Source organism: Alphaproteobacteria bacterium RIFCSPHIGHO2_01_FULL_41_14, assembly GCA_001767855.1.
Classification (GTDB): Bacteria; Pseudomonadota; Alphaproteobacteria; order UBA7879; family UBA5542; genus 2-01-FULL-41-14.
Window position 1 is genome coordinate 287,282 of record MEMF01000002.1, and the last position, 42,719, is coordinate 330,000.

42 protein-coding genes, 2 tRNA genes, 1 pseudogene and 1 other annotated feature (2 of these 46 running past the window's edge) are annotated in these 42,719 nt (G+C 45.9%); of the genes and pseudogenes, 26 read left to right on the top strand and 19 right to left on the bottom strand.

Annotated elements, in window-relative coordinates; genetic code table 11:
* Positions 1-1,661: the 5' portion of a hypothetical protein gene (locus A2621_01425; GenBank protein OFW89563.1), read on the bottom strand. 127 nt of this gene lie to the left of the window's left edge; only the first 1,661 of its 1,788 coding nucleotides appear in the window; the start codon lies at positions 1,659-1,661; the stop codon falls past the left edge of the window.
* Positions 1,662-1,752: 91 nt separating this feature from the next.
* Positions 1,753-1,941, bottom strand: a binding site (cobalamin riboswitch).
* Between the two features lie 169 nt (positions 1,942-2,110).
* Here A2621_01425 and A2621_01430 point away from each other — a divergent pair.
* The 4 genes from A2621_01430 to A2621_01445 are packed head-to-tail and all read left to right on the top strand — an operon-like array spanning position 2,111 to position 7,305.
* Positions 2,111-3,604 (top strand): transcription termination/antitermination protein NusA, encoded by a 1,494-nt coding sequence (locus A2621_01430; protein OFW89564.1) that lies wholly within the window; start codon positions 2,111-2,113, stop codon positions 3,602-3,604.
* A 29-nt stretch (positions 3,605-3,633) separates the two neighbouring features.
* Positions 3,634-6,162, top strand: a complete 2,529-nt coding sequence (locus A2621_01435; protein OFW89565.1) for a translation initiation factor IF-2 — start codon at positions 3,634-3,636, stop codon at positions 6,160-6,162.
* Between the two features lie 44 nt (positions 6,163-6,206).
* Positions 6,207-6,809 (top strand): hypothetical protein, encoded by a 603-nt coding sequence (locus A2621_01440; GenBank protein ID OFW90107.1) that lies wholly within the window; start codon positions 6,207-6,209, stop codon positions 6,807-6,809.
* Positions 6,810-6,840: 31 nt separating this feature from the next.
* Entirely contained in the window at positions 6,841-7,305 is a 465-nt protein-coding gene (locus A2621_01445) for a hypothetical protein (protein ID OFW89566.1), read from the top strand.
* On the opposite strand, the gene A2621_01450 is transcribed toward A2621_01445, so the two are convergent.
* From A2621_01450 to A2621_01480, 7 genes are read right to left on the bottom strand one after another with little or no spacing between them, the layout of a single operon-like run.
* The gene (locus tag A2621_01450) at positions 7,300-7,506 is read right to left on the bottom strand and encodes a hypothetical protein (GenBank protein OFW89567.1); all 207 of its coding nucleotides are present in this window, start codon (positions 7,504-7,506) and stop codon (positions 7,300-7,302) included. The genes A2621_01445 and A2621_01450 overlap by 6 nt on opposite strands.
* A complete protein-coding gene (locus A2621_01455; protein ID OFW89568.1) occupies positions 7,491-8,252 on the bottom strand; it encodes a hypothetical protein in 762 nt (253 codons plus the stop codon). Before A2621_01455 ends, A2621_01450 begins: the two co-directional genes overlap by 16 nt.
* Positions 8,236-8,958: a hypothetical protein gene (locus tag A2621_01460; GenBank protein ID OFW89569.1), complete on the bottom strand. Its 723-nt coding sequence runs from the start codon at positions 8,956-8,958 to the stop codon at positions 8,236-8,238. Before A2621_01460 ends, A2621_01455 begins: the two co-directional genes overlap by 17 nt.
* Positions 8,959-8,962: 4 nt before the next feature.
* The gene (locus A2621_01465) at positions 8,963-10,336 is read right to left on the bottom strand and encodes a cysteine--tRNA ligase (GenBank protein ID OFW89570.1); all 1,374 of its coding nucleotides are present in this window, start codon (positions 10,334-10,336) and stop codon (positions 8,963-8,965) included.
* Positions 10,333-11,670: a glutamate--tRNA ligase gene (locus tag A2621_01470; GenBank protein ID OFW89571.1), complete on the bottom strand. Its 1,338-nt coding sequence runs from the start codon at positions 11,668-11,670 to the stop codon at positions 10,333-10,335. The genes A2621_01465 and A2621_01470 overlap by 4 nt, the downstream gene beginning before the upstream one ends.
* A complete protein-coding gene (locus A2621_01475) occupies positions 11,667-12,755 on the bottom strand; it encodes a hypothetical protein (protein OFW89572.1) in 1,089 nt (362 codons plus the stop codon). Before A2621_01475 ends, A2621_01470 begins: the two co-directional genes overlap by 4 nt.
* Before the next feature lies 1 nt (position 12,756).
* Positions 12,757-13,167, bottom strand: a complete 411-nt coding sequence (locus tag A2621_01480; GenBank protein ID OFW89573.1) for a ubiquinol-cytochrome C reductase — start codon at positions 13,165-13,167, stop codon at positions 12,757-12,759.
* 283 nt (positions 13,168-13,450) lie between these two features.
* On the opposite strand from A2621_01480, the gene A2621_01485 reads away from it, so the two are divergent.
* Positions 13,451-14,860: a hypothetical protein gene (locus tag A2621_01485; GenBank protein ID OFW89574.1), complete on the top strand. Its 1,410-nt coding sequence runs from the start codon at positions 13,451-13,453 to the stop codon at positions 14,858-14,860.
* Positions 14,845-15,243, top strand: a complete 399-nt coding sequence (locus A2621_01490) for a hypothetical protein (GenBank protein OFW89575.1) — start codon at positions 14,845-14,847, stop codon at positions 15,241-15,243. Before A2621_01485 ends, A2621_01490 begins: the two co-directional genes overlap by 16 nt.
* A gap of 151 nt (positions 15,244-15,394) precedes the next feature.
* Here the strand turns inward: A2621_01490 and A2621_01495 are convergent, their stop codons facing one another.
* A complete protein-coding gene (locus A2621_01495) occupies positions 15,395-15,688 on the bottom strand; it encodes a hypothetical protein (protein OFW89576.1) in 294 nt (97 codons plus the stop codon).
* Between the two features lie 94 nt (positions 15,689-15,782).
* Here A2621_01495 and A2621_01500 point away from each other — a divergent pair, with 94 nt between their 5' ends.
* Positions 15,783-16,169: a hypothetical protein gene (locus A2621_01500; protein ID OFW89577.1), complete on the top strand. Its 387-nt coding sequence runs from the start codon at positions 15,783-15,785 to the stop codon at positions 16,167-16,169.
* A 9-nt stretch (positions 16,170-16,178) separates the two neighbouring features.
* On the opposite strand, the gene A2621_01505 is transcribed toward A2621_01500, so the two are convergent.
* Positions 16,179-16,254 (bottom strand) — tRNA-Asn (locus A2621_01505).
* A gap of 50 nt (positions 16,255-16,304) precedes the next feature.
* Positions 16,305-16,378, bottom strand: a tRNA-Cys gene (locus tag A2621_01510).
* A 148-nt stretch (positions 16,379-16,526) separates the two neighbouring features.
* On the opposite strand from A2621_01510, the gene A2621_01515 reads away from it, so the two are divergent.
* The gene (locus A2621_01515; protein ID OFW89578.1) at positions 16,527-17,201 is read left to right on the top strand and encodes a hypothetical protein; all 675 of its coding nucleotides are present in this window, start codon (positions 16,527-16,529) and stop codon (positions 17,199-17,201) included.
* 9 nt (positions 17,202-17,210) lie between these two features.
* Positions 17,211-17,522 carry a hypothetical protein gene (locus tag A2621_01520; GenBank protein ID OFW90108.1) on the top strand — a complete coding sequence of 104 codons (312 nt, stop codon included), beginning with the start codon at positions 17,211-17,213 and terminating at the stop codon, positions 17,520-17,522.
* A gap of 222 nt (positions 17,523-17,744) precedes the next feature.
* Here the strand turns inward: A2621_01520 and A2621_01525 are convergent, their stop codons facing one another.
* Both A2621_01525 and A2621_01530 read right to left on the bottom strand, forming a co-directional pair.
* Positions 17,745-18,995, bottom strand: coding sequence for a hypothetical protein (locus tag A2621_01525; protein ID OFW89579.1), 1,251 nt, complete (start codon positions 18,993-18,995; stop codon positions 17,745-17,747).
* 270 nt (positions 18,996-19,265) lie between these two features.
* A complete protein-coding gene (locus tag A2621_01530; protein ID OFW90109.1) occupies positions 19,266-20,087 on the bottom strand; it encodes a hypothetical protein in 822 nt (273 codons plus the stop codon).
* 121 nt (positions 20,088-20,208) lie between these two features.
* On the opposite strand from A2621_01530, the gene A2621_01535 reads away from it, so the two are divergent.
* The 5 genes from A2621_01535 to A2621_01555 all read left to right on the top strand — a co-directional run bounded on the left by A2621_01535 (position 20,209) and on the right by A2621_01555 (position 24,772).
* Positions 20,209-20,943, top strand: a complete 735-nt coding sequence (locus tag A2621_01535; GenBank protein OFW89580.1) for a hypothetical protein — start codon at positions 20,209-20,211, stop codon at positions 20,941-20,943.
* Positions 20,940-21,212, top strand: coding sequence for a hypothetical protein (locus tag A2621_01540; GenBank protein OFW89581.1), 273 nt, complete (start codon positions 20,940-20,942; stop codon positions 21,210-21,212). The genes A2621_01535 and A2621_01540 overlap by 4 nt, the downstream gene beginning before the upstream one ends.
* An 80-nt stretch (positions 21,213-21,292) precedes the next feature.
* On the top strand, positions 21,293-23,275 hold the full coding sequence (locus A2621_01545; GenBank protein ID OFW89582.1) for a transketolase: 1,983 nt from the start codon (positions 21,293-21,295) through the stop codon (positions 23,273-23,275).
* Positions 23,272-24,288, top strand: a complete 1,017-nt coding sequence (locus A2621_01550; protein OFW89583.1) for a type I glyceraldehyde-3-phosphate dehydrogenase — start codon at positions 23,272-23,274, stop codon at positions 24,286-24,288. The genes A2621_01545 and A2621_01550 overlap by 4 nt, the downstream gene beginning before the upstream one ends.
* 10 nt (positions 24,289-24,298) lie before the next feature.
* On the top strand, positions 24,299-24,772 hold the full coding sequence (locus A2621_01555; protein OFW89584.1) for an SsrA-binding protein: 474 nt from the start codon (positions 24,299-24,301) through the stop codon (positions 24,770-24,772).
* Between the two features lie 6 nt (positions 24,773-24,778).
* On the opposite strand, the gene A2621_01560 is transcribed toward A2621_01555, so the two are convergent.
* From A2621_01560 to A2621_01570, 3 genes are all read right to left on the bottom strand, one after another.
* Positions 24,779-25,630, bottom strand: coding sequence for an aminoglycoside phosphotransferase (locus tag A2621_01560; GenBank protein ID OFW89585.1), 852 nt, complete (start codon positions 25,628-25,630; stop codon positions 24,779-24,781).
* A gap of 134 nt (positions 25,631-25,764) precedes the next feature.
* Positions 25,765-26,532, bottom strand: a complete 768-nt coding sequence (locus tag A2621_01565) for a hypothetical protein (GenBank protein OFW89586.1) — start codon at positions 26,530-26,532, stop codon at positions 25,765-25,767.
* Positions 26,533-26,559: 27 nt separating this feature from the next.
* Complete coding sequence (locus A2621_01570; GenBank protein OFW89587.1) at positions 26,560-27,879, bottom strand: hypothetical protein; 1,320 nt, start codon at positions 27,877-27,879, stop codon at positions 26,560-26,562.
* A gap of 245 nt (positions 27,880-28,124) precedes the next feature.
* On the opposite strand from A2621_01570, the gene A2621_01575 reads away from it, so the two are divergent.
* Complete coding sequence (locus tag A2621_01575) at positions 28,125-28,826, top strand: 23S rRNA methyltransferase (GenBank protein ID OFW89588.1); 702 nt, start codon at positions 28,125-28,127, stop codon at positions 28,824-28,826.
* A gap of 118 nt (positions 28,827-28,944) precedes the next feature.
* Positions 28,945-29,223: a hypothetical protein gene (locus tag A2621_01580; protein OFW89589.1), complete on the top strand. Its 279-nt coding sequence runs from the start codon at positions 28,945-28,947 to the stop codon at positions 29,221-29,223.
* Between the two features lie 53 nt (positions 29,224-29,276).
* Here the strand turns inward: A2621_01580 and A2621_01585 are convergent, their stop codons facing one another.
* Together A2621_01585 and A2621_01590 are read right to left on the bottom strand one after the other, a co-directional pair.
* Entirely contained in the window at positions 29,277-30,569 is a 1,293-nt protein-coding gene (locus tag A2621_01585) for a hypothetical protein (GenBank protein OFW89590.1), read from the bottom strand.
* Positions 30,570-30,680: 111 nt separating this feature from the next.
* Complete coding sequence (locus A2621_01590) at positions 30,681-32,108, bottom strand: glutamate--tRNA ligase (GenBank protein ID OFW89591.1); 1,428 nt, start codon at positions 32,106-32,108, stop codon at positions 30,681-30,683.
* A 74-nt stretch (positions 32,109-32,182) separates the two neighbouring features.
* Between A2621_01590 and A2621_01595 the strand changes: the two genes are divergently transcribed.
* From A2621_01595 to A2621_01630, 8 genes and pseudogenes are all read left to right on the top strand, one after another.
* The gene (locus tag A2621_01595; GenBank protein ID OFW89592.1) at positions 32,183-32,809 is read left to right on the top strand and encodes a hypothetical protein; all 627 of its coding nucleotides are present in this window, start codon (positions 32,183-32,185) and stop codon (positions 32,807-32,809) included.
* A gap of 94 nt (positions 32,810-32,903) precedes the next feature.
* The gene (locus A2621_01600) at positions 32,904-34,154 is read left to right on the top strand and encodes a hypothetical protein (protein ID OFW89593.1); all 1,251 of its coding nucleotides are present in this window, start codon (positions 32,904-32,906) and stop codon (positions 34,152-34,154) included.
* Positions 34,155-34,236: 82 nt separating this feature from the next.
* Positions 34,237-34,533 (top strand): annotated as a pseudogene (locus A2621_01605) (hypothetical protein).
* Between the two features lie 42 nt (positions 34,534-34,575).
* Entirely contained in the window at positions 34,576-35,943 is a 1,368-nt protein-coding gene (locus A2621_01610; protein OFW90110.1) for an NAD synthetase, read from the top strand.
* Between the two features lie 70 nt (positions 35,944-36,013).
* Complete coding sequence (locus A2621_01615; GenBank protein ID OFW89594.1) at positions 36,014-36,724, top strand: hypothetical protein; 711 nt, start codon at positions 36,014-36,016, stop codon at positions 36,722-36,724.
* A gap of 256 nt (positions 36,725-36,980) precedes the next feature.
* Positions 36,981-37,601, top strand: coding sequence for a hypothetical protein (locus A2621_01620; GenBank protein ID OFW89595.1), 621 nt, complete (start codon positions 36,981-36,983; stop codon positions 37,599-37,601).
* A 339-nt stretch (positions 37,602-37,940) separates the two neighbouring features.
* Positions 37,941-39,470: a hypothetical protein gene (locus A2621_01625; GenBank protein ID OFW89596.1), complete on the top strand. Its 1,530-nt coding sequence runs from the start codon at positions 37,941-37,943 to the stop codon at positions 39,468-39,470.
* A complete protein-coding gene (locus tag A2621_01630; GenBank protein ID OFW89597.1) occupies positions 39,463-40,266 on the top strand; it encodes a hypothetical protein in 804 nt (267 codons plus the stop codon). The genes A2621_01625 and A2621_01630 overlap by 8 nt, the downstream gene beginning before the upstream one ends.
* An 18-nt stretch (positions 40,267-40,284) precedes the next feature.
* On the opposite strand, the gene A2621_01635 is transcribed toward A2621_01630, so the two are convergent.
* Positions 40,285-41,025, bottom strand: a complete 741-nt coding sequence (locus A2621_01635) for a hypothetical protein (GenBank protein ID OFW89598.1) — start codon at positions 41,023-41,025, stop codon at positions 40,285-40,287.
* Positions 41,026-41,456: 431 nt separating this feature from the next.
* Between A2621_01635 and A2621_01640 the strand changes: the two genes are divergently transcribed.
* Both A2621_01640 and A2621_01645 read left to right on the top strand, forming a co-directional pair.
* Positions 41,457-42,020, top strand: a complete 564-nt coding sequence (locus A2621_01640) for a hypothetical protein (GenBank protein OFW89599.1) — start codon at positions 41,457-41,459, stop codon at positions 42,018-42,020.
* Between the two features lie 165 nt (positions 42,021-42,185).
* A protein-coding gene (locus A2621_01645; protein OFW89600.1) for a hypothetical protein crosses the window boundary here: on the top strand, positions 42,186-42,719 show its 5' portion. It continues 171 nt past the right edge of the window; only the first 534 of its 705 coding nucleotides appear in the window; its start codon is at positions 42,186-42,188; the stop codon falls past the right edge of the window.

Genomic DNA, 42,719 nt, shown 5'->3' on the forward strand with positions numbered 1-42,719 from the left:
TATTTAAGAGCGATGTTCACAAGGGAATATTCCCTGAGCCCTTGTCCTTGAGTGCTCTGCCTTTTCCCGATGTAGAGGATTTCAGGGCTGAGGGTGACATCTTCCGTAGGCCCATAATCCAGTTGGAAACAGGCTTTATGTTTAGGAAATTCGGGATTTGTGTTGGCTTGGTGTGCATCGAGATTTGTATAGGTATAACTCATTGTTGTACTCACCGTTGGATAAGGCACATAGAGAAACTGGGATTCTACGCCCGAGATTTTGGTGGATCCCGGAAGGTTTACGCTTCTACGCACATTATTTTGTAAGTTGCCTTGGATCATGTTGGTAATTTGTGTCAAAAAGGGAGTGAGTTGGAAAGACATATTCTGATGGGGGAACGTTTGTTCAAAGGTCATATCTAGGGTGCGGGTTCGTTCAGATCTGAGCAGAGGGTTCCCTTGCACATAGGTGTTGGTCACATAAAGATCGAAAAGCGCGGGATTTAAAAATCCGGTTCGAATCCCCCCTTTCACAAGGGTATTCCCTCTCGCGTAAGCCAGGACAGCGGAATAGGTCGTGTTTCCCCCGAACTTTTGATGATGGTCAAGCCGTATACCTGCTTCAGCGGAAAGTGTCTCTGTGAGATGGGCCTTTTGGATCCACCCCCCATAAGCGGAGAGGAGACTCTTTTTGAGAGGGGGAGAGCCGCTGTTCATACGGTCTTGCTGAACGCCAGCTAAGAGAGTTGATTCTAAGCGCGGAGAGAGAGTGTACGTTCCTGTATAGCTGGCGCCGCTCATTAAAAAGAAAGAGGCGGGAAAGCTGGTGGTTTTGAGTTTGCTGCGATTCAGAAAGCCTTTAACAGCATGGGTCGTGGTCTCAAATCCGAGGCCCAATAAGGCCAGAGTTGTGGCTTGGTCTTCCTGTGGTTTGGGCGATAAAGGGGTGACAGTATTTGCGTCATATTTTGTTTCAGTTTCCAGGACTCTGGCGGTGAGCTTAAAGGTACTGGTATCTCCCACTTGATGTTCCAACCGAGTGGCCATGTTTCCTAAGCGGGCCCGCCCCCTTTCTCCTGGTTTTCGGGTATTACCATATTGGGGGAGACCCGCGGTGCGAGAGCCCTCTCCGTGAATGACCCATTGGGTCTCAGGTGTTATTTTTTGGTGGGCCAGGTGACCATATCCCCATTGAAAACTGCCGCCTTCCGCGGTGAAGATGTTCTCAGCTGGCAGAAACGGCGTTTCCATCAAGACAACGCCTCCACTGGCGCCATTGCCATAACGGACGCCCTGACTGCCCGGGATCACCTCTGTTAAACGGGTTGCTCCTCCGAGAAGGGGAGAGAAGTTCACATAGCCTCCGCCATCTTGAACGGGGATATCATCGATGCTCACGTAAGTGTTACGAGACGTTTGTCCGCGGAAGCTCACATTACTTATTTGCCCCATCCCCCCTAATTTTTTGAGAATCAAACTGGGAAGAGCTTCCAAAGCATCTCTGGCTTCAGAGGGTGTCTCAGCCACATCAGTGGGTTTATAGCTCTGGGCTTTCAAGGTTTCTTTCCAGGAGTGTCGGGCGGGAATGGTCAGAACCAACGCGGCGTATCCTTGGAACGAGAGACCTGAGATCAGACCAAGGACAAAGATAAACCGACTCAAAGACAACCGCCTTTTCATGTTTCTTCTCAATAGTTAATTTTTATTGTCAGGTCGCGTATGAAATATTTTTTAAGAAAAATTCACAGAGTCTTGATCCCGCCGATCAAAAACATAGGACACTGATAAGGGCAGGTCTCCTGGCTTAAGCATTGACGATGTAGAAAATCTTCCCAGGGATCACGCCCCAGTGATTGAGGAAGAGAAACTTCCTCTGCGATCCACATCACATCTTTTACAGTTGCGGGGGCAGCTGTGGTTTCACACCACATTCCCTTAGACCCTTATTCCAGGCATCATGGCAAAAAGAGAGAGAAAGTTCAAGGGGAAGTCTCAAACTTGTGTGAACTCAAACACAAAAACTTGCCAAATCATAAAAAGGGCGTATACTGCCCCTTAACATCCTTTTCATATTGTCAAGGTGGACCGTTGGTCCGCCTTTTTATTTAGGTAAATTACGAGGAAAAAGAATGGTAGCATCAATAAACAAAGAAGCATTGCAAATTGCGGAAGCTGTGGCCCAGGAAAAAGGTATTAACCCTGAAGAGGTGTTAATTGCTATGGAAGAGGCCATTCAAAAGCTAGGTCGTTCCAAATATGGAATCGAAAATGATATTCGGGTGCAGATTGACCGCAAAACAGGTGCCATTCAAATCGACCGGTACAGAGAAGTTGTGGAAATGGTGGAAGATGCCGCCAAACAAATCTCCCTCGAAGAGGCACAAGCGCAAGATAAAGGTGTTGCCATTGGGGATTTTCTCATCGAAAATTTGCCACCTGTTCAATTTGGCCGTGTGGGGGCACAAGCTGCCCGGCAAGTTATTTCTTCCCGCGTTAGGGGGGCTGAACGTAGGAAGCAATACGAAGATTTCAAAGACAAAATTGGCGAAATTGTGAGTGGTATTGTCAAACGGGTTGATTACGGGAATTACATTATCGACATTGGCCGCACGGAATGTTTACTCAGACGGGATGAAAGTATTCCGCGCGAAATGTTGAAACCAGGGGATCGGGTACGTTGTTTTGTGCTGGATGTGCGCGAAGAAGCACGGGGACCCCAAGTCTTTTTGTCGCGGTCTCACCCTGACTTTATGGCCAAACTTTTTTCCCAAGAAGTTCCAGAAATTTATGATGGGAACATAGAGATCCTTTCTGTAGCTCGTGACCCCGGAAGCCGTGCCAAGATTGCGGTGCGGTCTCGGGACAGCAGCATTGATCCCGTGGGGGCGTGCGTGGGGATGAGAGGAAGCCGAGTTCAAGCTGTTGTGAATGAATTACAAGGGGAGAAGGTTGACATCATCTTGTGGTCGGCAGACCTCGGGACATTCATTGTCAATGCCTTAACGCCAGCTGAAATTTCAAAAGTCGTGATTGATGAAGATCAAAATCGGGTGGAAGTCATTGTGCCAGAAGACCAACAGAGCCTCGCCATCGGAAGACGGGGACAGAATGTAAGGTTAGCCTCACTTCTCACCGGCATGGAACTGAGTATCATGACAGAAGCGCAAGAATCAGACCGTCGTACGGAAGAGTTTAGTCGGAAGACCTCTCTCTTTATCGAAGCGCTCGATGTGGATGAGGTGATCGCGCACCTCTTGGCTGTGGAAGGCTTTTCTACTCTAGAGGAAATTCTAGACGTCAGTGACGCAGAGCTTGCTGCCATTGAAGGGTTTGACGAAACCTTAGCCACAGAGTTAAAAACACGGGCCGCAACCTTTTTGAAAGAGCGGGCAGAGATCCTGAAAAGTAGGTGTGCGTCTTTGGGCATTTCCAAGGAGATTATGGAGATGGATGGACTTTCCCTTGAAATAAAAGAAAAATTAGGGCAAAACAACATCAAGACATTAGATGACCTTGGGGATCTTTCCTCGGATGAGCTGATGGATATTGTTGGTAAATCAGCGCTAAAAGAAGAAGAAGCCAATCAAGTTATCATGAAAGCACGAGCTCATTGGTTTGAGTAGTTGAGTTCAACTTGGGTGATGAGTATAAAATGAGCGACAAAGAAAAAGATCAAGTTTCAACAGAGAAGAAGCCTTTGACGCTGTCGCGGAAGATTGATCTTAAGGATTTAACAGAGACCCAATCTCGACAGTCCTCAAAAGGGGGGCGCACGGTTATCGTAGAGGTCAAAAAAAATAGATCTCTTCTAGATCGCAAGCCAGAAACACCGGCAGAAAGGTCTGGACTCAGATCCTCTAAACCTGTTTTGAGGGTGCGTGAAAAATTCAGTCAGGAGACGTCAGAGGCGGAACATGAGTCGGTTGTCTTAAGGGCACAGGGAAAAAAGCTCACCGATCAAGAAAGAGAAGCCCGATTAAAGGCACTGCAAGATGCTTCCAAGTATATGGAAGAACAGGCGGCGCAATCTAATCTTTCGTCCAAGCGCGCTGCAGAATTACGCCAATTATCAGAAGAAAATCGCAAGCAAAAAGAAGAATTAGAACTCTCTCTCAAGCAAGAGGCTGAAGAGGAAGAGGCTGCTGTTTCATCGACAACACAGACAGAAACAGTCGGTACGGATAAAGAAAAAGAAGGTCTTCGAAAAGCGCGTGAACGGGAAGAAGACGACGCGGCCGCGCGGCCAGCTGTGATTAAGCGCCAAGATGAACGGCGTCTCACAAAAATTAGCGTTTCAGATGTGGTGATCGATAGTGAAGGGGGTGAAGATACGTATCAGCGCCGCCGGACACGCAGTCTTGCCGCCATCAAGCGTGCCCGTGAAAAAGAAAGACTAAAATTATTGCGCCAACAAATGGTGCAAGAAAAAATTTCTCGAGATGTCACGATCCCAGAGGCGATTACCATCCAAGATCTGGCTAATCGGATGGCTGAAAAAGTATCTGATGTGATCAAATGTTTTATGAAAATGGGAACCATGGTCACTATTACTCAATCCGTGGATGCGGATACAGCTCAGCTGATTGCAGAAGAGATGGGCCACAAAGTCAAGCGTGTGTCGGATGCTGACATCGAAGAGGTTCTCCTGGAAGAGCCAGATGCGGAAGGTGCCTTGGAGTCTCGTCCTCCTGTTGTGACCATCATGGGGCACGTGGATCATGGAAAAACGTCTTTGTTGGATGCGTTGCGCACCACCGATGTGGTTGCGGGAGAAGCGGGTGGCATTACCCAGCATATTGGCGCCTATCAGGTAACCTTACCCTCTCATCAAAAAATTACCTTTATTGATACACCAGGGCATGCAGCGTTTACCGAGATGCGGTCTCGCGGCGCCAATGTGACAGATATTGTGGTTTTGGTGGTAGCAGCGGATGATGGGATCAAAGAACAAACCGTGGAAGCCATTAATCACGCCAAAGCAGCCAAAGTACCCCTTATCGTTGCTATTAACAAAATTGATAAACCGGGCGCAAATCCAGAGAGAGTGCGTCAGGAACTCATGCAGCACGGCATCTTCCTTGAAGAACTGGGTGGAGACGTCTTATCCGTGGAAGTGTCAGCTCTTCAAAAGAAAAATCTCGATAAGCTCGAAGAGACCATTTTGCTTCAAGCCGAAATGGCGCACTTACGGGCGAATCCCCATCGGTCTGCGTCAGGTGTTGTGGTGGAGTCTCGTTTAGAAAAAGGTCGTGGCCCTGTGGTGACGACGCTCATCCAAAAAGGAACGTTAAAAGCGGGTGATTTCTTTGTGGCTGGTTCTGAGTGGGGCCGCGTACGCGTGCTCTTAAATGACCATGGAAAGCCGTTGAATACGGCGGGCCCTTCCATGCCTGTGGAAATCATAGGCTTTAATGGCTTGCCTGCGGCGGGAGATATTTTCTCCGTGACGCAAGAGGAATCAAAGGCGCGTGAAATTGCCGAATATCGTCGCCATAAGAAAAAAGAAAAACAAGCAGCCCTGTTGGATAAAAAGAAGATGGATAATCTCTTTTCCAAGAAGGGAGCCCATAGAGAGCTCGCTATTTTGATCAAAGGAGACGTGCAGGGGTCAGTGGAGGCCATCGCGTCCAGCTTGATGAAACTCAGAACGGAAGAGGTCTCTGTCCTCGTCCTTCACAGTGGCGTAGGGGAAGTAAATGAAACGGATGTTTCATTGGCGAATGCGTCGAATGCTTTGATTGTGAGCTTTAATGTGAAGGCCAATGCCCAGGCACGGGAACTTGCCCAACGGGAAGGGATTGAACTCCGCACCTACTCCATTATTTACGATATTATTACCGATGTGAAAGATCTCTTAGGCGGGCTTCTTTCACCCATCCTTAATGAGAAGTATTTGGGGCGCGCAGAGGTGAGAAGAATATTTAAGATTTCAAGGCTGGGGCACGTGGCGGGTTGTTATGTGTCAGATGGCGTGATTAAAAAATCGGGCAAAGTCCGTCTGATGCGTGCAGGCGAGATGATCTTCGAAGGCCGTATTAAAACGCTGAAGCGGACAACGGATGAAGCCAAGGAAGTGAAGAGCGGGTTTGAATGTGGTATTTTGCTTGAAGGGTTTAATGACATTCACGAGGGCGACATAATCGAATGTTCTGAAATAGAACGGATTGCGCGTACTCTTTAACAGCTCTATAGTAATCAGTAAAAATCGGGAGGTACGAGATTTTGATTGATCATCATTTTTTAAATAGTCCTTTTCCTATTCTTGTTTTAATAGGGAGTTATTTCTTAGGCACCATTCCGTTTGGGCTTTTGTTTACCAAATGGGCGGGAAAAGGAGACATTCGTACTATTGGGTCTGGCAATATTGGGGCCACCAATGTGCTCCGCACTGGCAATAAATTTTTAGCTTTAGCGACATTTTTCTGTGATGCTCTCAAAGGATATGGGGCGGTTTATCTGGGTGAACGATTCCAGGTTCAGGATTTTGCGGCCGTGGCCGTTATTCTCGGACACATGTTTCCCATTTGGCTCAAGTTTAAAGGCGGTAAGGGTGTTGCGACCTATGGGGGTATTTTATTCGGCCTCTCTGTTCCCTTGGGGGCTCAAGCGGTTTTGGCTTGGGTGAGCTTTGCGTTGATCTTTGGGTACTCGTCTCTAGCTGCGTTATTGGCAGCTCTGTTGGTGCCGTTTACGGTCTGGATTTGGAGTTACGGAGAACCCCTTCTTTATACCACGGGAGCCTTAAGCGTTCTGTTAATCCTCAAGCACTACGAAAATATCTTGAGGTTGATCAAAGGGAAAGAACCCAAGATTGGACAGAAGGGGTAGCTCCTAAAATTGGTTCGGTAGAAGGACTACAATGAAAAAGGTAACCACAATACTCTTTCTTCTGTGCCTCGGTATAAATTCCTTTGGTGCTGCTCAAAATCCTGATAGTCTTAATGAAAAGTTTCGCTCAGCAATGGTTCCTCTTCGCCCAGCTCCCCCCTGTCACCTTCAGCGAATAGAGGGGGAGGGATATGTTGATTATGGGTTGGGAATAAATCCAAAAGGGGCGTGGGAGATATCCATTTGCGACCTGACAGAGGTTGCTCCCCATTTTCATAAAACAATGGAATCCCATTTTATCGTTCTAGAAGGAATCGCTCTTGTGACGTTGGATGGGAAGTCTCAAATTTTAACTCCAGGACAACATATCCATATAGGCAAGAAAGTTGTTCATGCAATCAAATCAGCGGATCCAGCCACTTCTGTTCGATTTCTCTGTTCAATGTTTCCTGCGTATGATCCAACAGATTACCATCTGCTTTCAGCGACTTTATAATTCGCAGGGGTTAGAGGTCAGCCCTTGTTTCATATAAATTCTGTGATCCCCTCTCACCGTCTGTCGCCCTCGGTGACAAGCGGGGGCCCAGTCTTTCTTCTGACTATTTTCGTTGTGTGGGTTCATTTGCTGGATTTCCGCCTCCGCGGGAATGAGAGGGAAAGGATAGAAAAGGGCGTGGCTTTTTAAAACTCCAGCCACTTCTTCCCGAATTGTTCTTTGATGACTTTTTCAGGCACTTCTTCCAGATCATGTTCTTTCAGTGCGCCTAATTGAAAAGGTCCATAACTCAGACGAATAAGTCGATTCACCACGTGGCCCAAGTGCCCCATGATTTTGCGGATTTCTTGATTCTTACCTTCGGTGAGGCTGACTTTGATCCAGCTGTTGGCGCCGGATCCTTGAACTTTTTCGAGGGACGCAATGACAGATCCATACTGAACGCCATCCACTTTAATACCATTTTTGAGGTTTTTCAGAGCGACTTCTGACGGGGTTCCAAAGACGCGCACTTTATACCGCCGAACCCACCCTGTGCTGGGCAGCTCGAGATGGCGGGTCAAGGCACCACTGTTGGTCATGAGAAGCAATCCCTCCGAGTTATAGTCAAGACGTCCCACAGACACGAGGCGGGGTAGTTTGGGATAACGCCTTTCGATATCGTCGAAAATAGTGTCTCTGTTTTTGGGATCTTTTCGAGAACACATGAGCCCTGTGGGCTTGTAGTATTTCCACAGTCTCACGCCCTCTTGGTGGGGAAGGGCTTCTCCATCCACCAAGATTTTATCGGAGCTCTGAACATTGTGGGCAGGGGAGGTGAGCACCACACCGTTCACAGAGACACGACCCTGAAGCACGTAACCCTCTGCTTCCCGGCGGGAACAAAGTCCGGATCGGGCAATGACCTTAGCAATCCGATCAGAGGGAAGATTAGGATCGGCAGGCATGGATGAAGGCTTTAATGAGTAGCGTATCTGCGTCTGAAATTTCATATTCGGCATGCCACTCGACCCCCAGGCAAAATTTTTCTCTGGGGACTTCGATGGCTTCTATAATGCCATCTGGCGCCACGGCTGACACAACGACTCCCTTTCCAATGGTTTTTATAGATTGATGGTGACGAGAGTTGACCTCGACGGTTGTCCGATTCCCCAGAATTTTGGAGAGCTGCGTGTGGGGGGTGATCTCTATGGAATGAGAGGGTAAATGCATTTCTTCTGGGGTCTGGAAATGGTTGAGTGAATGAGGCTTCTCTGTGGGAATATCTAGAAAAAGAGTGCCTCCATACAGATAATTGATGACTTGCATCCCTGCACAAATACCAAAGACGGGCATCTTTCTTTTGAGAGCCTCTTTCACCAACAGAAAATCAAATTTCGAGCGTTGGTGGGAGATCTTCAAAGGGATGGTGAGAGGCATCTCTTGACCAAACAAGGTGGGATCGTAATCGTTCCCGCCTGTCATGAGGACACCGTCTACGAGATCAAGCACCGCATCCACATCTAAATTAGAAGAGGGAAGAGCAATGGGAGTGCCCCCATTTTTATAGATAGCCGCGATATATTTTTCAGTAAGCGCATGATACGGGCGAACAGAATATCCGCCTCCTTTTTCTTCAAAATCTAAATTAAGGCCGATAACAGGTTTTCTCATGATCTTACTTTCGCTTCCAGGTTGTTCCTTTGGAACTGTCTTCCAAAAGGATACCAGATTTCTCAAGCTGTTGTCGAATCTGATCGCTGGTCACAAAATCTTTGGCGAGCCGGGCGTTGACCCGTTTTTGGATGAGAGTGTCAATTTCGGCATTCGACAATCCCTGGGTGTGACCTTGACCCTGGAACCACTCTGCAGAACTCTGACCAAAGAAGCCCATGAGCTGGCCGCCCGCTTTCAGCTGGCGCTGGAGTTGTTTTTTTTCTGTCTGGTCAGTTGTTTTATGAATCTGAGACACAAGGGCGTGTAAGACCGTGAACGCTTCGGGGACATTCAAATCATCCTTCAAAGCCTCTAGAATAGAGAGGGGGATTTCTGTATCAGGAGGAGCGTCATCACATCCTTCGAGCGCTGTGTAAAACCGATCTAAAATATTTTTGCTTTGGGTGATGGTCTCGTCTCGCCAATCGAGGGGCTGACGATAGTGAGCCGACAACAAGGTAAGGCGGATGACTTCTCCAGACACCTGGGCCAAGAGATCTTTGACGGTAAAAAAATTTCCAAGAGATTTGGACATCTTTTCGCCATTGACGATGAGATGCCCGTTGTGCATCCACACTTTTGCCAAAGGGGCGCCATGGTGGGCACACTCACTTTGGGCAATTTCGTTTTCGTGGTGGGGGAAAATAAGGTCAATCCCGCCCCCATGGATATCGAAGGTGATGCCGAGGTGCTTTTCAGCCATAGCGGAGCATTCGATGTGCCAGCCAGGACGGCCGCGTCCCCAGGGACTCTCCCATCCAGGTTGCTCAGGGGTGGAGGGTTTCCACAAAACGAAATCTTGGGGATTTTTTTTGTAGGGAGCCACTTCGACGCGGGCGCCGGCAATCTGATCGTCTAACTTGAGGCGTGAGAGTTTGCCGTAGGACAGGTTCTTGGCCACATCAAAGAGCACATGTTCGGATGCCACATAGGCAAACCCTTCATCAATCAATGTTTGCATCATCCGTTGCATCTCGGGGATATGGTCTGTCGCCCAGGCGGTGAGGGTGGGGCGCAGGATACCCAAGGCATCCATATCCTCATGAAAATAAGTGGTTGTTTTCGTGGTGAGGTTGCTGATGGAGACATTATTCTCTGCTGCCGCTTTGATAATCTTATCATCGATGTCGGTGATATTCCGAGCGTAGGTCACTTGGGGATACAGGTGTTGTAGAATGCGAAACAGAATATCAAAAACCACATAGCATCTGGCGTTTCCAATGTGAGCGCGGTCATACACGGTGGGGCCGCACACATAAAACCGCACATGATGAGGGTCTAGGGGAACAAAAGGCTTTCGCTCACGCGTTAAGGTATTATAAAGCGTGAGCGTCATTTGAGGGCGCCTCTGAGCCGTTCATGGGCGATGTCCGGGCCCATGAGCCACAGGATGGTCTTCAGTTCAGGACCATGCTCTTGACCTGTTAAGGCTTGGCGCAAGGGTTGGAACAAAGACTTCCCTTTTCGATCCGTCGTTTGCTGCAGAAGGGTTTTCCAGCCTTCCCACGGATTCTCTGTCCAAGGACCGACAGGCAACCTATCTTTGGCGTGTGTGATGAAGGCCACGTCTTCTGGGGAAATGCGCGTTTCAACTTGGCCACGGCAGACAAACCACCAGTCGGAAAGATCAGATAAAGTCTTCAGGTTGGGTCGCACCGCTTCCCAAAAAGATTTGTCCAAATGGGGAAAGTGACTTTGTTTTAAAGCCTCTTCATACGACATATGGTGGATGAGTTTCTCGTTGAGGGTCTGCAACTCATCCGTGGAAAATTTAGGGGTTGCTCGCGAGAATTTCTTAATGTCAAAGGTGGTCATCAGTTCGTCCAGAGTTTGGACTGGCTGCACAGAATCGGACGTCCCAATCTTGGCAAGTAAGCTGTTAATGGCCATGGGCAAAATGCCCTTCTCGCGGAAATCGCGAATGCTTTCTGTCCCGAGTCGCTTTGATAGTTGGCTGCCTTCCGCACCTTGTAACAGAGAGAGATGCCCAAAGGTCAGCGTGTTTTTGGGTAGCCCCAAGGCCTCCCATACCTGTACCTGAACGGCTGTATTCGTCAGATGATCTTCGCCTCGAATGATGTGCGTGATCTTTGTGTCCATATCATCCACTACAGACGCAAAGGTATACAAAACAACCCCATCCTCACGAATGAGTACCGGGTCGCTGAGATTTCTGCCCTCGAAATGGAGAGGGCCGCGGACCATGTCATTCCATTCGATAGCTTCGTCTTTTATCAAGAAGCGCCAATGGGGTTTTCTGCCTTCTTTTTCGTAGGCCTGCCTTTGTGGGCCTGTCAAGGTTAAAGCGGCTCGGTCATAGAGAGGGGGTAACCCCTGGGCTGCTTGACGTTTGCGTTTGAACTCGAGTTCTTCGGAGGTTTCATAGCAGGGATAAAGATGGCCTTCTTTTTTCAAAATGTCGGCAACCTCGGCATAACGGGCCATGCGATCAGACTGTTTTATGTAGTCGTCGTAATCAAGCCCCAGCCAAGCGAGGTCTTCCAGCAGCGCCCGTTCGTATTTCTTTTCGCTTCTTTCAAGGTCTGTATCGTCTAGGCGCAGCAGAAAGATTCCCTTCTGAGCGCGGGTAAAAAGCCAATTCACCAGAAGGGTGCGGCAATTCCCCACATGGATATAGCCGGTGGGACTGGGGGCAAAGCGGGTTTTCATTTCTGTTTTTTCCTAGAACGTCGGGCCAGGGCAAATTTGCGTCGGACGGCACGAACGATCCAATAATGATAACTTGCCATTAATAAAAAATAAGGCAAGAAAAGTAAAACTTGATTGGTTGGTTGTATATACTGCATACCAATCGCTCCGATTCCTTGTATCACAGCCATCCCTAAATGAAAACAAGTGACTTGCGCATGACTATATCCCAAGCGGTTTAAAAGCTGAAAAAGATGGGTACGATGGGCAAGCCAGAAGGGCTCACGGCGCCAAATACGACGAAGAACCGTGGCGCTTACATCGTAAATAAAAGAAAAGAAAAGAAGAGGGACAGTATAAACGGACAACGTCATGTGGGCGAGGTGGGTTTCTTGACTGGGGACCAACAGCATTACTGCCCATATGAGCCCTATAAACTGGCTCCCCACATCCCCCATAAAAATCTTGGCTTTGGGGAAGTTGAACACAAAGAATCCGAGAGTTGAAAACCCAAGACTCAAGCTGACATAGAAAAGGGCTTTTTCTCCCAAAAGGATTCCAATCAGGCTACAGAAAAAGGAGGCTACCAAGGAAACGCCACTGGCCAGGCCATTTAAGCCGTCCATAAAGTTAAATACGTTCATAAAGAAGATAATCCAGAATACGGTCAGCACACTTCCTAACGCCCCGAGATTAAGGATACCAATGAAAGGGAGGGGCAGCAGATGGAGTGTGAGTCCCGTACTGATGACAAACAAAGCGGTGATCAATTGGATCAAAAATTTCTGACTAGAAGACAGCCGTTTTATATCGTCATAAAGAGAGACCAAGATAGTTAGGAAGGATCCTATGCCTAATAAAATGAGTTTTTCGGGAGAAATGTGGCCAAGTTTTCCCACGACATACAAAAAAGACATGGCCGAAAAGAATCCCACAATAATCCCCATCCCCCCGCTTTTAGGGGTGGCGGATTTATGGGAAGACCGTCGGCTGGGAATATCCACAATGCCAATACGGATCATAAGACGGGTGACCAAAAGAGCAATCAGCACGGTGCCGAGTCCCATTAACCAAATGTCAGGTGTGAAAAGCGCCTCTTGGATCATCTTAATTCTTTCCCAATTCAAGAATGATATCCCATTCTTCTTTTGTGACGGGCATCACGGAGAGTCGAGATTGGCGGATGAGGGCCATGTTTTTAAGGGCAGGGGTTGATTTGATTTGGGCTAACGTCACTGGTGTTTTGAGAGGCCGTACAGCAGACACATCCACACATCCAAACTTGCCTGAGTCATCGGTGGGGTCAGGGTAATAGGGTTGAGCAACTTTGACGATACCCACAATTTCTTTGCCCTCATTGGAGTGATAAAAAAAGGCTAAATCGCCCCTCTTCATTTGCTTCATAAAGTTGCGGGCTTGATAGTTTCTGATGCCTGTCCAGTCTGTTTGCCCTCGAAGTTGCTGTGACCACGACCAGGTGCTGGGTTCCGATTTTAAAAGCCAATAGTGTTGAGTCATTTTTGCTGCGACTTTGTTTGCTTATAAAAGGAATATAAACGAAGAGGAGGGAGTATAAAATGAAAAAATGTTTTTTTGAGTTTGGGGCTGTCCTAGATAATCAATTAACCCAGATAAACCAATGGGTTTATAATGACTTTAATTGATTATCTGGGACAGCCCCTAATATAATTGAGAGTTTTTAGCCCTTATCTAAATAGAAAAAGAAGAACAATTTCAACTGTTATTATTCTTGAGTTTTGTATAGACTTGTCAGAGGAGGGGATTATTGAGAATAGCGTCAATGAAAAGTAGTATCATTTTAGGTTTATTTGTTGTTGGGAGCCTAGTTCTTTGTGGTCACGCAGCAACAATAGAAGAGTTTGATCCTGGAAACAGAATATCTTCTCAAAACTATCTCATGGATTCCGCAGATTTACGAGTTTATTATGATAAGAAAGAGCGGCGACTATATAACGGTTCATCTTTAGAATCGGCTTTTGCCGGGCCTCATGGTGATAGGGATGGCAAACAGAACTTTGCTCGTAACGTTGGAGATGTATTAAAAAGCTTCAATGATGAAATTCCAGGCAGTACATATAACATTGGAGATACCTGTACGTACGATCTTGGAGGTCACGGACACAATCTAGGTCTATTGAGAGAATCATATGAGAAAAAAGAAAACGATAGTCAGTCAGCTGGAGCATGGAAGACATTTAAAACTCCGTTCACCAAAAATTTCTGGAGAAATGTTGCCGTCGGAGCGGCCATTGGGTTTGCTTCAGATTCTGTTGATTACATTAATCCGATCGCCTCTTGGGAAGATGAATTTTTCTTAAGGAAGTATAGGAATGTTTTTGTTGGTGCGGCAATAGGAGCAGGAATTTCCTTGTGGAGTGCAGACAAGAGAAAAAACGAGAACTTTTTTAAAGAATCTCTAAAAAAGAAAAAATGGTGGCCTTTCTACCAAGACAGAAGAAGTATTGTTAATGGTGAGGATACTTTTCCATGGTGTGTTCATGGAGAACTTCAGATGGAGTATCTACTGCGTGGTAAAATTGTTAGTCGTGGTTTTGGATCTGGAACTTTAATTGGGGATAAGTATGTTTTAACTGCAGCCCATAATTTTTATAGTGTTGTGACCACTAGAGAAGGCCCGTTACATTTGGTTCCCGATTTTGTCACATTCTTTCCGGCTAAACAGGGAAAGAATGTTCCTTTTGGGGCTGCGCGAGGAGACAAAATAATAATCCCTAAAGGTTATATTGAAAACACTCAAGATTATACAAAAGATATAGCCTTGTTAAGGGTAGGGAAGCTCTTAAATCTTGATTATACGAGTACCTTACTTGACACGTATCCGGGGAATGCTTTAGGACATTTTGGAGTAAAATCTCTTTCAGAGGGTGTTAGAGAAAGCCTTAGCTTAAGAATCACGGGATATCCTGGAGAAAAAAAGGGAAAAATGTATACGATGGAAGGGTTTTTACGGGGTATAAGAGACGGGAGAATGTTCTACGATATAGATACAACTGCAGGACAAAGTGGAAGTGCTGTATGCGACTTAGGAACAACTAACACCAGCTTTCATAGCATGGTGTGTGGGGTTCATACGAATGGCTGGGAGGCTGACGTTGTGAGTCAACACAATAATGGAACGCATATAAGTGAAAAACATCTTTATACTCTTAACGAATGGGTGAAATTATGAAAATTGTTTTATTTTTATTATCTATTTTCTTTAATTTAAACTTAATCTCTGCTCCGTGTGTGGAAATAGCAGGAGATTCCTTTCCTCCTCGCTCTGCGCGCGTTCCCAAGCCAGAACAAATTGAAGCAGCAAGAATTTCTCATCCTGCGACACCAACCTCTTTCTTTGGTTTTTTAGGGTTGTGGAAGCATTCGAATCCGGAACCGGCTCCTTTTAAAACTGACTCTAATGGTAGGGCATACACAGGCATGTCGTTAGAAGAATTAGCAGGGGAATATGTTAAAGATCTTTCATCCAAACCTTTTGAATCAACGAAAAAAAAAAGTAACTGCTCCAAACATAAGAAAAAAACAAATAGAAAAAAACCTTCTCATAGAAAATAAGATTTTCTCGTTGTTCAGTCATATTATGCCAAAAAATACATCGTTAAGGCTCATGTGGTGATGGTTTGCCCCATCCCGTCCTCTATAACATATTTCTACGTTATCTGGGACAGCCCCAATGTTTTTTGTAGGAGCGTTGGGGGAGGAGGTGTTAGATTTCTAAGCTAGTCTGCTGAGAAGGGAGGGTGATTTTTCCTTTCAGATCTTGCACCAGCAAAGTTTTATAACGACTCTGAGCTCCACTCAGCAGCTGGATGTGGGATTTGGGCATGCCCCAGGTTTTGGATAAAAAAGAGATCAAGGCCGCGTTTGCCTCCCCTTCTTTGGGCGGTGCTTTTACCGAGACGCGGATATAGAGTTTGCCCTCTTTTTCCAGCATGCCTCCTATTTTTTCTTGGGCGGCTTTGGGGGTTAAGTAGATGAAGATTTTTTTAGAACAAGACATCTGTATCAATCCTTTTCTTGCAAATAACCAGACAGGCTTAATCTTAAAGGGGAATGGTGTGTAAGATCAAGGGGGGAGACTTTTTAGAACAGCCATGCTAATATGCCCCAAAAAATACCTCACTCAATCTGACTCAGGAGGAGACTTGCTGCGCATACATTGTCAAGAACCATGGTTCAGTAAAATTAGAGCTGGGATAAAAACGATTGAGGGGAGAAACTACTCTGATAAATATGCTCAGCTCCAGCCTGGAGATCTATTAGAGTTTTATTTCAATGACCAAAGTTTTATGACTGAAGTTATAAAGGTAAAATCATATCCTACCCTGGAAGAATATTTGGAAATTGAAGGCTACGAAAAGGTGTTGCCAGGGGTTACTTCATTTCAAGAAGCAATGGACATATATCTTCAGTATAACAGCCGCGCAGAGTTGGAACAGGCGGGTCGTTTTCTGGCGATACACGTCAAAGTAAGAAGATGACTCGGAAAATGGCTCCCCGAACTGGACTCGAACCAGTGACCCAATGATTAACAGTCATTTGCTCTACCGACTGAGCTATCGGGGAATACCGTGTCCTGGTTTTATCAAATTAACCAAGAGAAATCCAGCGCTTTTTGGAGGCCGGGACCGGAATCGAACCAGCGTACAAGGATTTGCAGTCCTCTGCATCACCACTCTGCCACCCGGCCATCGCACTAAAGCCTAATAAAGTCATATTTTTCTAAGGGCGTCAAGGTGGTTTATCTTGAGTTTTTATGAAGGGAGGATAGAATAAGCCGAGAGGAGGGGGATAAATGGAGAAACGGCTAAGCGTTCTTACACTCGGCAGGATAGATCGTGTTGTCCTTTGATATTCGACATCACTATGTTCTGTCGCGCCAAATTGCCGCCCATGGCAATTTTTCCTCTTTTGTGATGAGGTGTTTCGAGCAAACCCCGCGCAGCTTTTTTCTGCCGCCTGTAGAGACTCATAAAGCGTACGTGGAAGATTTTGTCCCGATCTCCTCAGATCGGGTGGGGATAATGCCCCTGATGGGGGCTCGGCTTCTGCAGCACCTGCTGCCCCCCGTGCCAGAAAAGAATATTATGGTGGTGGGGGGAAGTACAGGCTATCTGGCCGCTTTATTAAGTTATTATGCGTCCACCGTCTTTCTTTTGGAGTCAGATGATCGATTCTCCTCTATGGCTCAAGCAGGATTGAGCGCTCTGCATATCGATAATGTGGTGCTCTGCCAAGGAAACTTAAAGGAAGGGCTTGCGCGACAGGGTCCTTTTCATTTCGTGGTCATAGAGGGGGGGGTTGAGTCCATCCCTTCTTGCTTTTTCGATCAGTTGACTCCTGAGGCTTTGGGTATTTTTGCGTGTGAAGCGTCCGGCTCGCCCCATTCACCCATCGGGCAGATGACCCGTTTTTGGCGTGATACGCAGAGAGTGATTAACAAGGAGCCTCTTTTTGAAATGCCGCATTACCCTTTAAAAGAATTTTCCCACCCTAAAAAGTTCGAGTTTTAAATGAATCCCATCGAGATAAGTCCTCAACAACTTGCAGAGATTTTTCAACAAGATCCCCATCTTTTTATGTTGGATGTGAGAGAGCCATGGGAAGTTAAAAAAGTGTCTCTGAAAGGGGCGGTAAACATCCCTCTCTCCGATTTAATCGCCCGACAAACGGAGCTTCCCTTAGAGAGGCCCCTCTATGTGGTCTGTCATCATGGGGTGCGTAGCCTTAAGGTGGCTTTGTTTCTGCGAGAGCAGGGCTATGAGGCCTATAGCCTCAAGGGGGGGATCGATGCCTGGGCGCGAGACGTGGACCCTTCGGTGGGGTTTTATTAGGGACTTATTCGATCTCTCTCCGCGTGCTCTTCTTTGGTCATTCCCGCGCAGGTTTCCAGCTTCCTTGTGTGACATTATTCCCTGGACCCCCGCCTTCGCGAGGGTGATAAGGGGAAGATATATATAGAAGTCCGTAGAAATTCATATTTCTTCTCAGGAAAAAAGAAAAGAAAAAGGGGCTTGTAAAGCCCCTTTTTGTAAACCCGTGTAAAGGGTGATGGATTAGAAGCGGAGCTTCGTTCCAAGGATGACAGCTGTTCCACGGTTGTTTGCGTTCAAGACTGTGGAGTCAGAATAGATGTCTACACCAGTTTGAAGCAGGTTAGTACCGGCGTCGGCAATAGCTGCGGCTGGAGCTCTCAAGTCGAAGTAGTCAACTTCAGCAAAGGCAACCCAACCGGGAGCGACAACGTAGTCCATGGTCAACATGGTCACATCAGCCTTCGCTCTTCCGCCTTCTGTTTTGCGGTCGGCATAGGTGTACCCAAGAGCAACGTTTGCGTTCCGTGCGAAGTCATACCCCACAGCCGCGTTAACACCTCTTGTATTCGTGTTTGCCCTTGTGATTAGGTTGTTAGACCGAACACGTGACCTGTTGTTGTTAAAGTAAGACGCTGCAAACTGCCAGTTTTGGTAGTCAAGTAACGTACCGATTTGATAGCCCGTTGTATCCTTAAAGATATTCCCTGAGCCAGCAGCAGTGGTTGCGGCTATATTGTCATTCTTCGATTTCCCAGTTTGTCCCACAAGGTAAAGACCAAGGTTAAAGCTAGTGAACGCTTTGTTGTAAGAGAGACCGCCGGCAAGCAAGTTATAAGAATACGGAGCTATCGAAGCGTTCCTTATAGTTGTAAGACCAACGTTATTTTGCGTGCCCCGGTTTAGACGTCCATAAAGCTTCGTGCTGGGGGTAAAGTCAAGCCCGATCTGGAAGCCATAGACTTCTGGAGATATCCACACGATTTTCGTCGCGTTGGGGTTAGCAGGATCTCCAATCGTTGGACGGAAAGCCACAGTACGTGTCATGTTGATAAGTTTGTCAAGGTCACCAGAGGTGCCTCCAAGACCGCCCAATACGTCGTCACCCGTGTACATCATGGTGCTTGTCACACCTTCTGTATCACCAATCTTCACGTTTCCGATGCAGTCATGGTTCAGATAAACATACACTTCATCAATACGGTCTGATACGCTTTTGGCTCTATCAAAGTTCAATACACCCACAGCACCATACCCAATATTGTTATGGGAAGCTCCCCCCACATTCATCACCAAGTTACCTTTAGAGATAAAGGTGACAGCAGGTGGGTTACCAGGAAGGCGAACCTTTTGATCAACGCCAACACCTGCGCCTGTAATGCTTCCACCGAAGCTTAATACGGGGCCCTGGCCGGCGGCTGGGCCTTCTGCGAACGCACCCAAAACCATCAGAGAAGCGCCGAGGAAACCAGCATTTCTTAATATATTTTTCATTGTTTAACTCCTAAAATCTAAAATAAAGTTTTCTCAGTTCTAATAAAAACTCATTTTCAGAAAGAATACAAGAGACGCGAGAGCATCCTTTCCCATAAAAAGAAAATGTGTTGCGAGTGGGCAACATCCAGCAAGACTATGCGTCGGAAGAGGGGGGGTAAGTTCTGGGAAAGGTGGATCCTTCTGGGCGTTCAAGGGGGCCTCTTTTCCCGCAATGGCTGAGAAGAAGGCACAACAAACAGAGATAAGCAGCTTTATAAACCATCCCCCTCACCTTACAAAATTCGCGAGAAGAATGCCAGCCCAAATTAAAAAGCCCATCTTTCCATTCCATCGGAAAAAATCACCACAGGAAGAGGGGTCTTTTAAAGAGAGGTATTTTAACTTTAAGAAAATCAGGGGGATCAAGGGGATTAGAGAAAACCCAAAAATAGGATTTTTTAAGAAGAGGGCCACCCCCAAGAGACCAGAAAAAAACAGGACGTAACACAGTCTGACAAAGAAAACGCCTTTTTGGAGCCCCACCTTCAGCGCTGAAGACTTTAGGCCGAGCCTTTGATCGTCTTCATAGTCTTGGAAGGCATAGACTGTATCATATCCGATTGTCCAGAACAGGCAGGCAACATAAAGCACCAGGGCGGGTAGGGCCAAAGTGTTGGTCACAGAGGTCCAGCCCATCAAGCATCCCCAATTGACAATCATGCCGAGAAAAATTTGGGGCCAATAGGTAAATCTTTTAAGAAACGGATAAATGAAAATAGGTACAACGATTAAGCTTCCCAAAAGAATGGTCGTCTTATTCAGGGTAAGCAACAGCCCCAGCGCCAAAAGAAATTGACAGATCGCAAAAACCAAGGCTTGACGCTTAGAAATGAGCCCGGCGGCAATGGGACGCTCCTTGGTGCGCCGCACGTGTCGATCAATGTCGTGATCAACCAGATCATTGATGGTGCAGCCGGCGCCTCGTATCAGCACAGACCCTAGCAGAAATACAATCAAAATTTGGGGGGAAACGTGGGGAGAGGCGAGGCTTGACGCCCATAACGCAGGGCACAAATATAAAGGGGTGATGAGGGGGAGGTGAAGGCGCATCAAGCGCCCGTAAGCTTTGATCGTTTCAAACACGGTCAGCGAAGGCGCATAAGATTTTAAATTGCTGTTCATGCAGTTCCTGTTTATAGTTTTTTAAAGATCTTCATCGTATAAGGATTTCATGAAAGAAAGTCATCAAAAAAAATTGACGCGGCTGTATGTGCCAGAACGGTTGACTCCCCAGCACATGGTTCTTTTGACACCCGACCAAAGCCATCACCTTTTGACGGTTCTGCGGAAAAAAGCAGGCGACCAGGTTCTTTTGTTTAATGGGATGGCAGGGGAGTGGTTGGCGGTTTTAACCAGTGTTTCTAAAAAACAGATTTCTGCTAGGTGTCTAGAGCAGGTAAGGCCTCAAGAGAAAAGCTCCTCTCTCTCCTTGGCCTTTTCGCCCCTTAAAAAGCATCGACAAGATTTTTTGATCGAAAAGGCGACAGAATTGGGGGTGACCCATCTTATGCCCGTTGACATGAACCATACCAATCTCCCTGTCTTTAACCCGGAAAAAGTCTTAAAGCAAAGCAGGGAGGCGGCAGAACAGTGTGAGCGGCTGTCTATCCCCCTCATCCATCCTCTCGAAAAGTTAGCCCAGATGTTGAAAAGTTGGCCCTATGACAGACCTTTATATGTGGCGTTAGAAAGAGCGTCAGAGACAAATTCCTTGGCGGATGTGCTCGAAAAAAACAAAGAGGCGGCGTTCTTGGTGGGGCCTGAGGGTGGATTTTCGCCAGAAGAGGTGGCTCTTTTGTCGCACCAGTCTTTTGTGAAATTCTTCAGCCTTGGACCCCTGGTTTTAAGAGCAGAGACTGCTGCCATTTTGTGTGTGGGGTTGTATCAACAATTGAGTCAGAAATGAGCTTAAAAAAGAAGATCCAGGAAAAACTAGAGAAAATCTTTACGCCTGTGTCTTGTGAGGTTCAAGATTTGTCTTCTCTTCATAAAGGACATACGGGGTATAGCCCTAAGGGAGAAACGCATTTCAAGGTGATCCTGGTGTCTTCCTTCTTTTCTGGAAAAAATAGGGTAGAGCGGCATCAAATGGTTCATAAAGCTTTGGCAGAAGAGATAAAAGAAATCCATGCGATGGAGTTCGTTTTAAGGTCACCCGAAGAACATGTCGTCTAGCAGAAAAACTTGTAAGTCTCCTTGAGTTTTTGCGAGAGACTCTTTATGATCCTACATGAATTTTACAATAGAGTTATGAGATGGATTTAAAAAGGTTAGCGAATGCGATTCGCATTCTTACTATGGATGCGGTGGAACAGGCACAGTCAGGCCACCCGGGGATGCCGCTCGGAATGGCAGACGTTGCCACGGTGCTCTATTCAAAGTTTTTAAGATTTAACCCTGAGGATCCCTTTTGGCCGGATCGAGATCGGTTTGTCTTGTCCGCGGGGCACGGGTCCCTGCTGCTCTATAGCCTTTTGTATCTGACGGGATACAAGGAAATGACCCTAGACCAAATCAAACGGTTCCGGCAATTCGGGGCGTGCACGGCGGGTCACCCAGAGTATGGACTCTGCCCTGGCATTGAAACCACCACAGGTCCTTTGGGCCAAGGGCTCGCGAATGCGGTGGGCATGGCTGTTGCAGAGAGAGACTTGAGAGCCCGATTTGGGGAAGGCGTGGTGAACCACAAAACATATGTGATTGTGGGGGATGGGTGTTTGATGGAGGGTATTTCGCAGGAAGCCATTTCCTTTGCGGGCCACCAGCGATTGAATCATTTGGTGGTTTTGTTTGATGACAATGCCATCACCATTGATGGGCCCACTTCTCTCTCCACATCAGAGAATCACTTAGAACGATTTGAAGCCTGTGGGTGGGCAACCAAAGCCATCAATGGGCACGATAGGGCCCAAATTGAGCAGGCTTTAGCGGAAGCCCAGTCCACGGACCGTCCTTTCTTCATTGCGTGTAAAACCATCATTGGGTATGGTGCACCCACCAAAGCAGGGACGTGTGACGCCCATGGATCGCCCTTTGGGGCAGAAGAAGTCGCTGCAGCCCGCCGTCAATTGGGATGGGAGGATGCCCTCCCGTTTGACATTCCGGCACTCCTTCTTGACACCTGGCGTCACATAGGACAGAACGGTTTACCCGCGTATGACGCCTGGCACCGACGGCTCAAAGCCTTGCCAGCGGACCAAAAGACTCTTTTTGAGACCATGCAGGACGGGATGCTGCCCCCCACTTTAGAAGAAAGTCTGGCTCTTTTCTGTGAAAAGATAGCGGACACAAAACCCAAAATGGCGACCCGCAAGAGTTCTGAGAAAGTCATCGAGCTTTTGGTCCCAGCTGTTCCCAGTTTATTGGGGGGATCGGCCGATTTAACGGGCTCTAATAATACGAAGGCGCCTGCGATGGGAGCTTTGACCCCTGTAACCCCCAAGGGCAATTATATTTATTATGGGGTACGGGAGCACGGCATGGCCGCCATGATGAATGGCGTCGCCCTGCACAAAGGGTTTATTCCCTATGGGGGCACATTCCTCGTGTTTACGGATTATTGTCGTCCCGCCATTCGACTCTCGGCCCTGATGCGCCAACGTGTTCTCTATGTGATGACCCATGATTCCATTGGCCTTGGGGAAGATGGCCCTACCCATCAACCCATCGAACATCTCTGGAGTTTACGGATGATTCCCAACCTGAATGTGTTTCGTCCGGCAGATACAATCGAGACAGCGGAATGCTGGCACTTGGCGCTGATGTCCCAAGAGACGCCGTCTATTTTGGCTCTGACGCGGCAGGTTTTGCCTACAGTGCGATGGGCTTCTCGGGAAAATTTATGTGCCAAAGGCGGATATGTTTTTGTCGAAGAAGAGAAGGCGGAGGTGACGCTCATCGCCACTGGGTCTGAGCTTTCTTTGGCCCTGGATACACGGGCGACTTTAGAAACGTATGGCGTAAAGGTGCGTATCGTCTCCATGCCCTGTACGCGCTTGTTTGATCTGCAACCGGCTGCGTATAAAGAATCTGTGTTAGGAAAAAAAGGGATGCGTGTTTCCATTGAGGCGGGGCATCCGTTGGGGTGGCGCTCATATGTGGGAGACCAAGGGTTAACTTTTGGGATAGAGACCTTTGGGGAATCCGCGCCTGCCGCTCAAGTGTACGAACATTTTGGTTTGACCTCTGCCGTCATCAGTGAAAAAATTAGGCGTCATTTAGAAAAGAGGAGCACATGAAAAAAGTAAGGGTTGCCATCAATGGATTCGGCCGTATTGGTCGATTGGTCTTGCGGGCCATTTATGAATCAAAACGCACGGACATCGACGTGGTGGCCATTAACGATTTAACAGATGTGCGCACCAATGCCCATTTGTTGAAGTTTGATTCGGTGCATGGAGTATTTCCCTTTGAGGTGACCCATGATGACACAAGCCTCTTGATTGAAGGCCATCGTGTGGCGGTGTTCTCAGAGGCAGACCCGTTGAGACTTCCGTGGACGGAGTATGACGTGGATATTCTGATGGAATGTTCGGGCCACTTTACAGAACGCGACAAGGCAGCGCTCCATCTGCAAGCGGGAGCTAAAAAAGTTCTGATCTCGGCGCCGGCCAAAGGAGAAGACTGTACCGTTGTGTACGGCGTTAATCACAAAGCGCTGAAAGCCAGCGATAAGATTGTGTCCAATGCCTCGTGCACCACCAACTGTCTCGCCCCTGTGGCCAGCGTGTTGGATGAAGCGGTGGGTATTGAGAAAGGGTATATGACCACCATTCACGCCTATACGGGCGATCAGCGTCTGGTGGATACGGCGCACAAAGATTTACACCGCGCGCGCGCGGCTGCCCTTTCCATGATTCCTACTTCCACTGGGGCGGCAAAGGCGGTGGGATTGGTGTTGCCTCACCTGAAAGGTAAGTTGGATGGCACGGCGATTCGGGTGCCTATCCCCAATGTGTCAGTGGTGGATTTTAAGTTTGTCTCTGAGAAAAACACCACCGCTCAGTATCTTAATGAAGCGATTCAAAAAGCGGTGTCCGGGCACCTCAAAGGCATTCTGGATTTTGTGACATTGCCGCTGGTCTCCATCGATTTTAATCATAACCCCCACAGTTCTCTGTTTGATGCCAACCAAACGCACGTGGTGAAAGGCAATTTATGTCGCGTGCTCGCGTGGTATGATAACGAATGGGGTTTCTCAAACCGTATGAGTGATACGGCCGTCCATATGGCCCAGTTAGGGTATAAGTAAAGATTGGGATATGAGTAAAGATAAAGACCCCACCAATTATAAGATTATTGCCCAAAATCGGAAAGCGAGGTTCGAGTATGAGATTCTTGAAACCATTGAAGCCGGCGTTGTTTTGGTGGGTAGTGAGGTGAAATCCCTCCGTCAAGGCAAGAGTAATATTTCGGAGGCCTTTGCCGATGACCGGCAGGGGGCCATTTATCTCATCAACCTGAATATTGAAGAATACAAGGGGGCCAACCGGTTTAACCACGAACCCAAGCGGCCTCGGAAACTGTTGCTGCACAAGAAAGAGCAAAACAAACTGTTGGGGGCGATCCAGCGTCAAGGGGTTACTCTGATCCCGCTGGTGATGTATTTCAATCACAAGGGGGTTGTGAAAGTGTCGCTCGGGGTTGGCAAAGGAAAAAAACTCTATGACAAACGCGCCACAGAAAAAGAGCGCGACTGGCAGCGGGATAAAGCACGGATTTTGAAGGGGGAGTAATTCGTGCTACGCCTCTAGCGCCTCATGAATCACCCGTTGTGCCTCTTCTTCTTGTCCCTCTACTGGATGACAGAACGCCTTCCATAAGGCCCATCCCCGCGCGCGAATCCACATTGCCTCATCAAACGGCAAAGCCTTCTGAAACACCGCTCGACATTGACCTTTCAAAAAGGTCCAGGCGATGACCAAATCACAAGCGGGGTCTCCAATGCCCATGCCCCCAAAATCTATTATTGCTGCTAAGTGACCATCCTTTACCAGCAAATTCCCGATAGCCACATCTCCATGAACCCATATGGGGGCACCCTGCCAAGTGGAGGACAAAGCAGCCTCCCAAAGGCGCGTAACTTTCTTCGCATAAGACTTATCTTGAGTAAGCGCAAGAGCGTGCTGTATTTCAGAATCATAGGTTCTTAACGGCCCACCCCGGTAGAAATTATGCGCGCCAGCCACCAAGCCGCCCGTGGTATCAATTTTATGGAGAGCTTTCAAAAACGATGCTAAGTCAGTCGCAAATTTGGTCATATCTGATATGTGGTCAACTGAGGCGGTTTCACCCTCGATCCAAGAATAAATCGACCACTGATAGGGGTAGTCCGCAGAGGGCTTTCCCATGGCAATAGGCTTCGGAATAGGCAAGGGCAAAAAAGGAGCAAGCTTGGGTAACCAATATTGCTCTTTCTCAACCTTCGGCGCGTAGGCAGCGCCGCTTGGTAGTCGAATGCTCATATCAGGCCCAAGATGAAAGGTGCGATTATCATGGCCCCCAAATGGGACCGGAGAGATGGGTAGGTGCGCGTACTGGGGGAATTGGGCGGCAATGAGATGTTGGACGAGGCTGGTAGAGATGGATTTCATATCATTATTTATGCTACATTTCTCGGAAAAAATATAGTATCTCCTCTTCCAATTTTAGAGACCAATTATCTGAGTGATCTTCTTTTTAAGAAGTAGAAGCATCTTTTTCATCTTCTGCTAAACTAACCCTTAAGTTAAGAAACAGTCAGGATAAAAGGGCCAGTTTTTGGGTCTTCTGTGCGATTGCGATAGTAAAGAGCATATTCAGTGTTTGTTTTTTTGCCAAGTACCCAGGGCAGCCCTGCAGGAGAAGTAAAAAATGGCTGTTTGAGTTTTCCAATCTCCACACTACAAAATGCTGCACAGACATCGTACCTTGCGCTGATTTTTTCCATGTCTCGGATGAAATAGGGATAACGGGCAAAATGAGTATAGATGTTTTCTATATCCTCTAGAGAAATGTCTGAGCTCTCTGCGATAATACGGAATAAAGAAGGAAATCGGGTCGTTGTATCGAATAATGTTTCGATAAAGTTTTTTACACCTTTCACTCCTTTCAATTCAAGCACTCCAAGTGTGTAAAACTTATTGGCTTGTAAGAAAGAAAGTACTTCAGTTTCTGAGAGTTTTGGATTGGTGAAGTCCAGGTTCTGGAGTATAAGCTTGGTGACGGGCTTTCTATCAGTGATCGCACTGGATTCAGAGGGGAGTGATAGCTCGTTTCCAGGCGTTCTGGAAAGGGCAGCTACGAAGTCTAGGTCATCTGTGATTGACGGTTGGGAAGTTTTTTTTTCTTCTCCTGTGCTCAATAAACTTAAATAGTCCTGTAAAGCTTGATGATTTCCAGAAGCTTGTAATGCTTTCACAATGCGGCCAATCGCCGCGTCGTCAGGCTCCTTCCCAAAGGCAGAGAAAGCACCTTTAGACACAGATGTTAAAAGTAATATACAGCTTAGAAACATATAAGTATAACGAGTCATTGTCTCCTCCTATCTTTTGATCGATGAGTTAAAACTAAATGCTTGAATTTGAATGCCTTCAATGGGGGGATGATCACTAGGTATTATTCCTGCTTTGATTAAAAAGTTTCCAATAATATCTGCCATTTTCCCATTATGTAACATGCACGACAGAGTTCCTCTACAAAACCGACAGACATCTAAGTAACTATATAAATCAAGGCTAACTTTAGTTAAATTAGTAATAGTCGTATCATTCCCGGGAGTATCAAACTGGATGTGGGGCATATTTCTCCGGGGACTAAGACTACCCTCAATATTTTTTAAATATTCGATAAAAGCCTGTTCCGAATCACCAAAAGCGCAACTCCTCTTTTCTAAAAAGCAACGAGGGTTACTCGTTGTTAGTTTCGGAGGTAAGCTATCTTCTAAATAAGCAGACGAATCAAAAAGATTACGACATATTCCTTCTCGACTAATCAATCGGGAGAGACCCAAAGAATCTTCTGGAGTAAGGTTTTGTACTGTAAAACCATCATGATCTTCTAGAAGCTGGCTGAGATGGTCTTCGGATAGAATTCTGTCAGAACAACCTATAGGCATTAAGCGAGATCCAACCCCCCCTACATCAGAGAGTCCTTTGACAGGATATACTTTCACATTTTCTCTTTGTTCTGGTTGTGTTCTAAAATCATCTAAGTGTATATTGGGATGGAAAAAAGGTTGCATTTCATCCCATACTGAATACCATACCGGGTTTCCTGCCGTTTCTTCGTAGGCATTTCTAAAACATATAGAAGCAGAAGTTTTTTGTGCTCTTTCATTTAGAGCCAGATTGCTTCTAAGAAAATTATCTATTGATTGCACTGAAAACTTATCAAAACCGCTCATGAAAACACCAAAAAGACAACCGTCTCTTTCTAGAGCTCTATCTTGTCTCTGTCCAACAAGCCTTAGGCGTACCACCAAGGCATTCTTATTATTGAACTGTCTTCTATTTTCTTCTACGTACTTCTTGAGGCTAAGGAGTAATCTCTTATGTTCATGAACATCTCCATCGATGGCATTGGGACCTTTCTTAACGGCAGCAGCACTACCATCATCATGAATTTCGTTTTCAGATAGATAATTGAAAATGCGGCCATGCCCAAAGTTATCTAGATACGGAGTAAGCACTGACACAGGCGAATCGGTGTGTCTATCTCTTCCCAATGGATCGTACGGATTAATCTTTATTGCGGCAAATCTGTTTAGCTCTTCGGCACTCTGATCACCTGCTGTTTTGCCATCAAAAGACAGACTGGAGAGAAGCAAAATAAGAATCACAAAAAGCTTGAAAAAGGACCTCATAGATAAAACCCCTTCGCTAGATTTAATACATAAAATAAGACAAGTTACAATTGAATTTATTGATTATTTCTATCTTAGTTCCATCCTCTGTTTAAGAAGGTAGATTCAAAAAAAATGACTAAAATGAATCATATTTCAAAAAAGTCTTGACTTTTTTCCAATTTAATGCAAATTGGTCGACCACTTGAGTGACTTTATCGTTAAGAAATAAGGGCGTCTCTTTCATTTTGTGCTAAACTAACCCCATGACAAAGAAACCATCGAAACCAACGCCTGCAGGGCGCCGCATGATGACGGTGCGCGTGAAAACAGCCAAGCGCCGCAAGACCTCTTCTAACCTCTGGCTGAAACGCCAGTTGAACGACCCTTATGTGATTCAGGCCAAGGAAGACGGCTATCGCTCGCGGGCGGCGTATAAGTTGAAAGAGTTGAACGAGACCCTTAAATTTCTCAAGAAAAAATGTCGCGTGGTGGACTTGGGCGCAACGCCCGGGGGCTGGACACAAGTGGTGCTCGAGGAAGTGGATATTTTTAGCCCCGCCACCCAGGTGGTGGCTTTGGATATGAATCCCATGGAACCTCTGCCTGGCTCTATTTTCCTGCACCTAGATTTCACCCTGCCCGAAGCGGTGGACGCCTTGCGCCAAAAGCTCACGGGTCCGGTGGATGTGGTGCTGAGTGATATGGCGCCGCCCGCCTCGGGGCACGCCCAAACAGACCATTTGCGCATCATCGGCTTGGTGGAGATGGCGCTGGATTTTGCGCTTCAAGTTTTGGCTCCCGGAGGCATTTTTGTGGCGAAAGTCTGGCAGGGGGGGAGTGACAAAGAGATGCTGGCAACTCTAAAGAAAAACTTCACCAAAGTAAAACACATTAAACCTCCCGCCAGCCGCAAAGATTCGGCTGAAACCTACGTGGTAGCCCAAGGATTTAAAGGAAGGGTTTAAGAGGCGGACGGAGATGGATTGATTTTTTGGTTTTAGATGTTGAAATTTTCTGTATTTTCATCCTTGATGTAGGGGAGAAAATTGTATTAAATAATGATTATAAAAAAGGAGACTCATCATGAAAATAGATATCGTTCCTCTAATAGCCGTTCTAATCCCCTTCTCTCTTCAGGCTACTTCCATGGAAATGGAACACGCAGAAGGGCGACCTTCTCGCGCTCCTTCTTATTTAAGTGAGTGTCCAACGGACCCTAAAGTTGTGAAAGTTATTTCAATATTAAAAAAGAAGGGGCTTTGGGAATTTTATGAAAAGACTGGTTTTGATTTGGATAAAATCACAGACCCCCTTATTTACTCTAACATTTTTTGGATCGAATCTCATCATTATAAAACTTAGATTTTTAGCAGAGTTACTCATTTTAAGGTTCCGCTCTGCGATCTTTTCCTCTTCTAGAGGGTTTTTGGGGATCGCACGTGGTTTCTCACAAATTCTCTGAATGCTTCGTTGGGTCGCCCCCCAGACGTATCTTCTCTGGCTCGGCCTCTTAGTTGCTGAATAATAGAGGCATTATCCATTTCGGCCTCCGTATCTGGCAGGATGGTTTGAATACGAAAATAGCGCCGAATTTCATCTTCTCCTTTCGTTGCTTCATAAATAGCCTGAAGATTTGCATGTGTCGCTTGTGAGGCCCCATCAATGCTAATTTCTACCGCCGCTGATGCCCAGGTTAATTTGCCAGCATGTTTTAAGTTTTTGTAGCGAGAACCAATCATTCTTTCTCCTGTTCCGATAGATAACAATACAAAATTATCCATGTGGGGTTTAAAAGAAGGATCTCGAGTCGGGATTTTATCCCAGTGGACGAGGCCTAATCTCAAGGCAGCCAAGCAGGCACTGTTATCAAAAATTCCTCCATCTATACATTGATAAGGGGGGCCATTATCTCCATCTTCGATGGAGACCCCTGAAAAATAAGTTGGGGCGGCGGAAGAGCAAAGGGCTGCATCAACAAATTTTACGTTAGGATGCGTATAGCTATTAAAATAAACGGGAGCATTTCGTGAAATATCATAGGACACAATTTGCACAGGCACTAATGCCTCTTTAAGGGTTAGATCTCCGAAATGCTTTTCGAGGAATGCGCGGAGACTATGATTGCTGTATTTAGGTCCGCAAAATCCATTACAATTTTTAAAACAGGCACAACAGCCAAAGCAGGTTGCCATATTCCATAGGGTTTTCTTTAAACTCTCTGCCCAGCTTTCATTATATCCGTGGGTTGTATTAGTCCAACAATTGGCAGGGGTCCAACATTTAAATATTTCGTCAGCCATCTCTTCATAAAAAGAGACGATCTCTTGAGCTGGATAAGGACCTTCTTCCATTTCTCCTGTTATTTTATTTCTATGTTCCGGTGCTACAACGGCCAAGGCGATTATGGCTCCCGTGGAGGTCCCTGTAATGCCCCCTTGGAAAAAATCACAGATTCTTTCATCGTCTAGCTCTTTCTTGAAATCTCCTAACACTTGGGCAGTGTAAGCACCTCTCACCCCGCCGCCATCCAAACACAGAACCCGGCTTAGAGCCAACCGATCTGGCTCGACTTTCATCGAATAAAGATGACTGCTGGGCGTAGGGCTAGAAAGAGAAGATGATAGGGGAGCGTCTGGATCATGAGCTGCGCCCCAGCTAGCCAAAACAAAAAACGCAGCTCCATAGACAAACGATTTTATCATGTTCATGTTACCCTTTTAGATTGATGTCTTAAGTATAAAAAATCTAAGGATAGAAAACTATTGTTTTTATATACTTATTCATTTTCCTGTTTTGTATAGAGGGTATTTTTCGTGAACTTAACAGATTTCTGAGGGGTGTTGATTTTGGGAAGAACGAATAGGTAGGTGAATCAAAGCGTCCTGAATCCGTCCCAAAGATTCCTCTTTGCCCAGCACATCCATCACGTCGAAGACGCTCGGGGAAATATGGGCACCCGTGAGGGCTGCGCGGAGGACCTGGGCGACTTGACCCAATTTTATCCCACGGGTTTCCGCAAAAGACCGAAGGTCAGCCTCGAGCCCATCGTGGGTCCAGGATGTAAGGTCGGTCAGATGGGTCTGCAGCTCTTTCAAGAGCGGACGGTTTTGGGTTAAGTGCTCTTGGGCGATCTCTGACAAGGGCAAGGGACGAGGGCGCACATAGAACAAGGCACTTTGGGTTAGATCCCTGAGGGTTGTAGCCCGTTGTTTCAGGCCGGTCATCCCCTTTTCCAGTCGATTCACATGAGATTCTAAAAGAGGGTCAGCCAAAAAATGAGGGAGCTCTTTTTGAACGAGCGCCAGCAGCGTGTGATTATCCGTCTCGCGCAGGTAATGGGCGTTCAAATTATCCAATTTTTTAAAGTCAAAACGAGCCGGAGACTTCCCCACATGCTGCAATGTGAACCACTCGATGGCTTGGGCGTCTGAAATGATTTCGTCATCTCCATGCCCCCACCCGAGACGGAGCAGATAGTTGCGCAACGCTTTGGGCAGATATCCCATTTCTTCGTACGCTTCTACCCCAATGGCTCCGTGCCTCTTGGAAAGTTTAGAGCCATCTGCCCCATGAATCATGGGGATATGGGCGAATTCTGGAATCGGCCACTGCATGGCTTTGTAAAGATGATATTGACGGAAGGCGTTGGTGAGATGATCGTCGCCCCGAATCACGTGGGTAATGTTCATATCGTGGTCGTCTACCACCACAGACAACATATAGGTCGGTGTTTGGTCGCTGCGCAGCAAAACCATGTCATCAATTTGCTCATTTTGGATGGTCACAGGGCCTTGGACCAAATCTTGGATGGTGACGCTGCCTGTCCCAGGTGTTTTCAAGCGCAAGGCACCGGCTGTTAATCTGCGATGGCGACAGTGGCTATTATACCCTGGTTTCTGGCCGGTTTTAAGGGCCGTTTTTCGCAGCTCTTCCAATTGTTGGGGGGTGCAGTTGCAATAATAAGCTTGGCCCTTCTCATAAAGTTCCAGGCCGACGTCTTGGTGGCGCTTCATGTTGTGGGATTGATACACCACGTCTTGATCCCAAGGAAGCCCTAGCCATTCAAGTCCATGCAGGATGGCGTGGGTTGCTGCTTCTGTGGAGCGGATTTGATCCGTATCTTCAATGCGCAGAAGAAATTGCCCGCCATGATGTTTGGAAAAAAGGTAATTAAAGAGCGCCGTTCGGGCACTTCCAATATGTAAAAATCCGGTGGGGGAAGGGGCAAAACGAGTGATGACAGTCATTATTTTCTTTTTCTTTCAGCGGAGATCTTATATGATCCTTTTTATATCTTTTTCCCAAGGGAGGTCAATGTAAGATGAAAGAGTGGCTCAAAATCGTTGAGTTTTTCCTTATTTATGGGGCGGCTGTGATTAGCCCAGGGCCTAACTTTGTGATGGTGGTTCGAACCAGTGCGTCCAATACCCGAAAATCTGGGTTGGCCATGACCCTTGGATTTGGAACTGGTGTCTTCATCCAAGGACTCGCGGCGGCGTTTGGGATCAAAGTCTTGTTTGAGACTTATCCTGCTTTGATTAAAGGCATCCAATATTTCGGTGCCCTTTATTTGGGCTATTTGGGTCTTATTGGATTGCTCGCAAAACCCAAGGCAGAACCCGTTGATGAGGAAGTGAAGGCCACCGCGGGGGTTTTCAGCTCTTTTAAAACAGGTCTTCTTACCCATCTCTCAAACCCATATGCCATTATTTTTACCTTTACCACCTTTTCTTTATTTTACGATGCGAATCCTTGGCTCAGACTGTCCTATGTTTTTGTGGCTTTGGGGTTGGTGCTGGCTTGGTACGGAACGGCGGCGGTGATCTTGAGTCATTCGTCTTTGCAGGAGAAACTCTATAGATTTCGCCATTGGATCGATCGAGGAGCTGGTATTATCTTGATTTATATTGCCTTTAAGATTGGATTAGCTGACATCTCTATGCCCTGAGGTGGTTAACAATTCCCCTTTCCCATAATAAATTCATCAAGCATCTTGATTTTAGGTTGGTATCTCGTCATTATCTCGGATAAAAAGGCAAAGCATGAAAATTTTTGTTCCGAAAGAAAGAAGACCCCATGAGGTCCGTGTGGCCCTATCCCCCGAAATTGTGAAAAAGCTGGTGGATATGGGATGCAGTGTTCATATCGAGCAGGGGGCCGGAGAAGGCGTTTCTTTTTCTGATAAAGATTTTCAAGAAGCTGGCGCGCAGTTGGTGAAGTCAAGCCCTCAAATGTATAAAGAGATGCATGTTGTGTGTAAGATTCAACGACCATTGCCAGAAGAGCTGGCGATCTACCCTGAACAGATAGTCTTGATTTCTACCCTCAATATTCTGAGCCATAAATCAGATTTAGAAGTATATAATAAACACAAAGTTTCAGCGATTGCGTTGGAACTCATGCCGCGCATTACGCGGGCGCAAAGCATGGATGTTCTCTCTTCCCAAAGTAATTTGGCGGGGTATCGGGCGGTCCTTGAGGCGGCTTCTCTTTACGATCGGGCGTTCCCTATGATGATGACGGCGGCAGGAACTGTTTCCCCTGCTAAAGTTTTGGTGGTGGGTGCAGGCGTCGCAGGGCTACAAGCCATTGCCACCGCACGACGTCTGGGGGCCATCGTCTTTGGGTATGACGTGCGCGCGGCGGCCAAGGAACAAGTGGAAAGTTTAGGAGCCTCTTTCATAGACGTGGGAGGCAGAGCTAACGCGGAAGCCGCCGGTGGGTATGCGAAGGAAGTGGATGCCGACTATCAGCGCCAGCAGGAAACAAAATTAAAAGAAGTGGTGAAAACCATTGATATTATTATCACCACGGCCCTCATTCCAGGGCGAGAGGCCCCTAAAATCATTTCAGAAGACATGCTGAAAGAAATGAAGCCAGGGTCCATTGTGGTGGACTTAGCCGTGGAAATGGGCGGCAATTGTTTTGGAAGTGTTCTCGGAAAAGTGGTTGAGAAACACGGCGTTAAAATTTTGGGCCCCGCCAATCTCGCGTCTCAAGTAGGGCGGAGTGCGTCCGAGCTTTATGCGCGCAACCTCTTTAATCTCTTTAAACTGATTTACAAAGAGGGAACCAAAGAAGTGGTGTTCGATGCCCAAGATGACATTATTCAGGCCATTCTCTTGACCCATAAGGGTAGCATCTTGCGGTCTGATTTGCTGACAACCCCTGCAAAATCTTCATCTTCAAAAGAAAAAAAGCCAGAGAAGCCCGCGGTTGGTAAAAAAACAGCGGGTAAGAAAAAAACACCAGCCAAAAAATCTCTAAAGCGGAGTCCGAAGAATGCCCTTTAATCCAACCCAATATATTGAAAAGTCAGTGACAGCTATCAATCAAATTATGCCGGCTGAAACACATTCTGTGGAAGTGCTTCGGGGAGGAGAAGTGGATCCTTTCATCACAGGGCTTACTGTTTTTATGTTGGCGGCGTTTGTCGGATATTATGTGGTGTGGCGGGTGACACCAGCATTACATTCTCCGTTGATGGCGGTGACAAATGCCATTTCTAGTGTGATTATTGTGGGCGCTTTGGTAGTGGCGGGTGGAGAAGCGTTCGATGTGTCCAAGGTTTTGGGGTTCATAGCAGTGGTGCTGGCGTCCATCAACATTTTTGGGGGCTTCATTGTGACACAGCGGATGTTGGATATGTTTAAGAAAAAAACAAAAAAGTAGGAGTTTATTGTGGGCCAGACCTTAACGGCTTTTCTCTATTTGATGGCGTCTATTTGTTTCATTATGGCGCTCAGAGGGCTTTCTTCGCCTGAGTCATCCCGTCAAGGAAATGGGTATGGCATTTTGGGGATGATCTTGGCCATTGTTACCACCCTTTTGAATGATGCTGTCTTGAGTTACGAAACTATCCTGAGTGGGATGTTGATGGGGGGTGGAATTGGAACTCTCATTGCACGGAAAATAAAGATGACCGCCTTGCCCCAATTGGTGGCGGCGTTCCATAGTTTGGTAGGGCTCGCGGCTGTCTGCGTGGCGGCCTCTGCTTTATACTCGCCAGATGTGTTTAAAATCGGCGGTATGCAGGGGATTAAGCTGAGCGCGCTCATCGAAATGGGGATTGGCACGGCCATTGGGGCGGTGACTTTTACCGGTTCTTTGGTTGCCTTTGGAAAATTGCAGGGCTTTATCACCGGCAAACCGCTCACCTTTAAAGGGCAGCACTTTTTAAACTTATTGATTGGGCTTGCCATTCTTGGATGTCTCGCGTGGCTCGCCACCGAGGGGAGTTTCCGCGCCTTTTGGATTCTAACCTTCCTCGCTTTCCTTCTGGGTTTTACCTTGATTCTTCCCATCGGAGGGGCGGACATGCCTGTCATCGTTTCCATGTTGAATTCGTACTCAGGATGGGCTGCCTGTGGGATTGGGTTTACGCTTCAAAACCATTTGCTGATCATTACGGGCGCTCTGGTGGGGGCGTCAGGCGCCATCCTCAGTTATATCATGTGCAAGGGCATGAATCGCTCCATTTGGAGTGTGATCCTGGGAGGATTCGGTGCAGGGCCTTCCGTCACGGCTGTGGCACGAGCAGGCGATGAGAGTCGCAGTGTGAAGTCAGGGAATGCAGAAGATGCGGCTTTCCTTATGAAAAACGCAAGTTCTATCATCATTGTGCCCGGGTATGGAATGGCGGTGGCCCAAGCCCAACATTCCCTGAAAGAGATGGTGGATATGCTCAAGAAAGAAGGTGTCAAGGTGCGTTTTGCCATTCACCCTGTGGCGGGGCGTATGCCAGGCCACATGAATGTGTTGTTGGCCGAGGCCAATGTACCCTATGAGGATGTGTTGGAATTAGACGAGATCAACCGTGATTTTTCCGCCACCGACATCGCCTTTGTGATTGGGGCCAATGACGTGACTAACCCTGCAGCCAAAACGGATCGCCAAAGCCCTATTTATGGGATGCCGATCTTGGACGTTGAAAATGCGAAAACAGTTCTTTTTGTGAAACGCTCTATGGCCGCCGGCTATGCGGGGGTTGAGAACGAGTTGTTTTTCCGTGATAATACGATGATGCTCTTTGGGGATGCGAAGAAAGTGTGTGAGCAGATTGTGAAAGTTCTTCAAAGTTAGAGTTGCTTTTGACCTAAAAAAACTGTATATACTCCATAGCTTATTTTAATAATTTAGGAGAATCAAATATATGTCTATTAAAAAATATCTTTTTATATTTATTGGGATGATGGTGGTTTTAAACCCTGTTGCTCAATCCGCCGTTCAAGACGATGCAGGTATCGCACCCAAACGTCCTATTTCATTTAATGGTGAACCGCTCATTTTTAACGATGAATTATCTATTTCATATATTCATGAATTGTCTCACGTGGCATTTTCAGTAAAAGATGGGAACATTCAATGTGGATCTCTAGCTGTGCCGCCAGACTTAGTGGAAAGAGTGCAGGGTCTCTATACCACTATTTTCTCACAGAAAGATAAAATGTCGCAGTTGGTTGCTGGAAAAAGGATTGTCATAGAAGCAGGGAGAGACATTGATTCTTGTGGGAGTAATATGCAAGCAGAAGAGGGTATTACTCTGCAGGCGGTCCAGAAAGTTTCGCTTGTCAATAGTTTTTTAAGAACCCCGCAAAAAATTGAAATTACATCTGGAGAGGTTGGGTTTAAAAATTTATTTGCTTTTGCGGGAAGCGAACAAAGCTTAACAATTAAGAGTCATGATGGGTGTAGTTGGCTGAAAAGTATTGAATTTTCTTCTTTTTCACAACCTTTTGGCTGTTTTTTTCAAGGAAATCTTTTATTGGGTCAAGATCCCTTAACGCCAGGAGAAGACAAGTTTCTAGTGGTAGGAGCAAATAAAATCACCTTTACATTCAAACAACCTAAAGACAATATATAAAAAAAGAATTCGCACAAAAAGAGCCTCCCCTGTGATTGATACGGGGGAGGAGGTGCTAGAGAAGATGATTTTATAGAGTTGAGGCGTAGGCTGTTTTGTTTGTGAAACGCTCTATGGCCGCCGGATATGCAGGGGTTGAGAACGAGTTGTTTTTCCGTGATAACACGATGATGCTCTTTGGGGATGCGAAGAAAGTGTGCGAGCAGATTATCAAGGCTCTTTAAGGTTTTCGTTAATCTAGAAGAAGGAGTAATGGATGCATACAGCAACAATGAAAAACTGGATTTTAGGACTCGTTATTATGGGGTTTTCAACCTTAGGGATAGGAACTGCAGACGAACCAACCAAAGATCTTGTACGGACCTATACGCTCAAGCCATCAATGCAGGGTTATCTGAGCATTAATGCTATAGAGTCCTATAGCCGGCAGATCCAACTATTGGAAGTCCCGTTTGTACCAAATCCTGTCTTGTCTATGTGTTTTCACCTCGACAGAGAGGAAAGGATCTTGGCGTCTCTAAAGGCCAGCCCTGCAAAGCCCGTGGGCGAGGCATTAGAAAAATCGACTGAGCCCAGCTCAGATATGAAGACAGAAGATATGCAGATAAAATTGAAAGCAGAAAAGATCTCTAAAGCGCTTTTCTTTAATAAGGATGTGGGGCCCGGAACGGTGATCACCCTTATCATGGAGGGCACACGTCTATCGTCCTTCATTGATAGAATTGAACTCTCCGGGATTTCTCGGTGTTCAATAAACTTATTACCTTATATTCTGGCAACAATTTATGATACAAATCCGTCGTTGTCTCTGACCACCTATGGTATAGAGAACATCACTATTTATCGACGCCCTGACGACCCCCAAAAGGTTTCCTGATGTCGCTTCCTCCAAGGGCCTCTTCTCTCAAAGCACCGTTTCTGAAAACCCTTTCCTTTGACCGGTCCAAAGTTGAAGAGGGGGAGGCGGCGAAGTTTTGTTTGTAAAACGCTCTATGGCCGCCGGATATGCAGGGGTTGAGAATGAATTGTTCTTCCGCGATAACACCATGATGCTCTTTGGGGATGCGAAGAAAGTGTGTGAGCAGATTGTGAAAGCGTTTTAGGCTTTTTATTCCATGGTTTCATAGGATGGAGAGCAAAAGAACAACTCGTCACATGTTGCCCCTCCCAGCATGAGGTAATGAAAGGAATCTAGATCGCAAAGAAAAACAGTTGTATGATCCTTAATAGGCGGGAGGTTTCTAATATGAATAAAAATTTTATATGTCTTTTTCTTATTGTCTTTATGCAAAACACCGATGCTGCCCTTCACCCTAAAATGGGAGCTCCTCATATTTTAGATCCAGAGGGTCTTGGACTGTTCGCTCAAAAGTCTGATTTTTATTTTGAGGAGCCCTTTTCTGCTTCACCGGAGTATAAGGAGGTTCTTGAAACCCACAAAAAAGCCCAAAAAGCCTTAGAGGAGACCGAAGATCCTTCAAAAAAGGCGCGATTGCAAAAAATTGTAAATGCGACGAATAAAGTTCTGATTCAGCTTTCTTTGAAAGACCGACAAAATCACTTAATAAAGAATAGATCTCATGCAGAACGTTCTCGAAAAGAAAATTGGTTTCATCCTCTCAATGCTTCTATAGGAGCCGAGAGTAGTGGCGCCTTATTATGGGCCCATCGTCAGGGAGTCCTGGGACAGGGAGTAGAAGTAATTGTCATTGAACGGGTTGGTTATTCCCCCTCCCCCACTTTATCCAAACTCATTAAAAATACAGATCAGACAGAGCGCCCAGAACGTTTCATACCAAGCATTCATGGTTCTGAAGAACATGCCAGTGCTGTGACGAACATTCTTTACCAGGTGGCTCCTAGATCAGGTATTAAATTAGTCCAGGACAGAGAAGTTGATTTGGCTTTTCATCCTGATCTTATGAGTGACAAAGCATTGGCCTCTCAGAGAATAGAGAATCTTTTTCCTGAGGAACCCCTTATCCTAAATTGGTCTGGAGGGAAGTTTAACGATTTCAATATAGGGGGTATAGAGGGATTCTTTAAAGGCCGATCTAAAAAATTTGGTGATCTTTTGGTGAAAGCCGTTCCTAATTCGGGCGGGCTTTTTGGGGGTGGAGAAATAGACCATCTCTTCAATAAGAGGGTTTTTAACAACCATTCAGATCAGATTATTTTGGTTGGGAATCTAGATCAATACGGTGGTGTGCCCGTAAAACCACTCAATAAGCTTCAAGAAAGTAGGTTTTTGTGCGCGTACGGTAACGAGGTTCTTACAATAAACAAAATGGATGAGGTTAAGACACAATCTGGCACCTCGATGGCAGCGCCCATTATATCGGGTGCCGTGGCACTTATAAAAAGCAAATACCCTCATCTGACCCCCCAAGAAGTTGGGGATATTTTATTAGAATCGGCGGAAAGAAACTTTTGGACCTCGTCATACCGGCCAACTTTAGTTTATGACCCAGAAGATTTTCCAGAAAGCCCAGCAAAAATTCTTCGTCTTCCTGCAGATATAGAACTAAAGCCTTTTGATTCTAAAATATATGGAAGGGGTGTATTGAATCTGAGGCGGGCCTTTCTTTATGCTGAACTGAAGGTTCACCATCCAAAGATGACTATGGAAGAACTAAGGCCTCTCTTCAAGGCGGCGGTGCACGAACAAGAAAGAATAGCGGCCCACAAAATTCAAAGCGCCTTTCGAAAATATAGAGAAAAAAGAAGAAAATTAAATATTGTATGATTTTCTAGCTTCATTTTTCCTCTGGTTTGGGCAGGTGGCCCCGATCGTTTTGATTGTGGGCATTGGCTATTGGGGTTATCGGCGCGACCTTTTTTCGCATGTTTTATTTCTTATATTACTTTCCATGATTGTAAATACGGCGTTGAAGTGCTTGTTCCAGGTTCCTTTAAAACCTCACTTAAATCAACACGAATGGTATGCTTTCCCGAGTGGACATATGCAGTTAGCCACAGTTCTTTACGGGCGGCTCTGGTGGGTGTTTCGAAAAACCAAGTGGGCACAACTGCTTCTGATTCTTTTAGGGGGCATAGGATGGGCCATGATATGGAGAAATTATCATGATTTTATCGATGTGTTTGCGGGAGTCATAGCAGGGGTTGGATTACTGTTAGCGTATGCTGTATTTACCAAATGGCCGTTGGTTCGCAAACATCCCGAAGGAATAGGATTTTTTCTCTTACCCCTGACAGCTCCATTAATTTTTCTAATGCCTTCTATTCCTCAGCATATGGCCCATGTATGGCAAGCACAAGGAGGAGTGTTAGGGGTTAGTCTTGGAATGATTTTCCTGAAATTAAAGAAGATTACGGAGTTCCCCTTAAGTAAGGGGCTCGCTGGTATTAAAGCCTTTTTAGGATTGAGTGTTTTGGTCTTGATGTGGAGCATAACCCCATTTTTGTTTGGAGGGTTAGGGTATCCCTTGTTCCTGCTCCTCAGCTTTTTTCTTCTAGGTTTGTGGCTCAGTGCGGGGCCAGATTTGATTGTGCACTTAATGTACAGAAGAAAAAGACAATGATTTCCTGATCAGGTTTTTTTAAAAACGCAGAAATCGTTGGTGGTGGAGTTCGTTTAACCCTTGGTGCACGCTTCCATGAGAGGCTAGTTTTTGTCTTGTTCTCAGGTGACGATTGGTGGTGTGGTGCGCTATGGATTGAACATTTTCCTTACAACGCTCTTCTAAATCTCCCATTACTGTCTTGATACGGTGTAATACGTCAGCAGGAATATGGTGATGATGGAGTGCCTCGACCAAACGGTCTTTTTCAAAACGATAAGACCCTTCATTATGACGAACATGATGGGCCAGTGCTTCAAAATATGGGGTGGCGAGAGGGTACTTTCTCCCTTGGGCTTTTAAGAAACTTACAAGAGTTCTCTTATGTTCTGCTAAATTGCGACTAGATTGAACAAATTCTTTTTCTGGATCGGAAAGATGATCTTGCCCAGCGACTAAGAGGTGCGTGGTTTTCGCAATCAAAAAATCTTCTGGAAACAAAGGATTATGAGGGTGGAATGCCAGAGGAAGGATGTTTGCAGGCCCTTCTTCTTCAGGGAGAGTAGGGACTAAAATCTCATACCCTTCTGAGTCAGATGCTCCAGAAGAAGATCCTCTTCGACTTAATCTCGAATCGTTTCCCTCTCTTAATTCTAAAGTGGGCCCATTAACAAGGGAAATCCCTCTATTAAAAGGGGCTTCTCCAATGAAATCATCTGGGGCACTGAACCCTACAGAGATGATGGCAGATAGTATAAAAAAATATTTAATAGTATTCATTATAAAAAATCCAAATATAAAAAATAAATAAGTAGTGAAATATAGTAAAAACAAAGTAATTATGTAATATCAAAAAGAATCCAATAGGTATGCATCTATTGCATAGATAGACGGGGGATGGTCTTTGTAGAAGGCTCAGGCTTCCTTAATCAATTAAGAAAAATAAAAATAACTTAAAAGAGCTTTTACAAAGCTCTCCGTCCCGCTCCCTCCTTTGTCATTCCCGCGGAGGCGGGAATCTACTCCCTTAAACCCATAGGCTGCAGCCTCTTTTCCTGGATCCCCGTTTTCACGGGGATGACGGGAGAAGAGCGAGGAAGACAGGGAAGAAATTCATAGAGATAGAAATCCATTGAATTTTCTACTTGATTTGATTTTCATCATCATAGACACAGTGTAAGAAGTTCAACCCTTAATAAAGGAGATTCTCTATGAAAAAGTTTCTAATAACGGCGTTCGGAAGTTTAATAGCTATTCCTCTTATTGCAGGCACTTTTGAAATTCCAGAAGAAAGTGTGCACACCTCTTCTCGATTAGAAAACCGTCCACAGATTGTTTTTGAGGAAGGGGAGTTTGTGGCCCATGTAAATGACACTACTCATAAAATTGATGCCAGGAATATTTCAGGTCTTCCAAAAGATATACGGGAAGATCAATTAAAAAGCTTCCTAACCCAAGGCGGATATTTTCAACTGGAAACTTTAGGGGATGATTATTCCTTAAAGGCTCATGTGGAAGGGTTGGGGGGGAATCCACTCTTAAAAGGCATGTTGGCAGTCGGTCTTGGTTTCCTGCTTACTCAAGAAATAGATGTCTTAATGGTAAAATATCAACTTAGAGTATCCGATCTTTTACAAAATCTTGTAGAGTATTTGTCGAACGCAAAGAGTCCCTCAGTTACAGATGATATTAGATTGGTAAGGAAATGGCGGAAACAAATACTCTCAGGAGAGGCTCGTGCAGCATTTCTTTCAATGAAAAGCTTGCTGAGATAAGATCACGAAAGTTTTCTGTATTTCCAAAACTGATCTTGCTGCGAAGTAGAGGTCCTAAAAAGAAGGAACACTCTGAATATCCTACATTTTTCCATGGAATATTCTCACAAGGCCGTTGTTTTTAACAAAAAGATATGGTACCTTTAAAAAAACTGAGTTTTTTCTATGGTAAAAATTTCTACTTTAAGAGTCATCAAAGAATCTACTTATTTTTCCTTCAAAAACTTAAAAGTTTTAGGAAAACTTCTTTTGATCCCCGTCCTTCTTCAAATTGGTCTAGTTTTTTTGTTAGAACCCTTTGAAAAAGCTAATCATCATTTTTTATCTTTCTATAAGGTTTCAACCTTTATAATTGATTCCTTAATTCTCAGTCTTTGGGTTCCAAAATGGATCCAATATTATTTTAATCCGAAGGAAAAAGTAAGTTTCTTCAAATTCCAGAGGCTTCAATGGAAATTCTTTTTATATTCTTGCATTTTTGTAGCCATTTTCTTTGTGTCCGTTTTGCCCTTGTCTCTTCTAGAATATAGTCAATTCCTCCATAGAGAAAAGTTTTTTAGGATAGTCCCTGTAATAGTCTTCTGGGGGGTAAATATTATACTTTTAGCAAGATTTTCTTTTGTTGAACCTGCCATATCTCTGTCACACCCAACAGGACTTAAACAATCTTGGAAGGAAACGTCCAGTCAAGTAGGGAAT

Bases quoted from the DNA above. Each gene is read 5' to 3' on its own strand.
- A2621_01585 (OFW89590.1), bottom strand. From the start codon at position 30,569: ATGAACATGATAAAATCGTTTGTCTATGGAGCTGCGTTTTTTGTTTTG.
- A2621_01490 (OFW89575.1), top strand. From the start codon at position 14,845: ATGGGTGAAATTATGAAAATTGTTTTATTTTTATTATCTATTTTCTTT.
- A2621_01595 (OFW89592.1), top strand. From the start codon at position 32,183: ATGAAAGAGTGGCTCAAAATCGTTGAGTTTTTCCTTATTTATGGGGCG.
- A2621_01430 (OFW89564.1), top strand. From the start codon at position 2,111: ATGGTAGCATCAATAAACAAAGAAGCATTGCAAATTGCGGAAGCTGTG.
- A2621_01525 (OFW89579.1), bottom strand. From the start codon at position 18,995: ATGAAAAATATATTAAGAAATGCTGGTTTCCTCGGCGCTTCTCTGATG.
- A2621_01485 (OFW89574.1), top strand. From the start codon at position 13,451: ATGAAAAGTAGTATCATTTTAGGTTTATTTGTTGTTGGGAGCCTAGTT.
- A2621_01620 (OFW89595.1), top strand. From the start codon at position 36,981: ATGCATACAGCAACAATGAAAAACTGGATTTTAGGACTCGTTATTATG.
- A2621_01550 (OFW89583.1), top strand. From the start codon at position 23,272: ATGAAAAAAGTAAGGGTTGCCATCAATGGATTCGGCCGTATTGGTCGA.
- A2621_01530 (OFW90109.1), bottom strand. From the start codon at position 20,087: ATGCGCCTTCACCTCCCCCTCATCACCCCTTTATATTTGTGCCCTGCG.
- A2621_01445 (OFW89566.1), top strand. From the start codon at position 6,841: ATGAAAAAGGTAACCACAATACTCTTTCTTCTGTGCCTCGGTATAAAT.
- A2621_01590 (OFW89591.1), bottom strand. From the start codon at position 32,108: ATGACTGTCATCACTCGTTTTGCCCCTTCCCCCACCGGATTTTTACAT.
- A2621_01640 (OFW89599.1), top strand. From the start codon at position 41,457: ATGAAAAAGTTTCTAATAACGGCGTTCGGAAGTTTAATAGCTATTCCT.
- A2621_01500 (OFW89577.1), top strand. From the start codon at position 15,783: ATGCTAATATGCCCCAAAAAATACCTCACTCAATCTGACTCAGGAGGA.
- A2621_01600 (OFW89593.1), top strand. From the start codon at position 32,904: ATGAAAATTTTTGTTCCGAAAGAAAGAAGACCCCATGAGGTCCGTGTG.
- A2621_01465 (OFW89570.1), bottom strand. From the start codon at position 10,336: ATGACGCTCACGCTTTATAATACCTTAACGCGTGAGCGAAAGCCTTTT.
- A2621_01610 (OFW90110.1), top strand. From the start codon at position 34,576: ATGGCGTCTATTTGTTTCATTATGGCGCTCAGAGGGCTTTCTTCGCCT.
- A2621_01540 (OFW89581.1), top strand. From the start codon at position 20,940: ATGAGCTTAAAAAAGAAGATCCAGGAAAAACTAGAGAAAATCTTTACG.
- A2621_01460 (OFW89569.1), bottom strand. From the start codon at position 8,958: ATGAGAAAACCTGTTATCGGCCTTAATTTAGATTTTGAAGAAAAAGGA.
- A2621_01615 (OFW89594.1), top strand. From the start codon at position 36,014: ATGTCTATTAAAAAATATCTTTTTATATTTATTGGGATGATGGTGGTT.
- A2621_01545 (OFW89582.1), top strand. From the start codon at position 21,293: ATGGATTTAAAAAGGTTAGCGAATGCGATTCGCATTCTTACTATGGAT.
- A2621_01635 (OFW89598.1), bottom strand. From the start codon at position 41,025: ATGAATACTATTAAATATTTTTTTATACTATCTGCCATCATCTCTGTA.
- A2621_01560 (OFW89585.1), bottom strand. From the start codon at position 25,630: ATGAAATCCATCTCTACCAGCCTCGTCCAACATCTCATTGCCGCCCAA.
- A2621_01535 (OFW89580.1), top strand. From the start codon at position 20,209: ATGAAAGAAAGTCATCAAAAAAAATTGACGCGGCTGTATGTGCCAGAA.
- A2621_01570 (OFW89587.1), bottom strand. From the start codon at position 27,879: ATGAGGTCCTTTTTCAAGCTTTTTGTGATTCTTATTTTGCTTCTCTCC.
- A2621_01480 (OFW89573.1), bottom strand. From the start codon at position 13,167: ATGACTCAACACTATTGGCTTTTAAAATCGGAACCCAGCACCTGGTCG.
- A2621_01580 (OFW89589.1), top strand. From the start codon at position 28,945: ATGAAAATAGATATCGTTCCTCTAATAGCCGTTCTAATCCCCTTCTCT.
- A2621_01625 (OFW89596.1), top strand. From the start codon at position 37,941: ATGATCCTTAATAGGCGGGAGGTTTCTAATATGAATAAAAATTTTATA.
- A2621_01495 (OFW89576.1), bottom strand. From the start codon at position 15,688: ATGTCTTGTTCTAAAAAAATCTTCATCTACTTAACCCCCAAAGCCGCC.
- A2621_01565 (OFW89586.1), bottom strand. From the start codon at position 26,532: ATGTTTCTAAGCTGTATATTACTTTTAACATCTGTGTCTAAAGGTGCT.
- A2621_01475 (OFW89572.1), bottom strand. From the start codon at position 12,755: ATGATCCAAGAGGCGCTTTTCACACCTGACATTTGGTTAATGGGACTC.
- A2621_01470 (OFW89571.1), bottom strand. From the start codon at position 11,670: ATGAAAACCCGCTTTGCCCCCAGTCCCACCGGCTATATCCATGTGGGG.
- A2621_01555 (OFW89584.1), top strand. From the start codon at position 24,299: ATGAGTAAAGATAAAGACCCCACCAATTATAAGATTATTGCCCAAAAT.
- A2621_01455 (OFW89568.1), bottom strand. From the start codon at position 8,252: ATGCCTGCCGATCCTAATCTTCCCTCTGATCGGATTGCTAAGGTCATT.
- A2621_01575 (OFW89588.1), top strand. From the start codon at position 28,125: ATGACAAAGAAACCATCGAAACCAACGCCTGCAGGGCGCCGCATGATG.
- A2621_01435 (OFW89565.1), top strand. From the start codon at position 3,634: ATGAGCGACAAAGAAAAAGATCAAGTTTCAACAGAGAAGAAGCCTTTG.